Here is a 57129-nt window from a genome sequence, read left to right as displayed (position 1 = left end):
TAGCGGCCTGGGTGGCGGGGGTGAGCAGCCACTGCTGCACCTGGTCGGGGAACAGACCGGGCAGGATGCACAGGGCGGCCAGAATCCACATGGGAATGCGCATCCCCAGAGAGACTTCACGGGTATGTGCAAACTTGGGGTTGAGCTGGCCGAAGAACACGCTCTGCGCCACCTTGATGAAGGAGGCCAGAGTGAGCACGCTGGTGATGAGGGCGGCCACGCACACCACCACGAAGAAGAAGTTGCCCGTCTCTCCCGCCTTCTGGAAGGTGGCCTGATAGATCATCCACTTGGAGGCAAAGCCGTTGAAGGGGGGCAGGCCGCTGATGGAGGCCGCGCCAATGAGGAAGAGGGCGCAGGTGCCGGGCATCTTCTTGGAGAGGCCGCCCAGCTCGTCCAAATCCAGACTGCCGGTGGCGTGCTGGACCGCACCGGCGGTGAGGAACAAAAGACCCTTGAAGATGGTGTGGTTCATGGCGTGGAACAGGCCAGCAGACATGCCAAGAGCGGAGCCCAGGCCGATGACGGTGATCACATACCCCACCTGGGAGATGGAGTGGAAGGCCAGCAGCCGCTTAAAGTTGTGCTGGTTGAAGGCCATGGTGACGCACACGAACATGCTGATGACACCCACCCCGGTGACAAAGTACTGCACGAAGGGCTGGTCCATGTTCTGGTACAGGCAGTAGCACAGGCGGATGATGCCGTACACGCCGCACTTGGTCAGAACGCCCGAGATCATCAGAGAGATGGAGGCGGGGGCCACGGCGTGGGCGTCGGCGGCCAGGGGGTGGAAGGGGAACAGGAAGGCCTTGGAGCCGAAGCCCACAAAGAGGAAGGCGAAGGCGATGAGAATCACCGGGGAGGAGGCAGTGGGCAGCAGAGAGGCAATCTGGGCCAGATTCAGGGTGTGAAGCTGGGAGTAGAGGAGGGCGATGCCAATGAGCACCGAGGTGGAGCCCAGAGAGCCCACCACCAGGTACTTGAAGGCGCCCTCCAGAGCCCCCTCGTAGTGGTTGCGGAAGGCGGTGAGGGCCACGGCGGTGAAGGTCATGATCTCGATCATGACAAACATGTTGAAGAGGTCCCCGGACAGCACCAGGCCCAGCACGGAGCCGGACAGCATCAAAAACAGGGTATAGTAGTTGACCAGGGAGTCGTCGTGGCTCATGTAGAAGAAGGAGTAGACGCCGGAGACGAACACGGCCACCACCACAATGAGGGCGAAGAACAGGCTCAGAGCGTCCACTTCCAGGCTGTTGCCGATGGCCCAGCCCTCTACCGGTTCCCAGTTGCCCAGCCAGTAGTTGATGACCTGGCCCTCCAGCAGCACCGGCTGGATGAGGGCGAGGATGAGCACCAGGGAGACCAACATGGAGAGAAACACCACAGTGTTGCGCACCTTGGCGTTGCGCCGTCCCACCAGGGAGGAGATAAAGGCCCCCAAAAACAGGGACATGATGGCCAGGATGGGGAAGTTGTTGATGAAGTTAGAAAAATCGAATGTCATCCTCGTAACCTCCTAATCTGGTCCGACTCCAAAGTGCCGTACTGTTTGTAGAGCATGATGATGAGACTCAGGGTCATGGCGGTGGTACACGCGCCAATGACGATGGAGGTAAGGGTGAGGGCCTGGGGAATGGGGTCTACGAAAAAGGTGTCGCGGGTCAGCTCCGAGATGTTGAAGATGGGAGCGGTGCCGCCGTCGTGAAAGCCCACGGAGACGATGAGCAGGTTGACGCCGTAGTCCACCAGGCCCATGCCCACGCAGATCTTGAAGAGGTTCTTTTTCGTCACCATACAGTAGATGCCCAGGGCGATGAGAAAGAAGCAGACCAGGTAATTGGTGAATATCATGCCGCATCCTCCTCCTTTTCCTCGGGAGACTCGTGTTTGTCGTCCTCCAGCACGCTGAGCATCATGATCAGCAGACAGGTGATGCCCGCCATCACGTGGTAGCCCACCGCATCGTTCATCAGGATGCTGGTGTCCACCTGTTGCCCGGCAAAGACGAAGTTGACGCAGAAGTTCAGGCCCGTGAACACACCCACCAGGGCGATGACCACGTACATGATCTCCGCCACCGTCTCACTGGAGTGGAGCATGTGCTCGTTGAAGGAGTGCTTGACGCCCCAGCCGCCGTACCCCAGGTACACCAGCAAAATGGCGCTGGCCACCAGCACGCCGCCCTGGAAGCCGCCGCCGGGGCTGGTGCTGCCGTGGAGCACCACGTAGCAGCCGAAGACGCAGGCCAGGGGAAGGAACAGGTCGGAGGCGCACCGGGAGATGGCATGGGTCTTTTTATAGGTCTTCATGGCCCTGGTCCTCCTTTTTCACAGAATGGGCAGCCTTGCGCAGGATCACCAGGGAGCCTGCGATGGCGGCGATGAGAATGAAGCTCTCACCCATGGTATCGTAACCACGGAAGTTGAAGACCACGGAGAAGACCACGTTGTCGGCGGCGGTCTTTTCCAGGTTCTCGTTGACCATAATGGCGGCGGCGCCGTCGGCGTTGGAGTTGTCATAGGAGCTGGGGTCTTCGTACAGCCCCACCAGGTCGGTGTTGGTGCCGTCGTAGGTGGGAGGGCTGCCTGCCATGCGCCACCCGGCCCATACGCCGCAGGCCAGGAGTACCACAAGGGTCAGAGCCAAGACCACTTTTTTCGTACCGCTCATTTCTGCTCCCCCTTTCGTCCGTACACCTTACGCAGGGCGATGATGTAGAGAATGGTGGACAGCACCGCCCCCACGCTGGCTTCCGCGATGGCCACGTCCGGGGCCTGCAAGAGCACAAACTCCAGGGCCACAAAGGAGCCGGTGGCCGCCAGGGCGATCACTGAGTCGATGACCTTTTTGGCGTTCACCGCCACAATGGCGGAGGCCACAATGCCGCAGAGCACCAGGGTGTTCAGGACAAAAACCAAGGTACCATTCATTGGGGATCATCCTCCTTATAGTCGTCGATGATCGGCTCCGGGTTGGGCTTCACCGAGCGGTAAGCGCCCTTGCACAGAGCGTGGTTGGACACCGGGTTGGTGCCCAGCACAAACAGCAGGATGAACACCAGCTTCACCACCACAGAGCCGCTCATGCCGTTGGCCACCACATACACGATGCTGGCCAGGATGACAAAGATGGTGCCCATGGTGGAGATGCAGGTGGAGGCCTGGAGCCGCCCGAACACGTCCGGCATGCGCAGGATGCCCAGGGTGCCGATGAAGGCGAAGAACAGGCCGATGGCCATGAGGACAGCCACCACAATATCAACCGTTTCCATACCTCACAGCCTCCTTTCCAGATAGCGGCCCACAAACACGGTGCTGACAAAGCCCAGCAGGGCCACCACCAGGGCGATGTCCAGGTAGATGGTGCGCCCGGTGTGCAGGGAGTAGAGCACCAGGGCCAGAGCGGTCACCAGGTCCAAGGCGTCCATGGCGCAGATGCGGTCGGCGGCCGTGGGGCCCCGGAATACCCGGTAGAGCAGGAGCAGGTCCAGAATGATGCACACGATGGCACCAATTAAAAAGACTGTCATTTCCAAATCCTCCCGATCCAGCGTTCCATGGTTCCCTTGATGGCGTCCCCGGCCTTGTCCCGGTCGGTCTCCGCCACGTCGATCCAGTGGACGTAGTAGTAGTTGCGCCCCTCCTGGTCCTGGGCGGTCTCCATGGTGATGGTGCCCGGGGTGAGGGTGATGCAGTTGGACACCATGGCGATGCCGTAGTCACTTGTCAGGTTGGGGGAGCCGGGAATGCGCAGAATGCCCGGCTTGTAGCTGAGCTTGGGGCTCAAAACCAGCTTGGCCATGCTCACGTTGGCCTTGATGATCTCCCAGAAGAAGATGATGACGCAGTAGAATACCAGCAGGATGAGCCGCACCGGGTTGTAGAGGTAGAAGGCCCGGCTGTGGATGAAGAAGCGGCAGGCGAAGGCCGCCACAATCACCGACACGATGCCGCCCAGGATGAGCTCCCGGGGGGCAAAGGACCAGGTGAGGAGCATCCAGAAGAGGAAGCACACAATGGCGGTGGACAGCCAGGCGGTAAAGCGGAAGCCCTTCATGACGGACACCTCCCGATCTGAGCGTCGATTTTCTGGCTCAGCCAGTCCACCAGCTCCTTGAGGCCCGACCCGTCCCGGTTGGACAGGCGGAACACCGCCACCTCCGGGTTTTGCTCCCGGGCGGAGTGCTCCACCCGCTGGTCGTCAAAGTCGAAATAGTCCTTCAAGTCGTACTTATTCATCACCAGCGCCTGGGTGGTGGCGAACATCAGGGGGTATTTCTCCACCTTGTCGTCCCCCTCGGGGATGGAGAGGAGGGCCACCCGGAAGCTCTCGCCGATGTTGAACTCCGCCGGGCACACCAGGTTGCCGATGTTCTCCACGAAGATGACGTCCAGGTTGTCCAGATCGAACTCGGGGAGCATCTTCTCAATGCTCATGGCCTCGATGTGGCAGGCCCCGTCGGTGTCAATCTGAGTGACGGGAATGCCCATGGCGTGGATGGCGTCGGCGTCAATCTGTCCGGCGATATCCCCTTCGATGACACCAATGCGGTAGCGCTCCCGCAGGGCGTTGATCAGGGCCACAATGGTGCTGGTCTTGCCCGCACCGGGGGAGCCCATGACGTTGACCAGGCACACCTGGTGTTGGGCCAGCTTTGCCTTCACGGCGTCGCTGACGTCCTCGTTCCAGGCCATGACCTGGTGCATAACTTTGATTTCCATCAGTCAACCTCCAAACTCTCAATGTAGAATTCCCGGCCTTGAATCAGCTTTAGGTGGGTGGACCCGCACTGGGGACAGCGGACATGGCGGCGGTCGATAGGACTGTCCTGGTTGCAGTCCAGACAGTGGATGACCACCGGAAGCCGCTGGATGTCCAGCACTGCCCCCTGGGCGATGGTGCCCTGGCTGATGACGTCGAAGTAATCCTGGACACACTGGGGAACCACGCCGGAATACTCCCCCAGCTTGATGTGTACGGTTTTCACCTTTGTGGCCCCGTGTTCCTGAGCCACTTGTTCGGCGATGTCCAGAATGCTCTGGGTGATGGCAAGCTCGTGCATGGCAGTTTATCGGTCCAGGCAGGAGAAGCAGGGGTCGATGGAGGCCACGATGAGGCCTGCGTCTGCCACCGTGTTCCCCCGCAGCATGACGGGGACGGTGGGGGCGTTTTTGAAGGTGGGCACGTGGAGGCTCACCCGGTGGTTATTGAGGCCGCCGTCGGTGACCACCTTGTACACCAGATGGCCCCGGGGTGCCTCGTGGCGGGCAATGAACTCTCCCGCGGGCACCTTGGGAATGCGATTGCCCAGGTTGATGGGGCCCTCAGGCAGATTGTCCACCGCCTGGCGGATGATCTTGATGCTCTCGTAGATCTCCAGCACCCGGATCACTACCCGGGCGTACACGTCTCCGGACTCCTGGACGGGGACGGTGAAGTCGAAGTCCTCGTAAGAGGAGTAGGGGGCATCCCGGCGCACGTCCATGTCCACCCCGGAGGCCCGGGCGTGGGGGCCCACAGCACCCAGCCGGATGGCGTCCTCTCGGGTGAGGATGCCCACACCCTTGGTGCGCATGGCCAAGGTCTTGTCGTGGGTGAGCCAGTGGGTGATGGGGCCCATGCGCTTTTCCAAATCGTCCATGGCGGCCATCAGGTCCCGGCGCTGGTCGTCGGTGAAATCCCGGCGGGCGCCGCCGATGATGTTCATGCCGTAGTTGACCCGGTTGCCTGTGAGGGCCTCCAGCACGTCCATGGTGCCCTCCCGGTCGTTCCAGCACTGCATGAATAGGGAGTCGTGGCCCACAATGTGGCAGGCGATGCCCAGCCACAGAAGGTGGGAGTGGATGCGCTCCAGCTCCTCGATGATGACCCGGATGTATTGGCCCCGTTTGGGCACTTCCATTCCGGCGATGTGCTCAATGCACAGCGCATAGGTCAGGGAGTGGGAGTGGGAACAGATGCCGCATACCCGCTCCACCAGCACCAGGGTCTGGATAAAGTTGCGCTCCTGGGCCAGCCGCTCAATGCCCCGGTGATTGTAGCCCACAAAGACTTCGGCGTCGGTGATGCGCTCTCCGTCCACGGTGAGACGGGCGTGAATGGGCTCCTCCAGAGCGGGATGGTAGGGGCCGATGGGAATGGTATAACTCATAATGACCTCCCGGACTTGGCAGCTGGGCTGCCGCAGAATGATGGCTGTAAGATGCAAAAAAGGCCCGCACGTCTCCGAAAATTCCCAGAAACTGCCCACAGGAATTTCAACCAGATGTCTCTAACATATGGAAAATCCTGTGGCGCACTTTGTGAGTTTCGGCAAAACGTACAGGCCCACCACATCAGGTCTTGATAAAAATTATAAATCCCTCCTGCGTGGTTGTCAAGAATGTAACAAAAAAACCTCTGAAACTGTGTGGAATTTTACATATTGGATAAAGGGGGCTGGCGGTAGCGCAGTTCCCAGAAAGCGACCGCAGAGGCGGCGGCCACGTTGAGGGAGTCCACATCGTGGGACATGGGGATGCACACGGCCTCGTCGCACCCGTCGATGGTGGTCCGGGCCAGCCCGTCTCCCTCCGTGCCCAGCAGCAGGGCCAGCTTGTCGGCTTGGTGGAGGCCGGGGTCTTCAATGGAGTGGGCGTCGGGGGTGAGGGCCAGGGCGATGGTGCGAAAGCCCAGGGTGTGGAGCTGCTCCAGCCCACCCTCCGGCCACTGGGGGATGCGGGTCCAGGGAATCTGAAACACGGTGCCCATGCTCACCCGCACTGAGCGGCGGTACAGGGGGTCGCAGCAGTTGGGAGTGACCAGCACCGCATCCATGTGCATGGCAGCCGCCGAGCGGAAAATGGCCCCCACGTTGGTGGGGTCAGCAATGCCCTCCAGCACCGCCACCCGGTGGGCGTTGCGGCACAGTTGCTCCACCGTGGGGAGGAGGGGGCGGCGCATGGCGCACAGCACCCCTCGGGTGAGGGGAAATCCGGTGAGCTGGGCCAACAGGTCCGAGGGCCCGGTGTACACTGGCACCCCGGGGCACCGCTCCAGAAGGGGCTGGGCCTGTCCGGTGATGTGCTTTTCCTCCATGAGAAAGGAGAGGGGCTCATAGCCCCCATTCAACGCCCGCTCAATGACCTTGGGGCTCTCGGCGATAAAGATGCCCTTTTCCGGCTCCTTTCGGTTTCTCAGCTGGGCCTCGGTGAGGCGGGCGAAGGCGTCCAGCCCCGGGTGGTCCAGGGTGTCGATATAGATGATATTTGCCATGTCAATTCCTCCTAAGAGAAAGGCCAGGTGTATGCACACCTGGCCTAAATGGGTATTTGTTAATAGGAAGGGGCGTCAGAGGCCTCTGCGTTGGGGTCCTCAATGATCTTGCCGTCCCGCACCTGCTGCATCAGGTCCTTGGCCATCTCCACGGTGGACTCATCGGGGATGGTGACGTAGGCCTTCTGGCTGGGGATGGAGTAGGTGTACTCGCTGGAACCAGTGCCGGAGACGTAGTAGGTGACGATGTTCCAGTCGCCGCCGTTGGCCAGCTGATCCCGCACCAGAGCGGTGATGAGGTCGGTGGGGATGGAGGTCTTGAAGCAGTCATCCACCGCATCCATCAGGGAGGTGAAGTTGGTGAGCATGGCAGGGGACATGGCCTTCTCAGCCACGGCCTGGATGACCTGCATCTGGTTGATGCCGCGCTGATAGTCGCCGTTGACAAAGGCGTAGCGCTCGCGGACGTAGTACAGAGCTTCGTAGCCGTCCAGCTTGTTGATGCCCTGGGTGTAGTGGATGGTGGTGGGAGCGATGGTGGAGTAGAAGTCGTGCTCGGAATCCACCTCAATGCCGCCCAGGGCGTCGATGATGGTCTCAAATCCGGTGAAGTTTACCCGGAAGTAGTAGTCGATGTCGATGCCGTAGTACTGGGCCAGGGTGTCCTTGCTCTCGTCCACACCGTAGAGTCCGGCGTGGGTGAGCTTGTCGGGGTAGTCGTAGGAGCTGCTGCGGGCCAGGGGGATATAGAAGTCGCGGGGGGTGTTGAGCAGCAGCACCTGGCGGGTCTCGGTATTGACGGTGGCGATGATGTTCACGTCGCTGCGGCCGGTGGCCATGATGTTGCTGTCCCGGGAGTCGCTGCCGCTGATGTACACGGAGAACACAGAGTCCGCCTTGGAGGTGGAGGTCTTGTTGTTGTTGTTCTCCGTCTCCACCACCACGTGGAAGGACTTGACTTCCCGCAGCCCGTCCATGGCGTCCTCATAGCCCTCCAGGTCCTCCAGCACACTCATGTGGCCCTGGTCGGTGAGAATGGCATCTACCTCGCCCTCAGCCAGGGCGTCCACCAGCTTGTCGGCGCTGGCGTAGGCTTTGGTGGAAAGGGTGGTCTTGTATTCCTGGTCCAGCTGCTGGATGGCGGCCTTGGTGTTGGCCTCCGTCATGGACAGGGTGCCGAAGGTCTCGTCCAGCAGGTCCTCCATGTTCCGGTCATCGTCGGAGCGGACATAGACGGTCATCAGAGCGGTCTCATCTTCTTCGGCGGTGATGTTGTTCAGGGTGTCCATGCCGATGTTGATGTAGCGAATGCCCACGGCGAAGATCAGGCAGAAGATCATGGCCAGCACCGAGCCGATGGCCAGCCGCACCGGCTTGGAACGGGTCAGACTCAGCCACCACACCACGATCACGGGAACGGCTACCACTGCGCACAGCAGCCCGATGCGCAAAGCGTCCAGCATCTGGGTGGAGATGGCGGTGTAGACAAAATATCCGCCTAATATGGTAAAGGCAATCAGGGCGAGTTTGTTGAGAAAAAAGTCAAAACCAAGGCGTCCAGACTTCTTGTTTGGATATTTTCCCATAATATGTTCCTTCCTTTGACACCGCTTCCAGAGGGGCGGGCGTCAGGGTGATGTGTGCGGCGACCCTGCCGCAGCGGATAACTTCCGACATTATAGTACAAAAGAAGGAAAATGGCAATGGAAGTATCCGGGAATTTCCACCTGTTTTCGATTTTTGTGGGAAATTACAGACGGCCCGGCGCTTCAAGCGCCGGGCCGTCTGTGAGATTGATTATGACTGGGGGGAGGTGACGATTTCTCCGTTGCGCACCTGCTCCATGAGCTGCTTGGCGGTTTCCACGGTGGTCATATCAGGGACAATGACATCCAGATGCCAGTCAGGATAACTGTAGGTGTACTCCTTGCTGAAGGAGCCGGAGACGTAGTAGCTGACGATGTTCCAGTCCCCGCCGGTTTGCAGCTGGTTTTGCACCATATCGGTGATGAAGTCAGAGGGAATGCTGGTGCGGAAGCAGTTGCCCACGGCGTCCATGAAGGGGAGGTACTGGGTGAGAATGGCGGGGGAGAGGACCTTGTCCGCCACAGCCTCGATCATCCGCATCTGGTGGATGCCCCGCTGATAGTCGCCCTTGGGGAGGTTGTACCGCTCCCGGACGAAGTACAGGGCCTTCTCGCCGTCCATGTGGTTGACGCCCTTTTCATAGGTGTAGTCGGAGATATAGGACTCGAAGTCGTAGTCCGAGTACACGTCAATGCCGCCCAGGGCGTCAATGATGCCCTCAAATCCGGCGAAGTTGACCTTAAAGTAGTAGTCCAGCTCTATGTCGTAGAGCATTTCCAGAGTTTTGATACTCTCCTCAATGCCCCGGCCCCCGGCGTGGGTGAGTTTGTCCGGGACTCCGCCTGAGAAGGACAGGGGAATGAAGTAGTCCCGGGGAGTGGACACCAGCAGCACCTGGTGGGTTTTGGGGTTGATGGTGGCGATGATGTTCACATCGCTGTTGCCCGAGGTGGAGATATCGCTGCTTCGGGAGTCGCTGCCGCTGATATATACCGTAAAGGGCTGGTCCAGGGGGATGGCGGGAGCGGTGGTGGGCTGGGGAGCGGCGCTGGCCTGGAGGGGCACCTGAATGGTGTCCACCATGCGCAGACTCTGCATCACGTTCTTGTACTCCTCCAGGTCGTCCAGCACGGTCATGTGGCTCTGGTTGACCAAAATAGCGTCGATCTCCTTGTTGTTGAGGGCGTCCACCAGCTTGGTTGCCTCGGGATAGCCCTGGGGGGTGAGGGTGACGCTGTACTTGGCGTCCAGCTGTTTCACCGCCGCCTGGGTGTCCGTCTGGTCGGCGCTGAGCATGCCAAAGGGGTGCTGGAGCAGCTCGTCCATGCTGCGGGTATCATCTCCCCGCACATACACGGACATGGCCAGGGTCTGGGCCTCCGGGTTGGTGACCCGGTCCAGAGTGTCCAGGCCCACCCGGGCATAGACAATACCCACGGCGAACACCAGACAGAACACCACAGACAGCACCGAGCCCGCCGTGCGCTTGGCGGGGCCGCGGCTGAACCGCAGAGCAAACACCACCACTACGGCCACCACCACCGCCGCCGCAATCAGGGCCAACAGCAGGGGGGTGAGCATGTGAGTGAAGAAGAGCGCGGCCACAAAGCCGATGCCGAGAACGGCAAACAACAGCAGGGCCAGCAGATTGACCACGGTCTCCAGACCGGAGCGGGCAGTTTTTCTTTTGTACCGTTTTGCCATGTGGCACATCTCCTTGTCGTTGTTATGGCACATTATAGTATGCCACAGGGGAAATGGCAACGGCTCCAGAGGGTCGGCGTGCAGAATTTACAACTTCGATACAACTCCTTGCGGAGTTCTTAAAAAGTGTCCAGAAATTGAAAAATAATGGGAAATAAAAATGAAGCTTGACAAACGACACAAGATATAGTAGCCTGTACTCACGGTGATCATACACCTGGCGGTATTAAGTGGAATCAACCACGTGGCGTATGATCGGGAAAGCCGGCCGACCGTCTGGGCAAGAAAAAGGTCCCAGTGGGTCGGTCTTTTTCTTTATCCAACAAATGGAAAAAGAAGGGGGTTCACAATGAAAGGACGCATTCACTCTGTGGAGAGCATGGGGCTGGTGGACGGCCCCGGCATTCGCACCGTGGTGTTTCTCCAGGGGTGTGGGCTGCGGTGCCAGTACTGCCACAACCCGGACACCTGGGAGTGTGGCGCCGTTGCCGCCAAGGAGATGACGCCGGAGGAACTGGTGGCCAAGCTGCGCCGGTTCAAATCCTACTACGGCGCCACCGGCGGGGTCACCTTTTCCGGCGGTGAGCCGCTGTTGCAGCCGGAGTTTTTGGCCCAGGCCCTGGAGCTGTGCCAAAAGGAAGGCATTCACACCTGTCTGGACACCGCCGGGTGCGGGCTGGGGGACTATGAGCGCATTCTGTCCCACACCGACCTGGTGCTGCTGGACATCAAGCACTACACCCCCCAGGGGTTCCAGGCGGTCACAGGCCGGGACACCGGGGAATGGAGAGCGTTTCTCAGCCAATTACAGGCCCAAGAGGTGCCCCTGTGGATTCGACACGTGGTGGTGCCCGGGCTCACCGACGGCGATGAGCATTTGCAAGGGCTGTTGGACTTTGTCTCCACCTTGCGCCATGTGCGCCGGGTAGAACTGTTGCCCTATCACACCCTGGGGGTACACAAGTACCACACCCTGGGATATCCTTACCCCCTGGAGGGGGTGGAGCCCCTGGCCAAAGACGCTCTGGCCGGGTGGCAGGAGAAGTTTGACCGAGCGTTTCCCCATATTTGATAAGGAGGTACATTCCCATGAGCATTGATGTCAACTGCACCGCCTGGGAGGGCTTTCGCACCGGCGAATGGCGCCACCTGGTGAATGTGCGCAACTTCATTCAGAAGAACTACACCCCCTATACCGGAGATGACAGCTTCCTGGCCCCCATCTCCCCCCGCACCGCCAAGGTGTGGGAGAAGGCCCACGCCCTCATTGTGGAGGAGCTGAAAAAGGGCATCATCGACGTGGAGACCCACGTGGTGTCCGGCATCGACAACTTCGAGCCTGGCTACATTGACCAGGAAAACGAGGTCATTGTGGGCCTCCAGACCGACGCCCCCCTCAAGCGCATTGTCAACCTGTACGGCGGCATGCGCATGGCCGAGTCCGCCCTCCACGAGTACGGCTACGAGCTGGACCCCGAGATCGAGCGCCACTTTAGCCTCTACCGCAAGACCCACAACGAGGGCGTGTTTGACGCCTACCCCAAGCGCACCCGTCTGGCCCGCACCGCTGGCCTGCTCACTGGTCTGCCCGACGCCTATGGCCGTGGCCGTCTGGTGGGCGACTACCGCCGGGTGCCCCTGTACGGCACCGACTTCCTCATTGAGGAGAAGCAGAAGGACCTGGACATGCTGGACGGCCCCATGACCGAGGAGCGCATCCGCCTGCGGGAGGAAGTGAGCACCCAGATTCGGGCCCTCAAGGAGTTCACCCACATGGCCAGCCGCTACGGCTGCGACGTCACCCGCCCCGCCGAGAACGCCCATGAGGCGGTGCAGAACCTGTACCTGGCCTACCTGGCGGGCGTGAAGGAGAACAACGGCGCCGCCACCTCTCTGGGCCGCACCGCCACCTTCCTGGACATCTACATCCAGCGGGACCTGGGCCGTGGTCTGCTGGACGAGCAGGGGGCCCAGGAGCTCATCGACCAGTTCATCATCAAGCTGCGCCTGGTGCGCCACCTGCGTACTCCCGAGTACAACGAGCTGTTTGGCGGCGATCCCACCTGGATCACCGAGTCCCTGGGCGGCATGGGCATTGACGGCCGTACCCTGGTGACCCGCAACAGCTTCCGCTACCTCCACACCCTCACCAACCTGGGCACCGCTCCCGAGCCCAACCTCACCGTGCTGTGGAGCCAGAACCTGCCCCAGGCCTGGAAGGACTACTGCGCCAAGATGAGCATCGCCACCGACTCCATCCAGTACGAGAACGACGACGTGATGCGCCCCCTGTACGGGGACGACTACTGCATCTCCTGCTGTGTGTCCGCCATGGCCGTGGGCAAGCAGATGCAGTTCTTCGGCGCCCGGGCCAACCTGGCCAAGAGCCTGCTGTACGCCATCAACGGCGGTGTGGACGAGAAGAAGGGCCTCCACGTGGTGCCCGGCATCATCCGGGACGAGGATGAGGTGCTCAGCTACTCCAAGGTGCTCACCAACTACAAGAAGGTTCTGTCCTACGTGGCTGAGTTGTACGTGGACACCATCAACATCATCCACTACATGCACGACAAGTACGCCTACGAGGCCAGTCAGATGGCCCTCCACGACACCCTGGTGGAGCGCCTGGCCGCCTTCGGCGTGGCGGGCCTGTCCATTGCCGCCGACTCCCTGTCCGCCATCAAGTTTGCCAAGGTGCGGCCCATCCGCAACGAGGACGGCATCGCCGTGGACTTTGAGGTGGAGGGCGACTTCCCCAAGTACGGCAACGACGACGACCGGGTGGACGACATCGCCGTGGAGATCGCTGCCTACTTCTCCGCCGAGCTCAAGAAGCACCCCCTGTACCGGGGCGCCATCCACACCCTGTCCGCCCTCACCATCACCAGCAACGTGATGTACGGCAAGAAGACCGGCTCCACCCCCGACGGCCGCAAGGCCGGCGAGCCCTTCGCTCCCGGCGCCAACCCCATGCATGGCCGGGACGAGAACGGCGCTCTGGCCAGCCTCAACTCCGTGGCCAAAATCCCCTACCGGGGCGTGTGCCAGGACGGTGTGTCCAACACCTTCTCCATTGTCCCCAATGCCCTGGGCAAGAGCGCCCAGGAGCGGGTCACCAATCTGGTGAACATCCTGGACGGCTACTTTGTCCAGGGCGCCCACCACCTGAACGTCAACGTCATGGACCGTCAGGTGCTGCTGGACGCCATGGAGCACCCCGAGCAGTACCCCACCCTCACCATCCGTGTGTCCGGCTATGCGGTGAACTTCAACCGCCTGAGCCGGGAGCAGCAGCTGGAGGTCATCAAGCGGACCTTCCACGAGGCTGTGTGATCAAACATCGCTCCCCAAAGCCCAGAGAATGTTTCGGCGTTCTCTGGGCTTTCTTTCATGCCCTGACACCGCTTAAAAACAGACAACTTTTATTATACAAAGGCCTTGTGATAAATTTGTGTGCTTGTAAATTTGGTACAAATCTCTGGGAAAACCAGGGGGCGAGGAGGGCGAATCTCCCGGAATTTGAGGGGAAATCCAGGTGTCAGAACAAGGAAATGAGTGCCAGCAAATGAGAAATATTTGAAAATTCTAACGTGTTACGAGGGGATTACCGGAGAAAACGGTTGAAAAGCTGAACGTTGTATAATTTGTATTGTTGGAATGGTGGAAAATATCAAATCTCTGTGCAATGTGTTGATTTCCGGATGGGCGAATGCTAACATCAATGATAAAGGTAACAGACATATGTGCAGTTTGTATGAAAGAGAGCATCCAATTGTAAAACCAATTTCCCTGATTGTTTCGGTCGGGGAAATGTTCTTCCCTGCGAGGGGAGCGGAAGGAGGCGAAGGCCAGACAGCAGGTGTGGAAGGCAGCGTTCCGCAAGAGAACCATGCAAGACTCAAGACTATGATAAAAGAGAGGGGAAAACATGAAGAGTTTCAAGAAGTTCGGAAACAAACGCGTTGCAGCAGGCCTGCTCAGTGCGGCCATGGTGTTGTCCATGGTTCCCATGAGTCCGGCCAGAGCTGAGACTCAGGACGACAGCAGCCAGCTGTACAACTACTTGCAGACAGACGGTGAGAATCTGGGCAACAACATAGCCCTCAAGGCCACGGCCGGGGCCTCCTACACCAATGTTTGGGGCATCTCTCCCGATGCCATGAACGACGGAGCATTGGCCACTTCCGACCCCTACTCCAGCTGGAACAGCTGGGGCACCAACGACGAGGCCTATCCCGTCACCACCTCCCTGACCTGGGAGTCTGAGCAGGTGATCACAGGCATGCGGGTGATCTGGTGGGCGGATAATGCCACCATCAACGCCAACGCCAACGTCACCTTCCCCAAGTCCGCTGCTTTGTACTATGTGGACAGCGAGGGCAACGAGCACCAGATCACTGGGATGACCAATGAGAAGGGCATGCCCACCGATGAGGTGGGGGTGGAGGTGGACTCCAGCTCCAACAACGGCATCAACGGCAACAACCAGTACTGGAACTACGTGGAATTTTCTGAGCCCATCACCACCAGCCAGCTGCGCATGAAGATCCAGCGCAACGGCACCGGCACCAACGGCGTGGGCATCAGCGAGTGGGAGGCCTTTGGCTATCAGACCATCGGCACCGGCACCAACGTGGCCGGGGAGGCCACCGTGTCCGCCTCCTACACCAACACCACCCTGCCGGACAACGCCGAGACCGCCATCAATGACGGCACCCTGGCAGATGGCAACTGGACCACCTGGAACACCTGGTCCGAGGCTGGCGATGTGGAGTACCCCGTCACCGTGGATCTGGACTGGGGTAACGCCACCTATGACATCTCCAGCGTCCGGGTCATGTGGTGGTCGGACAACGGGGGCGTGCAGTTCCCCGCCTCCTGCCGGCTCCAGTGGTACAATGAGCGGTCCAAGCAGTGGGTGGATGTGACTCAGATGGTGGACGAGACCGGGGCGGACACCTCCTCCGTGGGGGTCAAGTTCGGCGCCGCCGACCAGGCAGGCGAGGACGCCAGCCAGTATACCAACGGGGCCAACCGCTATTGGAACGGCGTGACCATGAACGAGACGGTGCAGACCAGCAAGCTGCGCCTGGTCATCGACCGCAACGGCAGCGGCCAGACCGGCGTGGGCATCGGCGAGGTGGAAGTGTACGGCACCAAGCTGGCCCAGTCCGACGGGGACAACGTGGCCCTCCAGGCCACCGCCTCCGCGGACGCCCAGAACACCCCGGTGACCAACGTCAACAATGGGCAGCTGGCCACCAACGCGGGCACCTCCTGGAACACCTGGAACAGCAGCACCTATCCCACCACCGTCACCCTGACCTGGGACGCCCCCTATGTGCTCAACAGCATGCGGGTGATGTACTGGGCGGATAACGGCAACCTCACCGCCTCCGGCAACGTCACCTTCCCCAAGAGCTGTGAGGTGGAGTACTACAACCACGAGTCCGGCCAGTGGGAGAAGATCACCAACATGACCAACGAGTCCGGCCAGGTGGTCTCCTCCGTGGGCGTCAAGTACGGCAGCGCCGAGGCCGCCTCTGACCAGCCCGGCAACTACCTCAACGGCAACAACCGCTATTGGAATGTGGTCTCCTTCCAGGAGCCGGTGAAGACCACCCAGATTCGCCTGAAGATTGACCGCAACGGGTCCGGCGCCAACGGCGTGGGCATTGGCGAATGGGAAGTGTACGGCGAGGAGATGACCGCCGAGTGGAACGAGCTGGTTTCCACCCAGATCACCGGCAAGGACCGCATCCTCAAGGGTGAGACGGGTACATTCACCGCCGAGAGCCTCCCCGTGGGGCTGGACGGCCTGAGCTACCAATGGGAGCTCACCGAGGGCAGCCAGTACATGGAGATTGTGGGTGCCACCAATGAGTCTCAGGTGCAGCTGGCTGCCAAGGACAGCGGCTACGGCACTCTGAAGGTCACCGTGTCCCGGCAGCAGGAGGGCCAGACCGTCACCCGCACCGCCACGTTGGAGGTGAAGGTGGACGGCATCGAGAGCCTGGACGAGTATGTCACCGCCACCGAGGCGGGCCGTGCTCCCATCCTGCCCAAGACCGTGGTGGCCAACGGCATCGCCTTTGACGACCCCACCCCTGACCTATACGGCCCCACCGGCTACAACTTCGCCGAGGAGTTCAACGCCTCCCTGGTCCCCGTGACCTGGGAAGAGGTGGACCCCGCTCTGTACGCCGAGGACAAGGTGGGCACCACCTTTGAAGTGAAGGGTACCGTGGTGTCCGGGGACGAGGAGCTGGAGGCTGTGGCCCGTGTCACCGTCAACGAGCCCGTGGTCACCCCCGTGGCCAACAGCACCGTCACCTTTGAGAACGTGCAGCTCACCGATAACTTCTGGAACCCCAAGCAGAAGGTCAACGCCGTCAACTCCCTGAACAAGGCCATCTATCAGATTGAGCAGGCCTCCGGCGGCGAGCCCAACTTCGTCCACGCCATTGCCAAGCTCAACGGCGAGCCCTACGACGAGTTCCAGGGCTATGTGTTCCAGGACTCCGACATCTACAAGAGCATTGAGGCCATCTCCTACACCCTGTCCGTCATCCATGACGACACCGACCCCGAGATGGTGGCCCAGCGGGAGAAGCTGGAGGAGAAGCTGGCCTACTGGATCTCCCTCATTGAGCAGGTGCAGTACGCCGACGGCTACATCAACACCCACTTCACCCTGAGAAGCACCGGACACGCCGGCGGCAGCTCCGCTGGCACCCACCGGTGGCACGACTTCTCCAACCACGAGATGTACAACGCCGGCCACTTCCTGGAGGGCGTGGTGGCTTACACCCGCTACCGTGAGGGCATCGGCGATCCCGACTACAGCCTGTATGTGGTGGGCCGTCGGTTTGCCGACGAGATTGTGGACCTGTTCGGTCCCGATGGCAGCCGCCACGAGGTGCCCGGCCACGAGGAAATCGAGCTGGCTCTGGTGAAGTTTGCCAAGCTGGTGGAGGAGTACGAGGGCGAGGGCACCGGGGACAAGTACATCCAGACGGTGAAGACCCTCATTGACCGCCGCGGTGTTGATAAAGATCAGCGAGAGAGTGGCTACAACGGCGGCGAGTACTCCCAGGACAATGACTCCATCATGACCATCACCGAGGCTGTGGGCCACGCCGTGCGTGCCTGCTACTTCTACACCGGTGTCACCGATGTGGCCACCCTGCTGGACGAGGACGACCCGGACCGGGCGGCCTACCTGAACACCATGGACGCCATCTGGGACTCCGTGGCCAACACCAAGACCTACATCACCGGCGGCATCGGGGTGCGCTCCCACGGCGAGGACTTCGGCGACCCCTACGAGCTGCCCAATGACGATTCCTACTGTGAGATCTGCGCCACCATCGCTCTGGCCAACTGGAACCAGCGGATGAACCTCATCCACGAGGATGCCAAGTACGCCGACGTGGTGGAGAAGAACCTGTACAACGCCATTCTGGTGGGCACCAACCTCACTGGAGATAAGTTCTACTACAGCACCTATCTGGAGGCCAAGAACGGCGATCCCCGTTCCGACTGGTTCGCCTGCGCTTGCTGCCCCCCCAACCTGATGCGTACCATCGCCAAGCTCAGCGAGTACATGTACACCATCCACGGTGACAAGCTGTTTGTGAACATGTACATCGGCAGCGAGGGCAACCTGAACATCGACGGCACCAACGTGAACCTGACTCAGGAGACCGAGTACCCCTGGGACGGCGCTGTGAAGCTCACCGTCACCCCCGACCAGGCCAAGGAGTTCACCATGAACATCCGCATCCCCGGCTGGACCCAGGAGCAGGCCAACAAGGAAGTGTCCATCTACGTCAACGGCGAGAAGGTCACCGCTGAGGCCGAGAAGGGCTATGTGGCCATCACCCGCACTTGGGAGAAGGGCGACATCGTGCGCATCGACATGCCCATGGAGATCCGCATGACCGAGGCCGACCCCAACGTGGAGGCCAACCAGGGCCGTATCGCCATCCAGCGTGGCCCCATCGTGTACAGCATTGAGATGGCCGGAAACGCCCAGCTCAACAGCGACATTGCAAACTTCAGCCCCCTGAACTTTGTCATTCCCCGGGATGCCCAGCTCACCGCCACCTACAATGAGGACCTCCTCAACGGCGTGGTGGAGATCACCGGAGATGTGAAGTACAACGACAACGGCAACCTCATCGACGCCAAGCTCCAGGCTATCCCCTACTATGCCTGGAACAACCGGGGCAACGACGGGGTGGAAGGCCAGAACAACTGCAGCCAGATGCTCATCTGGACCAACACCACCGGGGCCAGCGTGAAGATCGGCGGCGCCTCTGAGGTGGCCGTGGACGACAGCTTCACCCTGAACGCTGTGGCCGCTGGCCTGGACAATCCCACCTACACCTGGACCGTCAAGGACGGGGACGCCGTGGAGATTGCAGAGGGTGCCGACACCGCCACTGTGACCCTCAACGCCATCAAGGAGGGCACCGCCGTGGTGACTGTCACCGCCACCAGCGGGGAGGACTCCGTCAGCGCTGAGCGGACCGTCACCGTCACCAAGGGCAGTGAGCCCACTCCCGGCGACGTGGACAAGACCCTGCTGGAGAAGACCATCGCCTACGCCGAGGGGCTGGACACCACGGGAGTCACCGACTCCGCCGTGGCCGCCTTCCAGAAGGCTCTGGACGAGGCCAAGGCTGTGATGGCCGACGAGAATGCCACCCAGGCTGAGGTGAACAACGCTTGGGATAACCTGCTGGAGGGCATCTGGGGTCTGGGCCTGGTGCAAGGTGACAAGACCCTGCTGGAGCAGCTGATCACCAAGGCCGACGGCATGATGGCCAACGCCGACCAGTACATGGCCGACCACTGGCAGGAGCTGGTGGACGCCCTGGCCAAGGCCAAGGACGTGTACGCGGATGGCGACGCTATGGAGGAGGACGTGCAGCCCGCCGCCGAGGCTCTGCTCAATGCCATTCTGGCCCAGCGCTTCAAGGCGGACAAGTCCATCCTGGAAGACCTCATCGGCAAGGCTGAGGGCATCGACCTCTCCGGCTACACTGCCGAGTCTGTGGCTACCTTCCGCACCGCTCTGGCCAATGCCCAGGCTGTGATGGATGATGCCACGCTGTCTGAGGAGGATCAGGCCACCGTGGACGCCGCTGTGGCCGCCCTCAACGACGCCATGGACGGCCTCACCGTCGGTGGCGCTCCCGAGACCACCGACACCCCAGAGGCTTCCCAGAATCCTGAGGCTACCGATAAGCCCCAGGCCACCGAGAAGCCGGAGAACGTGCCTCAGACGGGCGATTCCGCCCAGCTGATGGGCTATGTGGCCGCTCTGGCCGCCGCCGTGATGGTGCTTGGCGCTGTCACCGTGGTGCGCCGCCGCCGCAACGGCTAAAAGCATAAAAAACACGGTCAGCGTTTTGCTGGCCGTGTTTTTTTATGGAAATGAATAACGAAGAATGAATAATGAAAAATGCAGGCCCTGAACGTAGCTCCAACGTTCGGGACCTGCATAGGCTTTCGGTAGAGGCTACCGCAGGGGCCAGGCTTGCCCGGCGCCTACGGCGTTTTACCTGCAATACATTGTTAAATTGAAATCCGTGCCGCATGGCGGCACACCACAATTATTCATTTATCATTATTCATTCTTCATTTCCCTGGTGGAAACCACGTCCACCCCGGTTCCCAGCAGGTCGTGAATCACCACCTGCCCCAGATGCACCGGGGCGGTGAGGCGCACTCCATTGAGGGACTCCATGGCCTCAAAGATCAACTCCTTGGGGATGGGGGCGGTGGTCTTCACAGGCAGACGGCGGTGGAGCCCGCCCTGGATGCACACGGTACTGGTGAGCACCCGGGTGGGGTGAAGCAGCTCATTTTTGCCGTACTCTGCCCCCCGGGGACAGCTGTTTCCGGTGACGGTGTAGCCGTGCTCCTCATCCACCTGGAGGCGGCACCCCTTGGGGCAGACAATGCACACAAGTTCCTTCATGTCCCTTCCACCTCCTCAATGGATAGAGTGAGGCCCCCAACAGCCCGGTCCAGCAGTACCCCGGGCAGGGTGATCTGCTCCATCTCCCCCGGGGCCATGTGGGAGCGGGGGAACTGGGCAATGGGATTGCCTGAGTCGTCTTTTACCACAATGCGGCTATTCCCAAACACGCGACTTACCCGGAATAGCACCTGCACGTTGCCGCTGCCCCGGCGGATGCGCTGGGGGACGGTGTAGCTGACCCCGGAGCCGTGGGTGAGGGGAATGGCCTCGGCGGCGGTTGGTTCTCCCTGGACATAGCGGGCGGCAGCAGCCCCAGCCCGCTGGCTTTCGGCGGTGACGTAGTCCACCAGGTCGTGGACGTGGAGCACATTGCCGCAGGCGAAAATGCCGGGCACCTGGGTCTCCATATTTTCAAACACCACCGCCCCGTGGGTGCGCCCGTCCATGGGAATGTCGGCCTGGCGGGTGAGCTCGTTTTCCGGGATGAGCCCCACGCTGAGCAGCAGGGTGTCGCAGTCAAAGACCATCTCGGTGCCGGGGATGGGGCGGCGGTGCTCGTCCACCCGGCTCACCACCACCTGCTCCAGGCGGTTGTGGCCCCGGAGGTCGGTGACGGTGTGGCTGAGGTAGAGGGGAATGGAGTAGTCCTCCAGGCACTGGACGATGTTCCGGGTGAGGCCGCTGGAGTAGGGCATCAGCTCCACGCAGGCCAGTACCTTGGCCCCCTCCAGGGTCATGCGCCGGGCCATGATAAGGCCAATGTCGCCGCTGCCCAGGATGACCACCCGGCGGCCCACCATGTACCCCTCCATATTCAGGTACCGCTGGGCGGCCCCGGCGGTGAAGATGCCCGCCGGACGCTCTCCGGGGATGGCGATGGCCCCCCGGGCCCGCTCCCGGCAGCCCATGGCCAGCACCACCGCCTGAGCCTCCAGCACTTGATAGCCATGCTGGGCGCTGACGCAGTGGACCTGGTGGGGGGCGCCGGGGAGGAGCTGGAGCACCATGGTGTCCAGCTGCACTTCCACATCGGTGGCCTGGACTTGCTGAATAAATCGGGCGGCGTACTCCGGCCCGGTGAGCTCCTCTTTAAAGTGGTGGAGCCCAAAGCCGTTGTGGATGCACTGGTTGAGGATGCCGCCCAGCTCCTGGTCCCGATCTAAAATCAGTATCTTCCGGAGGCCCTGGTCCCAGGCCTCCCGGGCGGCGGCCAGTCCGGCGGGCCCGCCGCCAATGACAATGAGTTCATACATGAGCGTTCCCTCCTTGGCCCTTGGTCTCTCCGGTGAGCAGGTAGGAGCCCTCCTGGTCCAGCAGCACCTCACAGGGGTCCAGCCCCAGCTCCCGGGCAATGAGGGCCTGGACCCTGGGGGCGCAGAAGCCACCCTGACAGCGGCCCATGCCCGCATTGCACCGCCGCTTCACCCCGTTGATGGTGTAGGGCGGGATGGGGGCGTGGAGGGCGGCCACGATCTCCCCCTCGGTGACCGTCTCGCACCGACAGACCACCCGGCCATACCGGGGGTCCTGGGCGATGAGGGCGTTTTTCTCCTGGGGGGAGAGGTGTTGGAACATCACGTGGGACCGCTGGTCCACAAAGTCCGGTTTGGGTTGCAGGTTTGGCTCCTTCTCCAAAATCCGCTCACAGGCCCACTGGCCAATGGCGGCGCTGGCCGCCAGACCGGGGGACTTGATCCCCGCCAGGTCGAAGAAGCCGGGGTGGTTGGGGCTCTCCTCCAGAATGAAGTCGGAGCGGGTGGAGTTGGCCCGCAGTCCGGCAAAGTTGCGGATGTTTTCCCCAAAGTTGAGGCAGGGCACCGAGCGCATGGCCTGTTCCTTGACAAAGGCCAGCCCTTGGGCGGTGTTGCCCAGGTCGTGGCGGTCCTCCACCGGTTGGGCGTTGGGGCCCACAATGAGATTGCCGTGGATGGTGGGGGCCACCAGTACTCCTTTGCCCCGCTCATTGGGACACTGGAATACCACGTGTGAGACTTGCTTTCCCTGGCTCTTGTCCAGCAGGTAGTATTCGCCCCGGTTGGGGGTGATGGCATAGTCCGGCTCTTCTAACAGCCCATGCACCTGGTCGGAGAACACCCCAGTGGCATTGAGGATATATTTCCCCTCAAATACCCCCTTGGGGGTGGTGACGGCGTGGCCCCCCTCTATGGGGGTGATGGCCGTGGCAGGGGCGGAGCGGTGGAGCTCCACGCCGTTGACCACCGCCACCTCTGCCATGGCCAGGGCATACTGCCAGGGGTCCACAATGCCGGCGGTGGGGGCGTAGAGGGCGCCTACCACGTTCTGGCTGAGGTTGGGCTCTGTTTGGCGCACTTGGGCGGCGTCCAGCAGTTCCAGCCCCGGCACGCCGTTTTGTACGCCTCGGTCATAGAGGGTGCGCAGGGTATGAAGGTCTCCCTCATCAAAGGCCAATACCAGGCTGCCCACCCGGGCAAAGGGCACCTGGAGCTTTTGGCAGATGTCCCCGGCCATCCGGTTGCCCTCCACGTTGAGCCGGGCCATGAGGGTGCCCGGCTCCGGGTCGTACCCGGCGTGGATGATGGCGCTGTTGGCCTTGGTGGTGCCATTGGCTACATCGTTTTGAGCCTCCAAGATGGCCACGTTCAGGGGATACTGGGCCAGGTGATAGGCGGCGGCCGCCCCCACCACCCCACAGCCCAGAATGATGACGTCATACATGAAAAGGACCTCCCTTCCAAAGCAAAACGCAACCCAGATCCAGCCCCCTGATTGCGGCCACCCACCTGCGTTGCGCTCAACCCCTTGGTCTATCCGTTTGTTGGGGCCATTATATCTGGTTTTGTGGGAAAAAGCAAGGGATAGAAATGGAACATCCTTTAGACTGTGCACAGTGACGAAAAACCGGGGGCGGTTTGCGTCGTATCGCTGATTTTTCCCGGGCGGGGAGGGGGGAGCCCTTTACAGGTGGGTGAAAATCTGGCATAATGGGTGCAACCCAAGAAAGATGAGGAGCAGGACGGGCGAGAGGCAAGTCGCCAGTTGTGCTCTTTTTTGTTTGATGCGGCAACACCAGACACAGGAGGCGGAAGAGTATGAAACAGTACGTCATCGCCCTGGACCAGGGCACCACCAGCAGCCGCTGCATTCTCTTTGACCGACAGCAGAACATTGTGGCCTTGGAACAGCGGGAGTTTGCCCAGCACTACCCCAAGCCCGGGTGGGTGGAGCATGACCCCATGGAGATTTACTCTACCCAGTACGGGGTGCTCATTGAGTCCCTGGTGGGCAACAGCATCGACCCCACAGACATTGCCGCCATCGGCATCACCAACCAGCGGGAGACCGCCATTGTGTGGGACAAGGACACGGGCAAGCCCATTTATAACGCCATTGTGTGGCAGTGTCGGCGCACGGCGGGGCTGTGCGAGGAGCTGAAGAAGGACGAGGCCTTTACCGAATACGTGAAGGAGCACACGGGGCTGCTCATCGACGCCTACTTCTCCGCCACCAAAATCCAGTGGATTCTGGACCACGTGGAGGGGGCTCGGGAGCGGGCCCAGCAGGGGAAACTTCTGTTCGGCACCGTGGACAGCTGGCTGGTGTGGAAGCTCACCGGGGGTAAGGTCCACGTCACCGACTACACCAACGCCAGCCGCACCATGCTCTACAACATCCGGGACCTGCGGTGGGACGAGACCATCTGTGAAAAGCTGGGCATCCCCATGAGCATGCTGCCACGGGTGTGCAACTCCAGCGAAATCTACGGCTATGTGAACCTCCAGGGGGTGGAAGTGCCCATTGCGGGAATGGCCGGAGACCAGCAGGCGGCGCTGTTCGGCCAGACCTGTTTTGCCCCCGGCGAGGCGAAAAACACCTACGGCACCGGGTGCTTTTTGCTCATGAACACGGGAGACCAGCTCTACCGCAGTGAAAACGGCCTCATCAGCACCATTGCCATCGGCCTAAACGGCAAGGTGCAGTACGCCCTGGAGGGCAGCGTGTTTGTGGGTGGTGCCGTCATCCAGTGGGTGCGGGATGAGCTGCGCTTCATCACCGAGTCCCGGGATGCGGAGTACTACGCCCAGAAGGTGCCGGACACCGGAGGGGTGTACTTGGTGCCTGCCTTCACCGGACTGGGCGCCCCTTACTGGGACATGTACGCTCGGGGCTGCCTCATCGGCATCACCCGGGGCACCACCCGGGAGCACATCATCCGGGCGGCCCAGGAGTCCATCGCCTACCAGAGCTATGACCTGGTGGAGGCCATGGAGAAGGACACGGGCATCCACCTCACGGAACTGAGCGTGGATGGCGGCGCCTCCCGAGACAAGTTCCTCATGCAGTTCCAGGCGGACATTCTGGGCAAGCAGGTGCGCCGCCCCATGATTCGGGAGACCACCGCCCTGGGCGCCGCCTATCTGGCGGGCCTGGCCACCGGGTTCTGGCGGGACCTGGAGGAGATCCGTGCCCAGTGGACCCTGGACAGCCTCTACACTCCCAACATGGACCAGCCCCAGCGGGACAAGTTGCTGCGGGGGTGGCACAAGGCGGTGGGCCGCAGTTGCGGCTGGGTGGACCCCCAAGAGACATAACGAGAAATCCCCCTGGGCTGTTCACAGCCCAGGGGGATGCTATTTGGATTATTCCTCCCATGCCGGATTTTTCTCCGGGGAGAGGGCGGCGGAAAAGTAAGACATGTCCTTTCCGTTGATGATGTAGGAGAAGTCCCCTTCGGGGCCGTCAAACTCCACATACACCCCGCTGGGACGGCGGTCGGCCTGGGACAGAGCCACGCTCCACAGCTTCATCATCGCCTCGTCGCCGTAGTACAGCACGGCGTCCGGGGTCTCCTGGGGTGGGTTTCCAGGCAGTTTGCCAGGCCCCAGAGCGGAGATGGCGTTGTAGACCACATAGGCGTTGTCCCCGGTGATGCGCAGGGAGGTGCCGTCCACCTCAGCCCGCAGATTGTCCTGATAATAGCACTGGTAGGTCTGGGTGGACAGGGCGGAGACAAACCGCTTATATCCGTACTGATGGCCCAGAATCCGGGCTACCGGGACGATACACAGCAGCAACAAGATCAGGCCAATGGCCAGCAGCACTAGGAGTTTCCACTGGCCGCTGGGGGCCTTGCGCTGCTGGGGCGGGGTGATTTGCTCGTATAGGTCAGCCATAGGGAACCCCCTTTCTACTGGGCAGATGAGAGAAGGGCTTTAGAACTGCGCGCCGCCGAACTCCAGCAGGGTCAGCTGCTTGTTGCGGTCGGCGGTCCAGTTGATGGACCAGCCGGAGGCGAAGAGGAGCAGCTGGTTGCCCTTGTAGTCCTCCACCAACATGGCGTCGTTGGGCAGCACCAGGTCGTCGGACTGGAGGGGCTCGTCCCCGTCGTGCTCAATCCAACGCAGGAACTGGTAGGGCAGACCCTCCACGTACAGGTCCACTCCGTACTCATTGCGCAGGCGGTACTCCAGCACGTCAAATTGCAGGGTACCCACTACGCCCACAATGACCTCCTCCATGCCGGAGTAGGGGGTCTTGAAGATCTGGATGGCGCCTTCCTGGGCGATCTGTTCCATGCCCTTGAGGAACTGCTTGCGCTTCATGGTGTCCAGGGGCCGCACCCGCTTGAAATGCTCGGGAGCAAAGGTGGGGATGGGGTTGAACTGGAACTTATGGGAGGCGGTGCACAGGGTATCGCCAATGGAGAAGATGCCCGGGTCAAACACGCCGATGATATCTCCGGCGTAGGCTTCCTCAATGATCTCACGCTCGGCGGCCATGAGCTGCTGGGGCCGGGAGAGCTTGATCTTCTTGCCGCCCTGGACGTGGTAGACCTCTTTGTCCGCCTGGAACTTGCCGGAGACGATGCGCATGAAGGCAATGCGGTCCCGGTGGGCCTTGTTCATGTTGGCCTGAATCTTAAAGACGAAGGCGGAGAAGTCGTCGTCGAAGGAGTCGATGAGCTCCTCTCCGGCCATGCGGGGCAGGGGGGCGGTGGTCATGCGCAAGAAATCCTCCAGGAAGGGCTCCACGCCGAAGTTGGTCAGGGCGGAGCCGAAGAACACGGGGGAGAGCTTGCCGTGGCGCACTCGGTCCATGTCGAACTCGCAGGAGGCCCCGTCCAGCAGCTCAATCTCATCCACCAGCTGGCGGTAGTGGCTCTCGCCAATGAGGCCCGCCAGCTCCGGGTCGTCCAGATTCACCTCGGTGGCGATGGCGGCCTTGGCGTTGGTGTTGGAGGTGAAGTGGATGATCTTCTTGCGCTGGCGGTCGTACACGCCCTGGAACTCCTTGCCGCAGCCGATGGGCCAGTTGACGGCGTAGGTGTCGATGCCCAGCTCTCGCTCCAGCTCCTGGCACAGGTCAAAGGGGTCCTGGGCCTCCCGGTCCATCTTATTGATAAAGGTGAAGATGGGGATATCCCGCATGGCGCAGACCTTGAACAGCTTCCGGGTCTGAGCCTCCACGCCCTTGGCGGCGTCGATGACCATCACGGCGGAGTCGGCGGCCATGAGGGTGCGGTAGGTGTCCTCGGAGAAGTCCTGGTGGCCGGGGGTGTCCAGAATGTTGATGCAGAATCCCTCGTACTGGAACTGCATCACGGAAGAGGTGACGGAGATGCCGCGCTGTTTCTCAATCTCCATCCAGTCGGAGGTGGCGGCCCGGGCATTCTTCTTGCCCTTGACCACGCCGGCCTGGGCAATGGCGCCTCCGTAGAGGAGGAATTTCTCGGTGAGGGTGGTTTTACCGGCGTCCGGGTGAGAGATGATGGCGAAGGTTCGCCGCCGGTTGATCTCAGCTTCGTACAGTGACAATGGAACAACCTCCATATGATAAAATTGGGGCAGTCAGGCAAAACCACCCCATTGTGTATGATAGTGGAGCAATTATACCACCAACCGGGGAAAAGGGCAACAGAGAAAGTGGGAAAACGGGGGCGGCGTAGAGTCCGGCTCGATTGTTTTTGCATACCAATGGCATAGGGGCTGTGGGCACAGGCCTGGGGCCCCAACGTCATGGAGGAGGAACTGCCATGAATACGCTCAAACAGGTACTCAGTGATAAAAAAGTCTGGGTGGCCCTGGTAGGTTTGGTGGGCGGTATCGCTGTGGCCCTGGGGGTATCGGAGAGCACGGTGGCTACCGTGTCCGGCGGTGCTCTGTCGGTGATCTCGGTGGTCATGTTGGCTGTGATGGGAGTCAAGAAGGCCAAGAGTACGAAACAGACGGCGTCTGACCCAGAGCAACCGGATGCCAACGACCAGGAGTCGGACGGATTGGGATAAGATTGGGAAAACCGGCGGGAGACCGCCGGTTTTTCTTGTCCAAAACAGGAATTTTTCGGGAAAAGGCGTGGGGATTGCCTTGGATGGGGAAGAATGATATAATCAGCTGTTAGTATTACCGCAACACCCCACACCAGGGAAGGAGAGCCACACTATGAAGCTCATGGTCATCGACGGAAACTCCATCGTCAACCGGGCCTTTTACGGGGTCAGTCAGAATCTGTCCACCCGGGAGGGCCTGCCCACCAACGCCATTTTCGGCTTTGTCAACATCCTCTTAAAGCTGCTGGAGGAGGAACAGCCGGAGGGGCTGGCGGTGGCCTTCGATTTGAAGGCGCCCACCTTCCGCCATCTGGCCTATGAGGGCTACAAGGCCCAGCGCAAGGGCATGCCCGAGGAGCTGGCGATGCAGATGCCGGTGCTGAAACGGCTGCTGGACGCCATGAACATCCGCCGCTATGAGCTGGAGGGCTGGGAGGCCGACGATCTGCTGGGCACCATGGCCCGGGTGAACGGGGAGGAGGGCGGCCAGACCGTGGTGGTCACCGGAGACAAGGACTCCTTGCAGCTTATCACCGACTCCACCACCGTCAAGCTGGTGTCCACCCGTATGGGCCGCACCACCACCCGCAACATGACCCCTGAGGTGTTCCGGGAGGAGTACGGCTTCGACCCCATCCATATCATCGACCTCAAGGCCCTCATGGGGGATACCTCGGACAACATCCCCGGGGTCAAGGGCATCGGCGAGAAAACCGCCATGGCCTTGCTGGCCCAGTACCCCTCCATTGACGACCTGTACGCCCACCTGGACACGGTGGAGGTGAAGCCCGCCGCCCGCAAGAAGCTGGTGGAGGGGGAGGGGGACGCCCGGATGAGCTACGACCTGGCCACCATCCGCTGTGAGGCCCCCATGGACTTCCATCCACAGGACACCCTGCGCCAGCCCTTCCACAACGATGAGCTGTACCAGATGCTCTTAGAGCTGGAGTTTTCCAAGCTCATCGACAAGCTGGGGGTGCGGCCCACTTCCACACCGGTCGCCCAAGCTGTGGAAGAAACCCCCGAAATTCGGGTGGAGGGGGTGTACCTCACGGGCGAGGAGCAGCTGGCCCAGGTGCTGCCAAAGTGGGAGAAAGCGGACTTTGTGGTGGTGCTCCCCCTACCCAATCTGGACGGGGTGACGGTGAGCCTCCATGAGGGAGACAAGGGCTGGCTGTACGACGTGCGCAGCAGTCGTTACCAGGGGGATTACCAGGCCTTCTTGGCTCAGCTCTTTGGCCCTGGGGTGAAGAAAGTGGCCCACGGGGTGAAAGAACTGTGCGAGAAGCTGCTGGACGAGGGCGTTCAGGGCCAGGGCTTCGTCTTTGACACCCAGCTGGCCGCCTATCTGCTGGACCCCACCGCAGGCAGCTATGATTTGTCCAAGCTGTCCATGCAGTACCTCAAAAAGGAGCTGGAGGAGTCCAGAGCTTGGCGGGACGAGGAGGCCTTCGGGGCCCTGTCCGACCAGGTGAAAGCCCAGACCGAATGGTATGAAGATAACGCCCTCATCGGGGCCCTCTACGAGAAGCTGGCCCCTCAATTGGACGAGCTTGGGCTGACAAAGCTGCTTCAGGAGATGGAGATCCCCCTGTGCTCTGTGCTGGCCAATATGGAGCGGCGCGGGGTGTTGGTGGACAAGGGTGCCCTGTCCCGATTTGGCGAGATGCTCACCGGGCGCATTGCGGACACCCAGAAGGCCATCTATGAGCAGGCGGGGGAGGAGTTCAACATTCTCTCTCCCAAGCAGCTGGGCCACATTTTATTTGAAAAGCTGGGGCTGCCCCCGGTGAAAAAGACCAAGACCGGGTACTCCACCAACGCTGAGGTGCTGGAGAAGCTGCAATATCAGCACCCCATTGTCTCTCTGGTGCTGGAGTATCGGCAGCTGACCAAGCTCAACTCCACCTATGTGGAGGGCTTGAGCAAGGTCATCGCCCCCGACGGGCGCATCCACACCAGCTTCCAGAACACCGTCACCGCCACCGGGCGGCTGTCCTCCACCGAGCCCAACTTGCAAAATATCCCTGTGCGCACCGCCCTGGGGGCGGAGATGCGCACCATGTTTGTGGCTCGACCGGGCTGGGTGCTGGTGGACGCCGACTACTCCCAGATCGAGCTGCGGCTGCTGGCCCACATGTCCGGGGATGAGGCCATGATTCAGGCCTTCCGGGATGGGGTGGACATCCACACCGTCACCGCCTCCCAGGTCTTTGGGGTGTCTCCGGACCGGGTGACGGCCGACATGCGCCGGGCGGCCAAGGCGGTGAACTTTGGCATCGTCTACGGCATTTCCCCCTTCTCCCTGTCTCAGGATATTCATGTCTCCGTGGCCCAGGCCAAGAGCTATATGGAGAAGTATTTTGCCCACTACGCCGGAGTGCGGGCCTATATGGACGGCGTGGTGGAGCAGGGCAAGAGTCAGGGCTATGTGTCCACCCTATACGGCCGCCGCCGCTGGCTGCCCGAGCTGAAAAGCTCCAACTTCAACACCCGCAGCTTCGGGGAGCGGGTGGCCCTGAACATGCCCATCCAGGGCACCGCCGCCGACATCATCAAGTTGGCCATGATTCGGGTGGAGCACCGCCTGGCCCAAGAGGGGCTCCAGGCCCAGCTGGTGCTCCAGGTCCACGACGAACTCATTGTGGAGTGTCCCCAGGCCGAGGCGGACACCGTGGCCCGGCTCCTCACCCAGGAGATGGAGGGGGTGGCCCAGCTGGCCGTGCCCCTCACTGCCGAGGCCAAGGTGGGCCAGACCTGGGCCGAGGCCCACTAAACAGGAGGTAGAACCACGTGAAGTATACACTGACCCCCATGACCGCCGAGCTCATCCCCCAGATTGCAGCCCTGGAGCGGGCCTGCTTCTCCCACCCCTGGACGGAGGAGATGCTGCAACGGGAGCTGTGGAACGAGGCCGCCGTCATCATCGTGGCCCTGCGGGAGGACGGCGTGGTGTTGGGCTACGCCGGCTTGCAGACGGTGCTGGACGAGGGGTATATCAATAATGTGGCGGTGGCCGCCAACGTCCGCCGCCAGGGCATTGCCGACGAGCTTATCGCCGCCTTTGTCCGATTTGGTCAGGCCAAGCTGGCCTTCTTGACCTTGGAGGTGCGGGCCTCTAACACCCCTGCCATCGCCCTCTATATGAAACACGGCTTTGCCCAGGTGGGGCGGCGAAGAGGGTACTACGACGATCCCAAAGAGGACGCCATTTTGATGACACTGGAGTTTGAACATGGAACTGAAAGCGCTCAATGAGAAGGAACTGGCCTCCCTGTACCGGGAGGAGATGGAATATGACTTTCCCCAAAGCGAGCTCAAGCCCCTGGGGGCCATGCTGCGGCTGTTAGAGCTGGGGCAGTACGACCCCTTGGTGGCCACGGAGAACGGGGAGACGGTGGGCTACGCCATGGTGTGGCTGTCCAAGGACCGAAAAGGGGTACTGTTGGACTACCTGGGCGTGCTGCGGGGCAAGCGCAACGGCGGCACGGGGGGAAAGATTCTCGCCCTGCTGTTGGAGCGATACGGTCACGTCTTCGGAGAGGCGGAGGCTCCCACCAGCGACGACGAGGAGGAGAACCAGCTGCGCCGCCGCCGAATTGGCTTCTATCAGCGCAACGGCTTCCGGGTGTTGGACTATGGGTGCGCCCTCTTCGGAGTGCATTTCAAGTGCCTGTACGGCGGACCGGAGACGGATGACCGGGTGGTAGAGAAGCTGCACCGCAAGGTCTACGCCGACTACTTCTCTCCCGCCCATATGCACCAATATATTCAACTGCCCCTTTCCCCTGGCGAGGACATTCACCCTGCCCAGGCCTGGACGGAGGAGCATAATCCCACGGAATATGAGAGAAAGGTGATTTCATGAAAATTTTAGCCTTTGAATCCTCCTGTGACGAGACCGCCGCCGCCGTGATGGAGGATGGCCGCACCATCCTGTCCTCGGTGATTGCCTCCTCGGCGGACATGCACGCCATTTACGGCGGCGTGGTGCCGGAGATTGCCTCCCGCAAGCATGTGGAGGCCATTTCCGGCCTGGCCGACGAGGCTCTGCGCCAGGCTGGGGTGGACAAGTCGGAGATTGACGCCGTGGCCGTGACCCACGCACCCGGCCTCATCGGGGCTTTGCTGGTGGGGGTATCCTTTGCCAAGTCGGTGGCCTACGGCCTGGGGGTGCCCCTCATCCCTGTGCACCACGTCCGGGGCCACATCGCCGCAAACTACATCGCCCACGCCGATTTGGAGCCGCCCTTTTTGTGCCTGTGCGTCTCAGGCGGCACCACTGCCCTGGTGGATGTGAAGGACTACACCCACTTTGAGGTGCTGGGCGGTACCCGGGACGACGCGGCGGGGGAGTGCTTTGACAAGATCGCCCGGGTATTAGGGCTGGGCTACCCCGGCGGCGGACCCATGGACAAAATGGCCCAGGGGGGCAACGACAAGGCCTACACTTTCCCCCGGGCCCACGTGGCGGACCACCCCCTGGATATGTCCTTCTCGGGTCTGAAGACGGCGGTGCTCAACACCGTCCACAACGCCCAGCAGAAGGGGGAGAAGTTGGACCTCCACGACCTGGCCGCCTCCTTTGCCGCCGCGGTGTCCGACACCCTGGTGCCCCGCACCATGGAGGCCAACCGGATGTTGGGCTACAACAAGATCGCCGTGGCCGGCGGCGTAGCCGCCAACAGCCGCATCCGGGCGGATTTGCAGCGGGAGTGCGAGAAGGTGGGGGCCAAGCTGTGGCTGCCGCCCCTGTCCCTGTGCGGAGACAATGCAGCAATGATTGGATGCCAGGGGTACTATGAGTACCAGGCTGGCAACACCGCAGGCTGGGACCTGAACGCCAAGGCCAGCCTGGATATCTCCAAGGACCGCTGAGACTTCCACAGAGATTGTGCAAAATGTAGAAAATTCGCCGGATATTTTTGGCACATCCCCAGTGTGGGTTTAGAAGCGCTGGTTTTTCCCCCATATCTTGTGGACCTGTCGAATGGGGTCGAAATTCACGAACGGTTTTCCTTGCATTTCCAACGTTCTGCCTTATACTGTCTCTCAGAGAGAGGAAAGGAGAGGAAGGAAAACATTGGAAACCGGCGAGCTGTTTTTGGAAACCCTGCATGTGAAAGACGAGGCAGGGGTGGAGCGTAGCTTTGACTACTACATTTTGCTGGAGCACCTGGAGCTGGAGGGCTACTCCGGCGAGAGCTACGGGGTCAAGATTGAGGAGAAGGAGACCGGAGAGGTGGCGATAGCCCCCGATGTGACCTGCCGCTCCTCGGTGATCTATCAGCTGGCCCAGACCTTGCTGCTGCACCAGGTGACCCCGTGCACCTTGGTGGACGTCATACAGGACTGGCTTTCATAAAAATTGCGTTCTCCGCGGGGAGAACGCAATTTTTTTATGCCTTGATGGTCACTGGGGCAGGGAGAAGATCTCCTGGGCTACCTGGTCGGCAGTTTGATACACCCCCTCAAAGTCCACGTGGGGATTATACAGAGCTTCCAGATTGTCATGGGCGGCTTTGGCCTGGCGCAGGCCGTCAATGGACTGATCCACCAGGGCCTGGGCCACCTTTTGGGCAAAGCGCAGCCGGGGACGGCTGGAGCGGTATACCTCCCGGTCCACCATGGCGTCCAGGCGCAGGCGGCGGTAGGGATGGTGGGGCCAGGGCGCAGCGGCGTTGGAGGTGACAAAGGCCAGGGACAGGTCGGGGAAGATGAGATGGGCCAGGCGTTGGGGGGCCATGGGGTCCGGGCAGGCCACCACCTGGTGCCCGGTGGCCAGTCCGGCGGCCAGGATAGGGGCCAGCAGGTCATGGGCCAGGCCGTAGCTGTCCCACAGCTCATACACCCGTCCGGCTTGGGTCTCCACGGTCTCCCACAGGGTGACACTGCCCTGATAGGTGACGGCGGAGAGAAACCCTTGGTGTTCCACGCCGGGGGCGGCGGCCAGGGGCTTTAACTCCCGGAGGATGATACCCCGGGCCCGCCGGGCCAGCTTTTGGGTGAGCAGGTCGGAGGTGACCCGGTCGTGGACGTCCTCCAGCAGCTCCCCGGCGGCGCCCAAACAGCGGTACACCCGCTTATAGCAGGCAGAGCAGGCCTGCCCGGCGGCGATGATGTCCCCTTTGATGGGTTGCAACCCCTCCCAGGAGTAGAAGCGGCTCAAATCCACATACCGTTCCACCGCTCCCGCGCAGGCGGGCTCCACCACGTGAGGGGCGGTGCCGTCCACAACCGCTACCCCCAGCTGTGGAAGAATCACAGCGTCCAGGGAGTCGGGGTCACCGGAGCAGGGAATTTCGATTACCTCATGTCCGGCGGCCTGGGCGTGGCGTCCCACCCGGCGCATGAGGGAGGATTTTCCGCACCCCGCCCCGCCCTTTAAGATGTACACCGCCCGGTGGCTCTCCGGGTCAGACAGCTGGTGGTACAGGGAAGAAAAGCCCAAAGGGGTGTTGCCACCCAGGAAATATTGAACATTCGGCATTGGTCAGGCCTCCTCGGCAAAAAAGTTACAACTCAACCTATGCCAGAGAAAGGAGAGAGGTGAGAGTGAGGAGGGGCCGACCAACCACTTATGGGGCAAAACCGACCAATGGTAGAAAAACAGTGGAAATATCTTCTGGGATTCCTTATACTAGCCTCAACCAGGGAGGTGATAGAGCATGCAGGTAGAAATCAAACTGGACCCCAACTGTGAACAGACTCGCGTTGTGGTGGTGACAGCCCAGGTGGATGAGCAAATCTATGACCTGGTACAGCAGCTGTCTCAGCAGTCGCCCGCCATTTTGTCCGGCTTTCGCGGAGAGGAGGCGGAGATTTTGGACCCGTCCCAGCTTCTGCGAGTGTATGCCTCGGACGGGAAGGTGATGGCAGTGACCACGAGGGGAGAATACCTGTTGAAAATGCGGCTGTACGAGGTGGAGAAACGGCTGGACAAACGAAGCTTTGTGCGCATCTCCCACTCGGAAATCATCAATCTAAAGCAAGTGAAGAAATTTGATTTGAGCTATACCGGCACCATATGCGTCTGCTTTCTGGATGGGAGCACCTCCTATGTCTCCCGAAGAAATGTGGCAAAAATCAAAGAAGTATTGGGATTGTGAGGGATGAATATGAAACGAATGGCATGGGTTCGCTGCCTGTTGGGGGCGTGTTTGGGGATCAGCATCAGCACGGTAATCGCCATTGTGGTGTCGGCCATGTTGGGGGATGGGACCTATTATGCCGTCCATCCGCAGCTGATTCAGGATATGGGATCGGAGCTGGCTGCCGTGGTGCTCCAAACCGGGGTATCTGTTTTGTATGGGGCTGCCTGGGGAGGGGCCTCCCTGATTTGGGAACGGGAGGACTGGAGCCTCACGCGCCAGACTCTGACCCATTTGGTGATTTGTTCCCTGGCCACCTTCCCTGTGGCGTATGTGATGCGTTGGATGGGTCGGGATGTGATGGGAGTGGTGAGCTACTTCGCCATCTTCCTGGCCGTTTACGCGGGGGTGTGGGGGTTCCAATTTGCCCGCATGAAACGGCGCATTGCCTGCATCAACCGCTGCATGCAGCAGTGGGGGAGCGGGGCAGAATGATACCGGATCTGGATAAAATCTGAAACGGAGATGAAAACAGCGCAGCGCCCCTGGAAAACAGGGGGCTGCGCTGTTGGCGGGAAAGGGTTCAGCGGCGGTCCAGACGAGAGAGAATGATGGCTGTGCAGATACCAACCACCACACAGATGACAAAGGTGCAGAACAAGATCTCCCCGGCCACCAGTTCATTGGTGAAAAAGGGGAAAAAGTTAAGCATTGCCCCGGCATAAAGTACAACAAACACACCCACAGCCAACCAAAGGACAAACTTTACAGGTTTCTTCACGATGTTACCCTCCTTGCCTTTCTCATGGTAACAGAATTGTATCATAGCGCCCGGGAAATCACAATGGAAGGGGACGGAAGAGACTTGCAAGAAGCGGTTGAAAACAGCTGGAAAATACGGTATAATCAAAGGACTGTGAAACTTCTCCCCCTCTGGGGAGGTCCAATATTACTCTTGGGAGCCCAGCTCCCGTGGAATGGAAGTGTGGAAGTTGAAGTACGATTTTGCCAACATCGAGCCCAAATGGCAGAAGAAGTGGGAGGAAGCTAAGGTCTATGCCGCCCACGACAACAGCGACAAAAAGAAGTTTTATGGCCTGGTGGAGTTCCCCTACCCCTCCGGCCAGGGCCTGCACGTGGGCCATCCCCGGCCCTATACCGCCATGGACATCGTCTGCCGCAAAAAGCGCATGGACGGCTACAATGTCCTCTTCCCCATGGGTTTTGACGCCTTCGGTCTGCCCACCGAGAACTACGCCATCAAAAACCACATTCACCCCGCCAAGGTGACCCATGACAACATCCAGAACTTCACCAGCCAGCTGAAAATGCTGGGCTTTGGCTTTGACTGGGACCGGGTCATCGACACCACTGACCCCAAGTACTACAAGTGGACCCAGTGGATTTTCCTCCAGCTGTACAAGCACGGCCTGGCCTACAAGGCCACCATGCCCGTGAACTGGTGCACCTCCTGTAAGTGCGTGCTGGCCAACGAGGAAGTGGTGGACGGCGTGTGCGAGCGCTGCGGCGCCCCCGTCATCCGCAAGGAGAAGAGCCAGTGGATGCTGAAGATCACCGAGTACGCCCAGCGTCTCATTGACGACCTGGACGAGGTGGACTTCATCGAGCGGGTGAAGACCCAGCAGCGCAACTGGATCGGCCGCTCCACCGGTGCGGAGGTCACCTTCCACTCCACCAACGGCGACCCCATTGTGGTGTTCACCACCCGCCCCGACACCCTATTCGGCGCCACCTACATGGTGCTGGCCCCCGAGCACGCCCTGGTGGCCGAATGGAAGGAGAAGGGCCTTCTGAAGAACGTGGAGGACGTGGAGGCCTATCAGCGGGCCGCCGCTGCCAAGTCCGACTTGGAGCGCGCCGAGCTCAATAAGGAAAAGACCGGCGTGAAGCTGGACGGCGTGGCTGGCATCAACCCCGTCAACGGCAAGGAGATCCCCATCTTCATCTCCGATTATGTTCTCTCTACCTACGGCACCGGCGCCATTATGGCTGTGCCTGCCCACGACGACCGCGACTGGGCCTTTGCCAAGAAGTTCGGCTGTGAGATTATCGAGGTGGTGTCCGGCGGCGAGGACGTACAGAAGGCCGCCTTTACCGCCAAGGACGAGACCGGCATCATGGTCAACTCCGACTTCCTCAACGGCCTGACCGTCAAGGACGCCATCCCCGCCATCACCAAGTGGCTGGAGGAGAAGGGCATTGGCGAGGCCAAGGTCAACTACAAGCTCCGTGACTGGGTGTTCTCCCGTCAGCGTTACTGGGGCGAGCCCATCCCCATGGTGTGGTGTGACAAGTGCGGCTGGGAGCCTCTGCCCGAGGACCAGCTGCCCCTGCTGCTGCCCGACGTGGACAGCTACGAGCCCACCGACGACGGCGAGTCCCCTCTGTCCAAGATGACCGACTGGGTCAACACCACCTGTCCCAAGTGCGGTGGTCCCGCCCGTCGGGAAACCGACACCATGCCCCAGTGGGCTGGCTCCAGCTGGTACTACCTGCGCTATATGGACCCCCACAACGACAAGGCCCTGGCCTCCAAGGAGGCTCTGGACTACTGGTCCCCTGTGGACTGGTACAACGGCGGTATGGAGCACACCACCCTGCACCTGCTCTACTCCCGTTTCTGGCACAAGTTCCTCTACGACATCGGCGTGGTGCCCACCAAGGAGCCCTATCAGAAGCGCACCAGCCACGGCATGATTCTGGGCGAGGGCGGCGAGAAGATGTCCAAGTCCCGGGGCAATGTGGTCAACCCCAACGACATCGTGGCCCAGTACGGCGCCGACACCCTGCGCCTGTATATCATGTTCATCGGCGACTTCGAGCAGGCCGCTGTGTGGTCGGACAACGCCGTGAAGGGCTGTAAGCGCTTCCTGGACAAGGTGTGGAACCTGGCCGAGAGCTGCAAGGACGACGAGAACCAGTCCGAGGCCAACGCCGCCTCCCTGCACAAGTGCATCAAGAAGGTGGCCGACGACATCGAGGGCATGAAGTTCAACACTGCCATTGCCGCCATGATGAGCCTGGTCAACGAGTTTGGCCAGAACGGCTGCACCAAGGGCGACATGAAGGCCCTCATCACCATGCTGTCCCCCTTCGCTCCCCACATCGCCGAGGAGCTGTGGGAGATGCTGGGCTACGGCGCTCTGGGCTTTGTCTGCCAGCAGCCCTGGCCTGAGTACGACGAGAGCAAGACCGTGGCCTCCGTCCTGAACCTGGTGGTGCAGGTCAACGGCAAGGTGCGTGCCAACATCCAGGTGCCCGCTGACGCCGACAACGACGCCATTGTGGCTGCCGCCCAGGCCGACGAGAAGGTCCAGAAGTTCACCCAGGGCATGAACCTGGTGAAGTCCATTGTGGTGCCTGGCCGTCTGGTGAACCTCATCGTCAAACCCTGATTGAAGTGAAGAAACAGAGCGCAATGGTGCTCTGTATGAAAAAGGAGACACTCACGACCTGTGAGTGTCTCCTTTCAGACTGTCAAAAAACCTCATGTGCATGCAAGAAGGATACATTTTCTTGCATCATCAAAAAGCCCTCGGTAGAGTTTTCCCGCCCGGGGGCGGGAAAATAAATTAAAATCTGTTTTTTCCGGGGACATGCGCATCGGAAAAAACACTTCTCAGCCCGCCAGTGTGGAATCGGGTCGCCCTTTGACCCGATTATGCATGAAGCGGGCTGCAACTTTTCGAAAAAATGCTGGCATTTTTGAGAAGCGTGTCGAACTTCGACACGCTGAAAGGCCGGGACAAGGTGGCTTGTCCCGGCCTGGTGTTGTGTAGCGAAATGGGATTACCCGTTGCGGCGCTTCCGGGTCATGGCCAGTCCGCCCAGAGCGGTGGCGCTGGTGAGCAGAACGCCCACCATAGCGGTCAGCTGGCTGGCGTCCCCAGTCTGGGGCACCTGCTCCGGCTTCTGGGTGGCCTGAGGCTTGTCGGTGGCCTCGGGGGTCTGGCTGGCCTCGGGCTTCTCGCTCTCCTGGGGCTGCTGAGCGGTGAGGCCCTCCATGGCGGCGGCCAGGCGGGCGGCAGCGGCGTCCACGGTGTCCTGGTCGTCTACGCTGATGGTCTCGTCTGCCATCAGGGTTTGCACCGTAGCCAGGGCGGCCTGGAACTCTGCCACGCTTTCGGCGGTGTAGCCCTCCAGGTCCATGTTCTCAGCCTTGCCCAGAAGTTCCTCCAGGTTCTCCTTGTTGGCCTTGAGCCGCTGGGCCAGAATGGCATTCAGCAGGTTGTCGGCCACGGGCTGGATGTCCTCGTCCAGAGCGTCCCCGTTGTCCATCATGGCATGGGCCTCCTCCAGGGCGGTCTCCAGCATGCCCCAGTACTGGGGCACATACTTGCCTTCCACCATGCTCTCGGCCTTGGTGATGAGCTGCTCCAGGGTGCTCTTATCCCCCTGGGTGATGCCCAGGCCCCAAATGCCCTCCAGCAGAGCGTCCCAAGCGGCGTTGACCTCCTCCTGGGTGGGGTTCTCCTTGGCCAGCACCGCCTGGGCATTGGCCAGCGCCTGCTCAAAGGCCTTTTTGGCAGAGGTGGTGACGCCGTCGGTGGACAGGGTCAGGGCATACGCCACGGTCTTTTCCAGCAGGGTGGTGTCCACATCTCCCGGCGGGGTGGGAGTCTGGGGGAACTGGTCCATATCCTTGAGGGTCAGGCCGTTGGCGGTGGCGTATTGGGCAGCGGCACTGCCTGCCTGGGCGTAGATGGTGACGTCCTTGCTGTGGAACAGGTCCTTACCCAGCAGGGTCACCGACGGGGGAATGAGAATGTCTTTGAGGGCGGCATTTTCCCGGAACACGCACTCACCCAAGGTGGTCACAGTGTCGGGAATCTGGAACTGGGTGCGGGTGGCGGCGGCAGGGTAGACCAAGAGCTCTTTGATATCGTTGTCATAGAGTACCCCGTCCTGAGCGGTGAAGTAGGGGTTGTCCTGGTCCACCGTGATCTGGGTCAGGCTGGAGAAGGAGTCAAAGGCGTAGTCGATGTTGTCAATGTTTTTCAGGGTTTCGGGGAAGGAAATGCTCTGAATCTTGTCGGCGGCCTCATCATTGAACAGCTTGGGAGCCAGGGCGGTGGTGGGGACGTCGTAGAAGGTGTCGGGGATATCCCAGTGGGTCTCGCTGCCCAGGTAGTCGCACACCGCCACGCCGTTGTGATAGGTAAAGGCGTAGTCGCCTACGGTCTGGTACAGGCTGTCACTGAAATAGGGCTTGTGGTCTTTGCTGAAGGTGTCCACATCGTCATAGATGGCACCCCAGGTGGAGTCCACAAAAATCCACCCATCCTCCACATAGGCCATATTCCAGGCGTGGCCGCCATAGGCGGAGTCGCCGTTGACCAGGATGCAGGGGATCTCCAGATAGGAGAGCATGGCCTTGGTCAGGTTGGAATAGGCCTGGCAGATGCCCTCCCCTTCAATAAAGGCGGTGTAGGCGTTTTGGTCTTTGACGCTGTTGTCGTAGTCGTAGGCGATGTGCTTGTTGACCCAATCTTTGATGGCAACAACCTTTTCGTAGTCGCTGGACTTGTCCTGGGTGACCTCCACAGCCTTGGCACCGATCTCCTCAAACTGCGGTTGAGTGATGATGATGTCATCGTGGGCCACATAGGTCTCAGGGTTGGTCTGCTCCAGCATGGCCACCAGCTCCTGGTTGGAGCCTTTAATGTGGGCTAAGTCCATTCCTCTGCTCTGGGCAAAGCTGATGCCAGTGCCGCCCAGCCCCAAGGCCAGAACACCGGCCATACAGCCAGCTACAAGTTGTCTTCCGTGCAATTTCATATCAATCTCATTTCCTTTCTCTCAAGGGTGTGTCAATTGTACCATGAAGTGGAAGTGTGCGCAATACACAAGAAAAGCAGGGGGACCAAGGGGTAAATTGGGAAAATGTGAAATGAAGCCAAAAGATACCCAGAGGGGAAGAGAATCCAGAGAAGGGGCACAGAGAGGGACCAAATGTGAGGTGTAGAAGAGGGAAGAAGAGAGAAAAAATTTTTTATATAAAAATCTAGTTGACAATGGGCTGGATTTTTCATATAATACCACTGTTAAAGCCATACGAAATGGCCCTTAAAGCATCCTGGATGAAGCCGGATGCCTCGGAGGGAGGGAAATATAGATGTCCGAAATTCATGTCCGTGAGGGCGAGTCTCTGGAGAACGCTCTGAAGCGCTTCAAGCGTAGCTGCGCCAAGTCCGGCGTGCTGGCCGAGGTGCGTAAGCGCGAGTTCTATGACAGCCCCAGCGTCAAGCGCCGCAAGAAGAGCGAGGCCGCTCGTAAGAACCGCAAGAAGTACTATTGATGAATCAAACACCCGCCACCTGGGAACAGGTGGCGGGTGTTTCGCATTTCGAACCCAATTATTTACGAGATTGGTTCTTGTTCTGTCCTTTGTTCGCTCCCTTGGATTGGGGCTTGCTTTGCCCTTTGTTGGGACCCTTGGGTTGGGACTTGCTTGGTCCCTGATTGGGGGGACGGTGTTGGGGGTTCTTTGAGTTTGGAAGCTGGACCCGGATGTATTCCAAATCCCGTTTCAGCCGCTGGTACACCAGCTTGTTGGGATTGCGGTACCAGTCCACCCAGGCGGCCACCACGGTGCGGTTGGCGATCTCCCAAACCAGAAACAGGGCCAGAAGGGACATCGTGGTGAGGACCACATCGTCGGTGGTCATCTCCTTGAGCACCAGGCCATAGGCCAGGGTGAAAATGGAAAAAATGTAGGGGAGCACCGAGGTGGGAGCGGGCTTCTGCGGCGGCTGGATATGCTGGTCACAGCAGGAGATGAGCCAATCCAGCCCGGCGGTGTGGTAGAGACGGTAGGGATGGCTTTTCAGCAAGGCCTCCAGCGGACCGATGGTCTGGGCTTGATAGAGTTCGGCGATGGTATTGGCCTGCTTGTTTCTGCGGTGGTCCAGATAAGCTACGAATAAAGTTAATAACAACATTATGCCGCAGCAGATGAGGGTACACGCTGCATTTTGAAAGATAAAGGATGAGACGAACATGCCCAGGCTGGCTGCAATGAGCAGGATCAACAGGACGATGGCATACCATGGCTGTTTCAGGAACCTGGATTTGTAAATCTCAGTTTTGCATTGGAGAAAAAACAAATCAAACATAAAACATCACCTCTCCCCACCATTGTACAAAAAAGGCAGGGAAAAGGCAAGGTGTCCGCTAGGCCAGCACCTGGTCCAGGCACCCCTCCACCTCGGGCCCCGGCAGCAGCACCGCCCCCAGGTGCATCTCCCGGGATAGCTTCACCTTTTCGTGGATGGATTGCGAGGTGTCATAGAGGACAAAGTGGGCCTGTCCTCCGGCGGCCATGTAGGTGTAGTAATGGGCACACAGTCCCCGGTCGTAGAACACCGCCGGTTCCAGCCGCCCCATCTGCTGCTCCAGATGTTGCAGGGAGATGGGGGTGCCCCGGCGCTGGGCGGGGAGGGGGAAGTCCTCCCGCACCCACTCCACCGCCAGGGTGGTGCGGGGTGCCCCGTGGCGCTCCACCGCCTCCTGGAGCCGTCGGCGCAGGGTGCCCGCCGTCACCACGGAGGACACCAGCACCCGGCCCCCTGGGGCGAAGGGGGCGAATTGGGGCGGCACGTCCAGGGTCCACCCCTGGGCTTGACAGTTGCGGTCTAAGATATGGACAATGCGCCCCAGACAGCCCACAGGCGCCCCCTCAAAGTCACAGACGATGCCGGAGTACCCCCGGTGGCGGCACTCCCACAGGATTTGACGACAGCAGGGGATGGGGTCGCCGCTGCCGTCGTGGTCCCGGCAGTCCAGCAGCATCACCCCGCCCCGCAGTTGGGGCGGCAGACGCATTCCCAAAAGTTTCGGGCCCGGCCCGATGCGATAGGCCATGTGGGCGGGGATGGCCTGGGGATGGGAGAGGTTGGCGGAGGGATGGGCCGCCAAGAGAACTTGGGTCATGGTAGGTTCCCCCTTGTGAGTGAAGTGGATTTGTGATAACATGTCCGAGGGGCGATCTGAAAAGTCGAAATCCTTGACTTTTCCAGCAATCAATGCCAGCTACTGCGTTAAAAATACTCGGAATCCATCCAGGATTCCTGCGTTTTTTGCCTTGTATCTGTCTGTTGCTTGTGGAAAATTCGTCGATTTCTTATTTTTCAGATACGCCCTATTGGAATCCTATGCTCTTGTTGAGCAGAATAGAAGGTGAGCTATGCCCTTATTTCGCGCCAGCCACGTGGCTGACAACATATATCAATTGACCGGAGAAGCCCTCCAGCGCCGAGGGATTCGGCTGCTGCTGGCCGACCTGGACAACACCCTGGTGCCCTACGGTGTGCCCCTGCCCGACGAGAAGTTAAAGGCGTGGCGGGATGATCTGGCCGCCCACGGAGTCACCCTCTTTGTGCTGTCCAACAACCGCCACGCCCAACGCCCCTCCACCTTTGCCAATGGGCTGGAGGTGCCCTACATCGGCCACGCCGGGAAGCCCAAGACCCCATCCTTTTTCAAGGCCATGGAGCAGATGGGGGTGACACCCCAGGAGACCGCCATTGTGGGGGACCAGGTGTTTACCGACGTGCTGGGCGGAAACCGGGCGGGGGTGACCACCATTTTGGTCAAGCCCATCCGTCTGGCGGGCAATCCCGGGCGGTATCTGCGCTACGCCGTAGAGGTGCCTTTCCGGCTCCTATCCGCAGGAGGTGAGAGACTGTGAGTGCAACATTCGGACCTGCGGGCAACGCAGAGAGTTTCCCCTACAAGTCTTCGGTGGACGCCCCCCGGTGGCTGGGCGAGCTGGGCCTGGACTGCTACGAGTACCAGTGCGGCAAAGGGGTGCGGGTGAAGGAGGACACCGCCGTGGCGCTGGGTCGGCAAGCTCAGGAGCACGGTGTGGCCCTGTCCCTCCACGCCCCCTACTTCATTAACCTGGCCAACCCGGACCCGGAGTCCCAGGAGAAAACCATCGGCTATATCACTTCCAGCTGCCTGGTGGCGGACCAGATGGGAGCCACCCGGGTGGTCATCCACTCCGGGGCCCTCATGAAGCGCACCCGGGAGGAGGCCATGAACATCGCCTTGCCGTTTCTAAGGAGAATTGTGGCAGTGTGTGAGGACCAGGGCTTTGGACACATCACCCTGTGCCCGGAGACCATGGGCAAGATCAACCAATTGGGCGACCTGGACGAGGTGCTGCGCCTGTGCCAGGTCCACGAGAGCCTCATCCCCTGTGTGGACTTCGGCCATCTGTACGCCCGCTCTCTGGGCAAGGACGAGGGGGCGGAGGCGGTGGAGCGGATGCTCTCCCGCATGGAGTCCGAGCTGGGCACAGACCGGGCCAGCCGCTTCCACAGCCATTTCTCCCACATTGAATTTACCCCCAACGGGGGCGAGAAGTGTCACCGCACCTTTGACGACAACGGCGGCTATGGCCCCGCCTGGGAGCCCCTGGCCCAGGCCGTGGCAGAGCGGGGGTGGAGCCCCACCTTCATCTGCGAGAGTGCGGGCACCCAGGCGGAGGACGCCTTGACCATGAAACGCATTTATCAGAGTTATCTCTGAATCACGGCTCCCTCCGGGAGGGAGCTGTCAGCGCAAGCTGACTGAGGGAGAATGCGGGCGCTTTGCCCTAGATTTTAGATAGAGTTAAGACCTGATCATTCCATATATTCTGCAAAGGAGTGTATTGTTCATGAATCACATCAAGAATATTGCCAAGGAACTGCATAACCTGGGCCTGGACGCCATGCTGGTGACTTCTGAGCCCGGCGAGTTCTATGCCATGGGCTTCCACGGGGAGGGCGTGGCCTTCATCACTCCCCAGGAGTGCTGGTACTACACCGATTCCCGGTACATTGAGGCCGCCAATCAGGAGATCACCGGGGCCCACGTGGACGTGCTGCGCTCCGGCCAGAGCTACCGTCAGCTGGTGATGTACCTGGTGGCCACCCACAACGTGAAGAAGCTGGGCTTTGAGGACGAGGGCATGAACGTACACCAGTACAAGCTGTGGCAGGAGGCCCTGCCCGGGGTGGAGCTGGTGCCCGCCTCTGACCTCCTGACCCGTCTGCGTATGGTCAAGGACGAGGAGGAGCTGGCCGTCATGCGGGAGGCCCAGCGCATCACCGACGAGGCCTTTACCGAGATTTTGAACTATGTGAAGCCCGGCGTCACCGAGAGCGAAATCGCCGCCCGCCTGACCTACATCATGGCCAGCAAGGGCGCCCAGCGCAACTCCTTCGACCCCATCGTGGCCAGCGGTGCCAACGGCTCCAAGCCCCACGCCGTGCCCGGCCTGTCGGTCATCGAGAAGGGCCAGTTTGTCACCATGGACTTCGGCTGTGTGGTGGGTGGCTACTGCTCCGACATGACCCGTACCGTGGCCGTGGGCGAGCCCACCGACGAGATGCGCCTGGTGTATGACACCGTTCTGAAGGCCCAGCTGGCTGGCATTGCCGCCGCCCACGGCGGCGTCACCGGTGATGTGGTGCACAACACCGCCGCCAAGGTGATTGCCGACGCCGGATACGGGGAATACTTCGGACATGGCTTCGGCCACTCCCTGGGCATTGAAATCCACGAGAATCCCCGCTTCTCTCCCTTCTGGACCCAGACCATTCCCTCTGGGGCCACCCTGTCCGCCGAGCCCGGCATCTACCTGCCCGGCAAGTTCGGCGTACGCATTGAGGATGTGCTGTGGCTGACCGACGAGGGCTGCGTGGACATCACCGCTTCCCCCAAGGATTTGATCATTCTGTAAGCAAATCAGACCCACCCGAGAGTTTTCCCATTTCTCTGTGAGAATTGTGGGTGACCCCCTTGCAAAAAAAGGGGAGATAGGGTATAATACAGTGAATTATACTTTGGATTCCCAAACTTTTATATTGGAGGACGAGACCAATGGCAATGATTACCGCAGGTGATTTCCGCAACGGCGTGACCTTTGAGATGGACGGAAAGGTGATGCAGGTTGTCGAGTTCCAGCACGTCAAGCCCGGTAAGGGCGCCGCTTTCGTGCGTACCAAGATGAAGAACGTCATCACCGGTGCTGTCACCGAGACTTCTTTCAACCCCACTGCTAAGTTCGAGCAGGCTTTCGTGGACCGCAAGGAGATGGAGTACAGCTACAACGATGGCGATCTGTACTACTTCATGGACATGGAGACCTACGACATGCTCCCCGTGAACAAGAGCGTCCTGGGCGACAACTTCAAGTTCGTCAAGGAGAACATGTCCTGCAAGATCATGTCCTACAAGGGCAGCGTGTTCGGCGTGGAGCCCCCCAACTTTGTGGACCTGGAGGTCACTGAGACCGAGCCCGGCATCAAGGGCGACACCGCCACCAACGTCACCAAGCCCGCCACCCTGGAGACCGGCGCTGAGATCAAGGTGCCCCTGTTCATCAACGCTGGCGACCGCATCCGCATCGATACCCGCACTGGCGAGTATATGGAGCGCTGCAAGGGCTAATTAGCTGTAAAGTAATTCAAACACGCCGAGATTTCCTTGCGGGTATCGATTACCCCGCAAAGCGGGGCGCACGTAGTGCGTACAAGCATTTTGGGCCAAGCCCAAAATCTTGCCGCAGGGCGAATTGACTTCGCCCGAGGATTTGAAATCACGGGGTCCCCGGCAAACCGTGGTTTGCTGGGGCTACCCGCACTGGCGAGTATATGGAGCGCTGCAAGGGCTAATTGCCCCACTTCATTCCAACCCATTCAATTTGCACTCTGGAAGGAGATATCATCATGACCATTTCTGAGAAGGTTGCGTATATCCAGGGCATGTTTGACGGCATGGGCCTGGACAAGTCCGAGAGCGGCGAGGCCAAGGTGTTGGCCGAGGTGCTGGACGTCCTGCGTGAGGTCGGCGATCAGCTGGACACCGTGGACGCTACCCTGGACGAGTTTGGTGAGGAGATCGACGCCATTTCTGACGACCTGGCCGACGTGGAGGCCATTGTGGGCGAGGACGACGAGGACGATTGCTGCTGCGCTCACGATTTGGGCTGCGACGACGATCTGGACGACGAGGACTTCTTCGAGGTGGACTGCCCCAACTGCGGGGAGAGCCTGGTGATTGACGACGAAGTGCTGGAGGCCGGCGTCATCGACTGCCCCAAGTGTGGCCAGAAGTTCGCTCTGGACTTTGAGGGCGAGGACGACGAGTGCGGCTGCGGCTGTGACTGCGGTTGCGATCACGACCACGAGTAAGTGGAAGGACGCCTGCCCTACCATGTGAGACATCATACCGCCTGTGTCCCCACGGACACAGGCGGTATGTCTTTATGAGAACGCGCAGAAGGGGGAAGTTCCATGAATGCAACCAAACAGACGCTGTCGGCATCCCTAAAGCGGTGGATGCTGAAAAAGCCGTTGGATAAAATCACGATACAGGACTTGACCAGCGACTGCGGCATGAGCCGTATGGCGTTTTACTACCACTTTAAAGACATCTACGACCTGGTGGAGTGGACCTGTGTGGAGGACGCCACCCGGGCCCTACAGGGGAAAAAGACCTACGACACCTGGCAGGAGGGGCTGACCCAGATCTTTGAAGCGGTGTTGGAGAACCGACCCTTTGTGCTCAACGCCTACCGCTGCATCAGCCGGGAGCGCATGGAGCGCTACCTGTTCCAGCTCACCTATGGCCTGATTCGGGGTGTGGTGGATGAAAAAAGCCAGGGACTGGGGATTTCCGAAGAGGATAAGACGTTTATCGCGGATTTCTACAAGTATAGCTTTGTGGGGATTATGCTGGACTGGATTCAGAAGGGCATGGGGGAGGACTACCACACCTTGGCCCATCGGATTAGCCTCACGGTGCAGGGGAATGTGGCCCACTCCATCGCCAATTTTGCAGACCCACACAGGGGAGATAATTAACTTTACAGATGAGGGCGAATGATAAAATTTTTATCATTCGCCCCCATCTGTTTATGGTTTTTTCTTGGGTACGGGGGTAGGATAACACCATCAAGCAGACCTGCCGTAAAAGCGGTAATGATAGAAAGGTGGTTATCCTCTATGGATCGAAAGCAAATTGCAGCCCTCACCGCTGCCGCAGCTGGACTGGCTGGCACAGGTGCGGCGGTGTTTTTCACCAAGAAAAAGCAGGCGGCCAAGCAGGGCCAGCTCCAGGCCCAGCAGGAGTACCGGAACACCGAGCTGGGAAAGCAGAAGAAAAACAGCAAGGGCATTTACTATACCAAGGGCAACTATGAGGCCTTTGCCCGCCCGGAAAAGCCCCAGGGCGTGGACGAGAAGCACGCCTATCTGGTGGGCAGCGGTCTGGCCAGCCTGGCGGCGGCCTGTTTCCTGGTGCGAGACGGCCAGATGAAGGGGAACCACATCCACATCCTGGAGGCCATGGACGTGGCGGGAGGCGCCTGCGACGGCATCTTTGACCCCAGCCGTGGCTATGTCATGCGGGGCGGCCGGGAGATGGAGGACCACTTTGAGTGCCTGTGGGACCTGTTCCGCTCCATTCCCTCTCTGGAGAAGCCCGGTGCCTCGGTGCTGGACGAGTTTTACTGGCTCAATAAGCACGACCCCAACTACTCTCTGTGCCGTGCCACCGTCAACCGGGGCCAGGATGCCCACACCGATGGGCAGTTCCGGCTCAGCCAGGAGGGATGCATGGAGATCGTCAAGCTGTTTTTGACCCCCGACGAGGACTTGTACGACAAGACCATCGAGGATGTGTTTGACGACGAGGTGTTTGAGTCCACCTTCTGGCTGTATTGGCGCACCATGTTCGCCTTTGAAAACTGGCACAGCGCCTTGGAGATGAAGCTGTATTTCCAGCGGTTCATCCACCACATTGCGGGCCTGCCCGATTTCAGCGCCTTGAAGTTTACCCGCTACAACCAGTACGAATCCCTCATTCTCCCCATGCAGAAGTATCTGGAGGATGCCGGGGTGGACTTCCAGTTCGGCACCGAAGTGACCAATGTGCTCTTTGACATCAAGCAGGGCCGCAAGGTGGCCACCGCCATCGAGTGCAAGGTCAAGGGGGTGGAGAAGGGCATTGTGCTCACCGAGCAGGATCTGGTGTTTGTCACCAACGGCTCCTGTACCGAGGGCACCATCTACGGCGACCAGGACCACGCCCCCAATGGGGACGCCCTGGTGCGCACCAGCGGCTGCTGGAACCTGTGGAAGAACATCGCCCGACAGGACCCCGCCTTTGGCCGCCCGGAGAAGTTCTGCTCTGACGTGTCCAAGACCAATTGGGAGTCCGCCACCATCACCACTTTGGATGACAAGATTCTCCCCTATATCACCAACATCTGCAAGCGGGACCCCCGGACCGGCAATGTGGTCACCGGCGGTATCGTCAGCTGCCAGGACTCCAAGTGGCTGCTGAGCTGGACCATCAACCGTCAGGGCCAGTTCCGGGAGCAGGAGCCGGAGAAGGTGTGCGTTTGGGTGTACGGCCTGTTCACCGACGTGCCCGGCGACTACGTGAAAAAGCCCATGAAGGAGTGTACCGGACAGGAGATCACCCAGGAGTGGCTGTACCACCTGGGGGTGCCGGTGGAGCAGATTGAAGATCTGGCCCGCAACAGCGCCGTGTGCGTGCCCACCATGATGCCCTATATCACCGCCTTCTTCATGCCTCGGGCCAAGGGCGACCGCCCCGACGTCATCCCCGACGGCTGTGTCAACTTCGCCTTCTTGGGCCAGTTTGCAGAGACCCCTCGGGACACGGTGTTTACCACCGAGTATTCCGTGCGCACCGCCATGGAGGCCGTGTACGGCCTGTTGGGTGTGGACCGTGGCGTGCCCGAAGTATGGGGCAGCGTGTACGATGTGCGGGAGCTGCTGGAGAGCTCGGTGCGCCTGATGGACGGCAAGTCTCCTCTGGAGGTGGAGCTGCCCGGCCCCGTGAACCTGCTGAAAAAGCCGCTGCTCAAGGCGGTGAAGGGGACAGTGATCGAAAAGGTCTTGCGAGATCACGGCGTCCTCAAAGAGGGAATATAACGAAAAAAGCCGCAGAAATATGTCGTTTCTGCGGCTTTTCTTGTGGCGGTTTATTCGCTTCTCAGCGCTTCCACCGGGTCCTTCTTGGCGGCCAGACGGGCGGGAATGAGTCCGGCCAGGATGGTGAGGATGGCGCTGATGGCCACCAGGATGGCCCCACCCACCGGGGGCAGAGCGGCGGAGAGCTCGGTGAGCCCAGTGACGGCGTGGATGGCGGCGTTGATGGGGATGTTCAGCAGCAGCGTCACCACAATGCCCAGCACACCGGCACCCAGACCCACAATGAGGGTCTCGGCGTTGAACACCCGGGACACATCCTTTTTGGAGGCGCCCACGGCCCGGAGAATGCCGATCTCCTTGGTGCGCTCCAGCACCGAGATATAGGTGATGATGCCGATCATGATGGAGGACACCACCAGAGAGATGGACACAAAGCCGATGAGCAGATAGCTCACCCCGCTGATGATGTCGGTGATGGAGCTCATGAGCAGGGCCACATAGTCGGTGTAGCTGATCTGGTCCTCCTCGGCCACCTGCTGGTTGTAGGCGGTGATGAGGTCGGCGATCTTGTCCTTCTCCTTAAAGGTATCGGCGTAGAGACTGATGGAGGAGGGGGACTCCAGGTCAATATAGCCCATCAAGTCCAGATTGTCCTGGTAGGTGGAGTCGGAGTGGGTGGGGGGCATATAGTTGTCGTACAAGTAGACAAACTGCTCCAGGCTCAGTCCCTGGTCACTGGGCCCCTGCTCCACCGCCTGGGCCAGCATGGCCGACAGCTGGGCGGCGGGAAGGGCAGAGAGCTGCTCTTTCGCCGCTGCGGCGTACTGCTCCTTGATCTGGGCGGCCATGGCCTCCTCCACCTGGGCAAACAGCTCCTCGTCGCTCATGCCTGCGATATACTCGTCCAGGGTGGCGGCGTCCACCCCCATCTGGGCGGCGTACTCCTGGGAGATCATCTTCTCGATGTCCTCCCGGGTGATGTTGGCCATCTGGGCGTCTACGGTATCGTCCACATACTGCTGGCTGGGCTGGCTCATGCCGTCCACGTAGGCCTCCGCCTGGGACTGGGCGTCCAGGGTGAGCAGGTACTCCCCAATGGCCTGGGCTTTCTCCTGGTCGGTGGGCTCGGTGTCTCCCTCCTGGCGGAAGGGCAGGTTGGTGATGACGTCGGTGTCGGGGTTGGCCAGCTGATCTTTCACCAGCTGGGAGTCGGCGGTGTGATCAATGGCGTACTGGGTCAGGGCGTTGGTGTAGCCCAGAGAGCCGGACATCATGCCGCCGTTGCTGCCGGAGCGGGCCACGCCCACCACTTGCAGCGTAATTCCGGTCTGATTGCTGTTGTAGAGCATCTCCAGCCCGGTCTGGGTGGCGGACAGGTCGGTGTAGGTGTTGGTGTTGGCGTCGTACTGGTAGCGCTCGTAGGGCAGCAGCAGCTTGAACTGGGTCTGGCACAGCTCCTCGTAGCTCCAGCTCTGGTCCTCCACCTCCACCTCTTCGCCGGCCTGGAGGGCGGCCAGGGTCTCGTTCATCTCGTCCACGGACACCAGGCCCAGGGCGTAGAGCATCAGGTCGGAGACCTGGTTGTTGTCGTCCACAAAGAGGATGACCTGGTTGTACTCCTCGGGCCAGTGGCCGTAGAGCAGCTCGTATTGGTCCAGCACCTGGGAGGAGACCAGCTGGCCGTCCTCACCGGGCAGCAGCTCCTGCCACACGTCGAAGCTCTCATACATGGAGCCCATGGAGTTGAAGTAGTCGGTGTAGTCGCCGCCGTACAGAGAGCCCATGGCGGTCTCCATGGCGGACATGACATCGCTTTTCACCACTTTGCCGTCGGGGTCTTTGTTGTAGATGTCAAACTTGAAATCATAGCCATAGTACACCTGGGCCAGGTCGGTGATGCCGCCGCCCCCTTCCTCCAGATACTCCTTGAAGGCCTTCAGGTTGTTGGTGACGGTCTCGGCGTTCATCATGGAGTCCATCATGTCGTACATGACATTGGACACGTACACCCGATCCTCTTCCCGGGGCGCGCCGCTGTCCTCCTCGTCGCTGACCCCCATCAGGGAGGTGAGCATGGAAGTCATATCCACGCTTTCCGCCTCAATGGTGATGGGGTAGCTGGTGAGGGTGTCCTGCTGCACCTTGGTGATATAGGTGTTGATGCCCGAGGACAGGGAGAGGATGAGGGCGATGCCGATGATGCCGATGGACCCGGCAAAGGCGGTGAGGAAGGTGCGCCCCTTCTTGGTCATCAGGTTGTTGAGGGACAGGGACAGGGCAGTGGGGAAGGACATGGAGGTCTTTTTCCCCGCCTTGGCCTCCTTGCCGGTGAGGGCGGGGGCGTCCTCCTGGCTCTCATAGGGGTTGGAATCGGCGATGACCTCGCCGTCTTTCAGCTGGATGATTCGGGTGGAGTAGGCCTGGGCCAGCTCCGGGTTGTGGGTGACCATGATGACCAGGCGGTCCTTGGCCACCTCCCGCAGCAGGTCCATCACCTGTACCGAGGTCTCACTGTCCAGAGCGCCGGTGGGCTCGTCAGCCAGGAGAATGTCCGGGTTGTTGATGAGGGCACGGGCAATGGCCACTCGCTGCATCTGGCCGCCGGAGAGCTGGTTGGGCCGCTTGTGCATGTGGTCGGTGAGTCCCACCTGCTCCAGGGCCTCCTTGGCCCGGCGGTGCCGCTCGGCCTTGGACACCCCGGACAGGGTGAGGGCCAGTTCCACGTTGGCCAGGATGGTCTGGTGGGGGATCAGGTTGTAGCTTTGGAAGACAAAGCCCACGGAGTGGTTGCGGTAGGTGTCCCAGTCGCTGTCCGTGTACTCCTTGGTGGAGCGGCCATTGATGATGAGGTCGCCGCTGGTGTACCGGTCCAGCCCGCCGATGATGTTCAGCGTGGTGGTCTTGCCGCAGCCGGAGGGGCCGAGGATGGAGACGAATTCATTGTCCCGAAACTCCAGACTCACCCCCCGCAGGGCGTCCACAGACAGGTCGCCTACGGTGTAGGTTTTGCGGATGTTGGTTAGCTTGAGCATAGAAACCTCCTTTTGTTATCGCTTCTTGCCGCTGGACAGGGCAAATCCAAATACGGTGCCGCACAGGCCGCCGATGATGTGGGTCAGTTGGGAGATGTTGTCCTGGACAAAAATGCCGTTCCAGATCTCGTCCCCCAGGTAGAACACCGCCACCAAAATGAGGGTGGTGGGGATGGTGCCGTTGCGCACCCCGCCGAAGGAGGAGAGGAGGATCATCATAAACACGATGCCCGAGGCACCCAGCAGGGCGGTGCCGGGGAAGAAGAAGAACTGTACCAGCCCGGAAATCACCGCCGTGACCAGGACGGCGCACAGCACATTCCAGCTGCCAAATCGGTCTTCCAGGTTGGGGCCCAGCACCAGAATGAGCACCATATTGCCGATGTAGTGGGCGTAGCCGCTGTGACCCAGCACGTGGCCGAAGAACCGCACCCAGGCCAGAGGATCAGCCAGGGAGCAGTGGTAGACGGAAAAGAGATGGGCATTGGTCCAGCCGTCGGTGACCCCGTTGAGAATCAGCGCAATCAGGGACAGCAGGGCAAAGGTGATGGTGACCGGGGCGTTGTAGGAAATTTTTAAGGTGGGTCGTTTCATAAAAATACCTCTTGTGTGTTTGGGAGCAGGGCGGCCATGTCCTCCGGCAGGGGCTGAGTGAAGGCCAGGTGCTCTCCTGTGATGGGATGGGTGAAGCTGAGCTGATGGGAGTGGAGGGCGGGCCGGGCAATCTTCTCCGGCTGCTCGGTACCATAGAGAAAATCCCCGGTGAGGGGACAGCCCAGGTGTGCCATATGCACCCGAATCTGGTGGGTGCGCCCGGTGTCCAGTTGTAGCTCCACCAGGCTCCTGCCCTCCCAAGATTGTAACACCCGGTAGTGGGTGCGGGCGCTCTGGCCGTCCGGACACACCGCCCGGGCCCGGGAATCTGGGGCCAGACCGATGGGGGCGTCCACCGTGCCCGAGGGGGCGGGGGGCTGGCCGTCGCAGATGGCCAGATAGACCCGGCGGAAGGCCTCGGTGTGGAGCTGCTGCTTTAATTGCTCTTGGGCGTGGGGGTGCTTAGCCACCACCAACAGCCCCGAAGTGCCCTTGTCCAGCCGATGGACGGGGTGGAAGTCGCAGTCCTGCCCGGTTTGCTGGTAGTGGTACATGAGAAAGTTGCCCAGGGTGTCGGCAAAATGGCCGTGGCTGGGGTGTACCAGCAGGCCGGGGGGCTTGTTGACCACCACTACGTCCTCATCCTCCCAAATAAGGTCCAGAGGCCCAGGGGTGGGCACGGTGCCGGAAGTGGGGGCCTGGTCGGTCAGGCGCACTGCCAGCACTTCCCCCGCCTGGACCCGGTATCGCACAGTGACCCGCTGGCCGTCCACCGTGATGCCGTCGGAGAGCCATTTGATGCGCCGCAGCACCGTCCCAGACAGGTGCAGGTGCCGCCGCAATATGGTGTTGACCTCCAGGCCCACCAGGTCCCCTTGAATGGGAACGCGCAGATATCTGGCAGCCATGCAATACCTCCCCAGTATAATGTTCAATACAGTAGTATAATCTTCCTGGACCGCTCCGTCAAGAATTGCTGGCTAAAATGCCAAAAAATGGTGAAAATCCGTCATGACCTTGGAAAAACTGTGCAACAATTGCTTCATTTTTTGGCTGTGTCAACGATATTTCCTTCTTTTGTGCAAGTTTGAACATTAGGTATTGCAAAAATGACGGTTGGGGTGTACAATACAGTAGCAAGCTAAATTACACACTTTCAAAATAGAAAGGATGTTGGCAAAGATGTCTCTGAATAACGCATATCTGAAGTCCGTCATGGAGGGCCTGAAGGCCCGCAACGGTCATGAGAAGGAGTTCCTCCAGGCTGTGGAGGAAGTTTTGGAGTCTCTGGAGCCCGTGGTGGAGGCCGATCCCCGCTACGAGCAGCAGAACATTGTGGGCCGTATGGTGGAGCCTGAGCGGGCCATTCTCTTCCGGGTGCCCTGGGTGGACGACAACGGCGTGGTGCAGGTCAACCGCGGCTACCGTGTCCAGTTCAACTCCGCCATTGGCCCCTACAAGGGCGGTCTGCGTCTGCACCCCACCGTCAACCTGTCTGTCATCAAGTTCCTGGGCTTTGAGCAGGTCTTCAAGAATGCTCTGACCACTCTGCCCATGGGCGGCGGCAAGGGCGGCTCTGACTTCGACCCCAAGGGCAAGAGCGACGGGGAGATCATGCGTTTCTGCCAGTCCTTTATGAATGAGCTGTACCGCCACATCGGCCCCGACACCGACGTGCCCGCCGGCGACATCGGCGTGGGCGCCCGTGAGATCGGCTATCTCTTCGGCCAGTACAAGAAGCTGCGCAACGAGTGGACCGGCGTGCTCACCGGCAAGAGCCTGTCCTACGGCGGCTCTCTGGCCCGTACCGAGGCCACCGGCTTCGGTCTGTGCTACTTCGCCGACGCCCAGCTCCACGACAACGGCCAGTCCTTCGAGGGCAAGCGGGTGGTGATCTCCGGCTCCGGCAACGTGGCCATCTACGCCAACCAGAAGTGCACCACTCTGGGCGGCAAGGTCATCGCCATGTCCGACTCCAATGGTTACATTGTAGACGAGAACGGCATTGATTATAAGGTCATCCAGGAGATCAAGGAGGTCAAGCGCGCCCGCATCAAGACCTACCTGGACTACGTCCCCACCGCCAAGTACGTGGAGGGCTGCTCCGGCATCTGGACCGTGCCCTGCGACATCGCTCTGCCCTGCGCCACCCAGAACGAGCTGGACGAGGAGGCCGCCAAGGCCCTCATCGCCAACGGCTGCATCGGTGTGTTTGAGGGCGCTAACATGCCCTGCACCCCCGAGGCCATTTCCGCCATCAAGGGCGCTGGCCTGATGTTCTCCCCCGCCAAGGCCTCCAACGCTGGCGGCGTGGCCACCTCCGGTCTGGAGATGAGCCAGAACTCCGGCCGCATCAGCTGGACCTTCGAGGAAGTGGACAGCAAGCTCAAGGGTATCATGGAGGGCATTTACAAGGCCTGCGCCGACGCCGCCGAGAAGTACGGCATGAAGGGCGACATCCAGGCCGGTGCCAACATTGCCGGATTCCTGAAGGTTGCTGACGCCATGCTGTGGCAGGGTATCTGCTAATCGGAAACGCCAAGTAACGCAAAGCCCCGTCTGGTGTATAACGCACCGGGCGGGGCTTGTTTGTTTTCGCTCTTCATGGTACAATATGGTCAACCTGAACAAAGGAGGGAGAGCCATGAGCGAGACCTATTGTGGAAAGAGCTGCCAAACCTGCGGCTATCGGGCGGAGACCAGCTGCCGGGGCTGCCTGGAGGAGGCCAGCCGGGAGTGCAAGCTGGCCCTATGCTGTCGCCAGAAGGGGCACAAGACCTGTGACAGCTGCACCTACAACACCCAATGCGGCATGTATCGGGGGAGAGACACCGCACCTCAGTACCGCCTGGCCCAAAAGAAGGCGGAATTGGAGTATCAGCAGGAACTCCGGGAGCGGGGAAGCTTCCTGGCCAAGTGGATTTGGGTGTTGTTCTGGCTCTTTATCCCTGCCAACATTGCCAGCGTCATCGTCCAGTGGATGCCCAGCATCCAGGTGGTGGGATACCTGTTGGACTTTGCCTGTGGTGTGGTGTACGGTGTGGTGCTGCTGCGCATTGCCTCCAGGGCAGAGGGGTATCGCTGGGCGGGCATCTTGATTTTGATTACCGCGCTTCTGGATGGAGGGGCCATCTTCATCAGCAATGAGGCCTTGGCTCTGACGGTTTCCCTGTGCAGTGCTATCCTCTCCTTCTTTAGCTGCTACAATGAGTTTAACGCCCACGCCGACGTGCTGGCCGGGTTGGACAACGAGCTCAGCGACCAGTGGAGAAAGCTGTGGAAGTGGATGCTCATCGCCACCATTGCCATGATTGTGGGTGTGATCTTCACGGTCATCGTCATTGGCGCTTTGGTGTTTTTGGCAGCTATCATTGCCCTTTTGGTCATCGGAATCCTCAAACTGGTGTACCTGTTCCGAACCGCCCAGACCTTCCAGGATGTGGCCGCCCGATAAATAGGTATAAAAGGATGTGTCGCAAAACGTAAGTTTTGTGGCACATCCTTTTTTACTCTCAACAGCAAAAACGAATCCAGTATGTGGAACTTCCGCAGCGTTTTGGGCATGCAAAAGCCAGCCCACACC

General features: G+C 60.4%; 50 protein-coding genes and 1 riboswitch (1 of these 51 only partly in view). Of the genes, 23 read left to right on the top strand and 27 right to left on the bottom strand.

The features are described from left to right. From B5F98_RS02965 to B5F98_RS02900, 14 genes are all read right to left on the bottom strand, one after another. Positions 1 to 1510 carry the 5' portion of a proton-conducting transporter membrane subunit gene (locus B5F98_RS02965; protein WP_087369543.1) on the bottom strand. 431 nt of this gene lie to the left of the window's left edge, so only the first 1510 of its 1941 coding nucleotides appear in the window; its start codon is at positions 1508 to 1510; the stop codon falls past the left edge of the window. Beyond that, positions 1507 to 1857, bottom strand: a complete 351-nt coding sequence (locus B5F98_RS02960; protein WP_087231360.1) for an NADH-quinone oxidoreductase subunit K — start codon at positions 1855 to 1857, stop codon at positions 1507 to 1509. The genes B5F98_RS02965 and B5F98_RS02960 overlap by 4 nt, the downstream gene beginning before the upstream one ends. Further along, positions 1854 to 2315: an MnhB domain-containing protein gene (locus tag B5F98_RS02955; protein WP_087231362.1), complete on the bottom strand. Its 462-nt coding sequence runs from the start codon at positions 2313 to 2315 to the stop codon at positions 1854 to 1856. Before B5F98_RS02955 ends, B5F98_RS02960 begins: the two co-directional genes overlap by 4 nt. Beyond that, the gene (locus tag B5F98_RS02950; protein ID WP_087369542.1) at positions 2302 to 2676 is read right to left on the bottom strand and encodes a hypothetical protein; all 375 of its coding nucleotides are present in this window, start codon (positions 2674 to 2676) and stop codon (positions 2302 to 2304) included. Before B5F98_RS02950 ends, B5F98_RS02955 begins: the two co-directional genes overlap by 14 nt. Next, entirely contained in the window at positions 2673 to 2936 is a 264-nt protein-coding gene (locus B5F98_RS02945; RefSeq protein ID WP_087369541.1) for a hydrogenase subunit MbhD domain-containing protein, read from the bottom strand. Before B5F98_RS02945 ends, B5F98_RS02950 begins: the two co-directional genes overlap by 4 nt. Further along, entirely contained in the window at positions 2933 to 3277 is a 345-nt protein-coding gene (gene mnhG / locus B5F98_RS02940) for a monovalent cation/H(+) antiporter subunit G (RefSeq protein WP_087231371.1), read from the bottom strand. The genes B5F98_RS02945 and mnhG overlap by 4 nt, the downstream gene beginning before the upstream one ends. A gap of 3 nt (positions 3278 to 3280) precedes the next feature. Then, positions 3281 to 3535: a monovalent cation/H+ antiporter complex subunit F gene (locus B5F98_RS02935; protein ID WP_087231374.1), complete on the bottom strand. Its 255-nt coding sequence runs from the start codon at positions 3533 to 3535 to the stop codon at positions 3281 to 3283. After that, complete coding sequence (locus tag B5F98_RS02930) at positions 3532 to 4062, bottom strand: Na+/H+ antiporter subunit E (protein ID WP_087369540.1); 531 nt, start codon at positions 4060 to 4062, stop codon at positions 3532 to 3534. The genes B5F98_RS02935 and B5F98_RS02930 overlap by 4 nt, the downstream gene beginning before the upstream one ends. After that, entirely contained in the window at positions 4059 to 4727 is a 669-nt protein-coding gene (gene hypB / locus B5F98_RS02925; protein WP_087369539.1) for a hydrogenase nickel incorporation protein HypB, read from the bottom strand. Before hypB ends, B5F98_RS02930 begins: the two co-directional genes overlap by 4 nt. Further along, a complete protein-coding gene (gene hypA, locus B5F98_RS02920) occupies positions 4727 to 5068 on the bottom strand; it encodes a hydrogenase maturation nickel metallochaperone HypA (RefSeq protein WP_087231383.1) in 342 nt (113 codons plus the stop codon). The genes hypB and hypA overlap by 1 nt, the downstream gene beginning before the upstream one ends. A gap of 6 nt (positions 5069 to 5074) precedes the next feature. Further along, positions 5075 to 6157: a nickel-dependent hydrogenase large subunit gene (locus tag B5F98_RS02915; protein ID WP_087369538.1), complete on the bottom strand. Its 1083-nt coding sequence runs from the start codon at positions 6155 to 6157 to the stop codon at positions 5075 to 5077. A 266-nt stretch (positions 6158 to 6423) separates the two neighbouring features. Beyond that, positions 6424 to 7260 (bottom strand): RNA methyltransferase, encoded by an 837-nt coding sequence (locus tag B5F98_RS02910; protein WP_087369537.1) that lies wholly within the window; start codon positions 7258 to 7260, stop codon positions 6424 to 6426. A gap of 59 nt (positions 7261 to 7319) precedes the next feature. Continuing rightward, positions 7320 to 8846 carry an LCP family protein gene (locus tag B5F98_RS02905; RefSeq protein ID WP_087369536.1) on the bottom strand — a complete coding sequence of 509 codons (1527 nt, stop codon included), beginning with the start codon at positions 8844 to 8846 and terminating at the stop codon, positions 7320 to 7322. A gap of 211 nt (positions 8847 to 9057) precedes the next feature. Then, on the bottom strand, positions 9058 to 10551 hold the full coding sequence (locus B5F98_RS02900) for an LCP family protein (protein WP_158099761.1): 1494 nt from the start codon (positions 10549 to 10551) through the stop codon (positions 9058 to 9060). A 203-nt stretch (positions 10552 to 10754) separates the two neighbouring features. Beyond that, a riboswitch (ZMP/ZTP riboswitch) is annotated at positions 10755 to 10840 on the top strand. Positions 10841 to 10900: 60 nt separating this feature from the next. Between B5F98_RS02900 and pflA the strand changes: the two genes are divergently transcribed. From pflA to B5F98_RS02885, 3 genes are all read left to right on the top strand, one after another. After that, positions 10901 to 11623, top strand: a complete 723-nt coding sequence (gene pflA, locus B5F98_RS02895) for a pyruvate formate-lyase-activating protein (protein ID WP_087369534.1) — start codon at positions 10901 to 10903, stop codon at positions 11621 to 11623. Between the two features lie 17 nt (positions 11624 to 11640). After that, positions 11641 to 13884: a formate C-acetyltransferase gene (pflB, locus tag B5F98_RS02890; protein WP_087369533.1), complete on the top strand. Its 2244-nt coding sequence runs from the start codon at positions 11641 to 11643 to the stop codon at positions 13882 to 13884. Between the two features lie 595 nt (positions 13885 to 14479). Next, the gene (locus B5F98_RS02885; protein WP_087369532.1) at positions 14480 to 19945 is read left to right on the top strand and encodes a beta-L-arabinofuranosidase domain-containing protein; all 5466 of its coding nucleotides are present in this window, start codon (positions 14480 to 14482) and stop codon (positions 19943 to 19945) included. Positions 19946 to 20188: 243 nt separating this feature from the next. Here B5F98_RS02885 and B5F98_RS02880 read toward each other — a convergent pair whose 3' ends face one another. From B5F98_RS02880 to B5F98_RS02870, 3 genes are read right to left on the bottom strand one after another with little or no spacing between them, the layout of a single operon-like run. After that, positions 20189 to 20542: a DUF1667 domain-containing protein gene (locus B5F98_RS02880; protein WP_087369531.1), complete on the bottom strand. Its 354-nt coding sequence runs from the start codon at positions 20540 to 20542 to the stop codon at positions 20189 to 20191. Beyond that, positions 20539 to 21798 (bottom strand): FAD-dependent oxidoreductase, encoded by a 1260-nt coding sequence (locus B5F98_RS02875; RefSeq protein ID WP_087369530.1) that lies wholly within the window; start codon positions 21796 to 21798, stop codon positions 20539 to 20541. Before B5F98_RS02875 ends, B5F98_RS02880 begins: the two co-directional genes overlap by 4 nt. Continuing rightward, complete coding sequence (locus B5F98_RS02870; protein ID WP_087369529.1) at positions 21791 to 23242, bottom strand: NAD(P)/FAD-dependent oxidoreductase; 1452 nt, start codon at positions 23240 to 23242, stop codon at positions 21791 to 21793. The genes B5F98_RS02875 and B5F98_RS02870 overlap by 8 nt, the downstream gene beginning before the upstream one ends. Before the next feature lie 374 nt (positions 23243 to 23616). Between B5F98_RS02870 and glpK the strand changes: the two genes are divergently transcribed. Beyond that, positions 23617 to 25116: a glycerol kinase GlpK gene (gene glpK / locus B5F98_RS02865; protein WP_087369528.1), complete on the top strand. Its 1500-nt coding sequence runs from the start codon at positions 23617 to 23619 to the stop codon at positions 25114 to 25116. A 48-nt stretch (positions 25117 to 25164) separates the two neighbouring features. Here glpK and B5F98_RS02860 read toward each other — a convergent pair whose 3' ends face one another. Further along, entirely contained in the window at positions 25165 to 25698 is a 534-nt protein-coding gene (locus tag B5F98_RS02860) for a hypothetical protein (RefSeq protein ID WP_087369527.1), read from the bottom strand. A gap of 39 nt (positions 25699 to 25737) precedes the next feature. Next, on the bottom strand, positions 25738 to 27339 hold the full coding sequence (locus B5F98_RS02855; RefSeq protein ID WP_087369526.1) for a peptide chain release factor 3: 1602 nt from the start codon (positions 27337 to 27339) through the stop codon (positions 25738 to 25740). Positions 27340 to 27557: 218 nt separating this feature from the next. On the opposite strand from B5F98_RS02855, the gene B5F98_RS02850 reads away from it, so the two are divergent. From B5F98_RS02850 to B5F98_RS02825, 6 genes are all read left to right on the top strand, one after another. Next, positions 27558 to 27809: a hypothetical protein gene (locus tag B5F98_RS02850; protein ID WP_087369525.1), complete on the top strand. Its 252-nt coding sequence runs from the start codon at positions 27558 to 27560 to the stop codon at positions 27807 to 27809. A gap of 154 nt (positions 27810 to 27963) precedes the next feature. Further along, the gene (polA, locus tag B5F98_RS02845; protein ID WP_087369524.1) at positions 27964 to 30627 is read left to right on the top strand and encodes a DNA polymerase I; all 2664 of its coding nucleotides are present in this window, start codon (positions 27964 to 27966) and stop codon (positions 30625 to 30627) included. A 17-nt stretch (positions 30628 to 30644) separates the two neighbouring features. Then, positions 30645 to 31109 (top strand): ribosomal protein S18-alanine N-acetyltransferase, encoded by a 465-nt coding sequence (gene rimI, locus B5F98_RS02840; RefSeq protein WP_343219389.1) that lies wholly within the window; start codon positions 30645 to 30647, stop codon positions 31107 to 31109. Further along, positions 31087 to 31719 (top strand): GNAT family N-acetyltransferase, encoded by a 633-nt coding sequence (locus B5F98_RS02835; protein ID WP_087369523.1) that lies wholly within the window; start codon positions 31087 to 31089, stop codon positions 31717 to 31719. Before rimI ends, B5F98_RS02835 begins: the two co-directional genes overlap by 23 nt. Continuing rightward, positions 31716 to 32729, top strand: a complete 1014-nt coding sequence (gene tsaD, locus B5F98_RS02830; protein WP_087233059.1) for a tRNA (adenosine(37)-N6)-threonylcarbamoyltransferase complex transferase subunit TsaD — start codon at positions 31716 to 31718, stop codon at positions 32727 to 32729. Before B5F98_RS02835 ends, tsaD begins: the two co-directional genes overlap by 4 nt. A gap of 205 nt (positions 32730 to 32934) precedes the next feature. Beyond that, positions 32935 to 33216 carry a DUF6514 family protein gene (locus tag B5F98_RS02825; RefSeq protein WP_087369522.1) on the top strand — a complete coding sequence of 94 codons (282 nt, stop codon included), beginning with the start codon at positions 32935 to 32937 and terminating at the stop codon, positions 33214 to 33216. Positions 33217 to 33264: 48 nt separating this feature from the next. On the opposite strand, the gene B5F98_RS02820 is transcribed toward B5F98_RS02825, so the two are convergent. Further along, complete coding sequence (locus B5F98_RS02820) at positions 33265 to 34341, bottom strand: hypothetical protein (protein WP_242961582.1); 1077 nt, start codon at positions 34339 to 34341, stop codon at positions 33265 to 33267. A 178-nt stretch (positions 34342 to 34519) separates the two neighbouring features. Here B5F98_RS02820 and B5F98_RS02815 point away from each other — a divergent pair, with 178 nt between their 5' ends. Next, positions 34520 to 34960: a LytTR family DNA-binding domain-containing protein gene (locus B5F98_RS02815; RefSeq protein WP_087233065.1), complete on the top strand. Its 441-nt coding sequence runs from the start codon at positions 34520 to 34522 to the stop codon at positions 34958 to 34960. Positions 34961 to 34969: 9 nt separating this feature from the next. Continuing rightward, a complete protein-coding gene (locus B5F98_RS02810) occupies positions 34970 to 35437 on the top strand; it encodes a DUF3021 domain-containing protein (protein WP_087369521.1) in 468 nt (155 codons plus the stop codon). An 88-nt stretch (positions 35438 to 35525) separates the two neighbouring features. Here B5F98_RS02810 and B5F98_RS02805 read toward each other — a convergent pair whose 3' ends face one another. Further along, the gene (locus tag B5F98_RS02805; protein WP_087369520.1) at positions 35526 to 35723 is read right to left on the bottom strand and encodes a hypothetical protein; all 198 of its coding nucleotides are present in this window, start codon (positions 35721 to 35723) and stop codon (positions 35526 to 35528) included. Between the two features lie 196 nt (positions 35724 to 35919). Between B5F98_RS02805 and leuS the strand changes: the two genes are divergently transcribed. Continuing rightward, entirely contained in the window at positions 35920 to 38358 is a 2439-nt protein-coding gene (leuS, locus tag B5F98_RS02800; protein ID WP_206418072.1) for a leucine--tRNA ligase, read from the top strand. Between the two features lie 394 nt (positions 38359 to 38752). Here leuS and B5F98_RS02795 read toward each other — a convergent pair whose 3' ends face one another. Next, positions 38753 to 40741 carry a transglutaminase domain-containing protein gene (locus B5F98_RS02795; RefSeq protein ID WP_087369518.1) on the bottom strand — a complete coding sequence of 663 codons (1989 nt, stop codon included), beginning with the start codon at positions 40739 to 40741 and terminating at the stop codon, positions 38753 to 38755. A 337-nt stretch (positions 40742 to 41078) separates the two neighbouring features. On the opposite strand from B5F98_RS02795, the gene rpsU reads away from it, so the two are divergent. After that, on the top strand, positions 41079 to 41261 hold the full coding sequence (gene rpsU / locus B5F98_RS02790; RefSeq protein WP_087233076.1) for a 30S ribosomal protein S21: 183 nt from the start codon (positions 41079 to 41081) through the stop codon (positions 41259 to 41261). Between the two features lie 58 nt (positions 41262 to 41319). Here the strand turns inward: rpsU and B5F98_RS02785 are convergent, their stop codons facing one another. Both B5F98_RS02785 and B5F98_RS02780 read right to left on the bottom strand, forming a co-directional pair. Continuing rightward, entirely contained in the window at positions 41320 to 42078 is a 759-nt protein-coding gene (locus B5F98_RS02785; protein ID WP_087369517.1) for a hypothetical protein, read from the bottom strand. Between the two features lie 58 nt (positions 42079 to 42136). After that, on the bottom strand, positions 42137 to 42895 hold the full coding sequence (locus B5F98_RS02780; protein WP_087369516.1) for a hypothetical protein: 759 nt from the start codon (positions 42893 to 42895) through the stop codon (positions 42137 to 42139). Between the two features lie 253 nt (positions 42896 to 43148). On the opposite strand from B5F98_RS02780, the gene B5F98_RS02775 reads away from it, so the two are divergent. The 7 genes from B5F98_RS02775 to B5F98_RS02745 all read left to right on the top strand — a co-directional run bounded on the left by B5F98_RS02775 (position 43149) and on the right by B5F98_RS02745 (position 49920). Continuing rightward, entirely contained in the window at positions 43149 to 43652 is a 504-nt protein-coding gene (locus B5F98_RS02775) for a YqeG family HAD IIIA-type phosphatase (RefSeq protein ID WP_087233082.1), read from the top strand. Beyond that, entirely contained in the window at positions 43649 to 44497 is an 849-nt protein-coding gene (locus tag B5F98_RS02770; protein ID WP_087369515.1) for a TIM barrel protein, read from the top strand. Before B5F98_RS02775 ends, B5F98_RS02770 begins: the two co-directional genes overlap by 4 nt. A 130-nt stretch (positions 44498 to 44627) precedes the next feature. Then, positions 44628 to 45695 (top strand): Xaa-Pro peptidase family protein, encoded by a 1068-nt coding sequence (locus B5F98_RS02765; protein WP_087369514.1) that lies wholly within the window; start codon positions 44628 to 44630, stop codon positions 45693 to 45695. Between the two features lie 146 nt (positions 45696 to 45841). Then, positions 45842 to 46405, top strand: a complete 564-nt coding sequence (gene efp / locus B5F98_RS02760) for an elongation factor P (RefSeq protein WP_087233097.1) — start codon at positions 45842 to 45844, stop codon at positions 46403 to 46405. Between the two features lie 278 nt (positions 46406 to 46683). Beyond that, complete coding sequence (locus tag B5F98_RS02755) at positions 46684 to 47148, top strand: CD1247 N-terminal domain-containing protein (RefSeq protein WP_087234131.1); 465 nt, start codon at positions 46684 to 46686, stop codon at positions 47146 to 47148. A gap of 102 nt (positions 47149 to 47250) precedes the next feature. Then, on the top strand, positions 47251 to 47820 hold the full coding sequence (locus B5F98_RS02750) for a TetR-like C-terminal domain-containing protein (RefSeq protein WP_087234129.1): 570 nt from the start codon (positions 47251 to 47253) through the stop codon (positions 47818 to 47820). A gap of 141 nt (positions 47821 to 47961) precedes the next feature. Beyond that, on the top strand, positions 47962 to 49920 hold the full coding sequence (locus tag B5F98_RS02745; RefSeq protein WP_087369513.1) for an oleate hydratase: 1959 nt from the start codon (positions 47962 to 47964) through the stop codon (positions 49918 to 49920). A gap of 50 nt (positions 49921 to 49970) precedes the next feature. On the opposite strand, the gene B5F98_RS02740 is transcribed toward B5F98_RS02745, so the two are convergent. The 3 genes from B5F98_RS02740 to B5F98_RS02730 are packed head-to-tail and all read right to left on the bottom strand — an operon-like array spanning position 49971 to position 54454. Further along, positions 49971 to 52952 carry an ABC transporter ATP-binding protein/permease gene (locus B5F98_RS02740; RefSeq protein ID WP_087369512.1) on the bottom strand — a complete coding sequence of 994 codons (2982 nt, stop codon included), beginning with the start codon at positions 52950 to 52952 and terminating at the stop codon, positions 49971 to 49973. A 15-nt stretch (positions 52953 to 52967) separates the two neighbouring features. Further along, positions 52968 to 53546 (bottom strand): rhomboid family intramembrane serine protease, encoded by a 579-nt coding sequence (locus B5F98_RS02735; RefSeq protein WP_087369511.1) that lies wholly within the window; start codon positions 53544 to 53546, stop codon positions 52968 to 52970. After that, a complete protein-coding gene (locus B5F98_RS02730) occupies positions 53543 to 54454 on the bottom strand; it encodes an RluA family pseudouridine synthase (RefSeq protein WP_087369510.1) in 912 nt (303 codons plus the stop codon). The genes B5F98_RS02735 and B5F98_RS02730 overlap by 4 nt, the downstream gene beginning before the upstream one ends. A gap of 274 nt (positions 54455 to 54728) precedes the next feature. On the opposite strand from B5F98_RS02730, the gene gdhA reads away from it, so the two are divergent. Further along, on the top strand, positions 54729 to 56075 hold the full coding sequence (gdhA, locus tag B5F98_RS02725; RefSeq protein ID WP_087234119.1) for an NADP-specific glutamate dehydrogenase: 1347 nt from the start codon (positions 54729 to 54731) through the stop codon (positions 56073 to 56075). 115 nt (positions 56076 to 56190) lie between these two features. Continuing rightward, on the top strand, positions 56191 to 57000 hold the full coding sequence (locus tag B5F98_RS02720) for a DUF3795 domain-containing protein (RefSeq protein ID WP_087234117.1): 810 nt from the start codon (positions 56191 to 56193) through the stop codon (positions 56998 to 57000). Positions 57001 to 57129 lie beyond the last annotated feature (129 nt).

Origin of the sequence: Pseudoflavonifractor sp. An44, assembly GCF_002161675.1 — a bacterium.
GTDB classification, from domain to species: domain Bacteria; phylum Bacillota; class Clostridia; order Oscillospirales; family Oscillospiraceae; genus Enterenecus; species Enterenecus faecium.
Note: the sequence above shows the minus strand (reverse complement) of the source record. Positions and strands in the feature narration are given on the sequence as shown.

What these genes read in the sequence shown, in the direction of transcription:
- B5F98_RS02775 (WP_087233082.1), top strand. Translation starts at nt 43,149, where the DNA reads ATGCCCTTATTTCGCGCCAGCCACGTGGCTGACAACATATATCAATTG.
- B5F98_RS02915 (WP_087369538.1), bottom strand. Translation starts at nt 6,157, where the DNA reads ATGAGTTATACCATTCCCATCGGCCCCTACCATCCCGCTCTGGAGGAG.
- B5F98_RS02720 (WP_087234117.1), top strand. Translation starts at nt 56,191, where the DNA reads ATGAGCGAGACCTATTGTGGAAAGAGCTGCCAAACCTGCGGCTATCGG.
- B5F98_RS02960 (WP_087231360.1), bottom strand. Translation starts at nt 1,857, where the DNA reads ATGATATTCACCAATTACCTGGTCTGCTTCTTTCTCATCGCCCTGGGC.
- B5F98_RS02935 (WP_087231374.1), bottom strand. Translation starts at nt 3,535, where the DNA reads ATGACAGTCTTTTTAATTGGTGCCATCGTGTGCATCATTCTGGACCTG.
- pflB (WP_087369533.1), top strand. Translation starts at nt 11,641, where the DNA reads ATGAGCATTGATGTCAACTGCACCGCCTGGGAGGGCTTTCGCACCGGC.
- hypA (WP_087231383.1), bottom strand. Translation starts at nt 5,068, where the DNA reads ATGCACGAGCTTGCCATCACCCAGAGCATTCTGGACATCGCCGAACAA.
- B5F98_RS02870 (WP_087369529.1), bottom strand. Translation starts at nt 23,242, where the DNA reads ATGTATGACGTCATCATTCTGGGCTGTGGGGTGGTGGGGGCGGCCGCC.
- tsaD (WP_087233059.1), top strand. Translation starts at nt 31,716, where the DNA reads ATGAAAATTTTAGCCTTTGAATCCTCCTGTGACGAGACCGCCGCCGCC.
- B5F98_RS02750 (WP_087234129.1), top strand. Translation starts at nt 47,251, where the DNA reads ATGAATGCAACCAAACAGACGCTGTCGGCATCCCTAAAGCGGTGGATG.
- B5F98_RS02880 (WP_087369531.1), bottom strand. Translation starts at nt 20,542, where the DNA reads ATGAAGGAACTTGTGTGCATTGTCTGCCCCAAGGGGTGCCGCCTCCAG.
- gdhA (WP_087234119.1), top strand. Translation starts at nt 54,729, where the DNA reads ATGTCTCTGAATAACGCATATCTGAAGTCCGTCATGGAGGGCCTGAAG.
- B5F98_RS02900 (WP_158099761.1), bottom strand. Translation starts at nt 10,551, where the DNA reads ATGGCAAAACGGTACAAAAGAAAAACTGCCCGCTCCGGTCTGGAGACC.
- efp (WP_087233097.1), top strand. Translation starts at nt 45,842, where the DNA reads ATGATTACCGCAGGTGATTTCCGCAACGGCGTGACCTTTGAGATGGAC.
- B5F98_RS02765 (WP_087369514.1), top strand. Translation starts at nt 44,628, where the DNA reads ATGAATCACATCAAGAATATTGCCAAGGAACTGCATAACCTGGGCCTG.
- B5F98_RS02780 (WP_087369516.1), bottom strand. Translation starts at nt 42,895, where the DNA reads ATGACCCAAGTTCTCTTGGCGGCCCATCCCTCCGCCAACCTCTCCCAT.
- B5F98_RS02930 (WP_087369540.1), bottom strand. Translation starts at nt 4,062, where the DNA reads ATGAAGGGCTTCCGCTTTACCGCCTGGCTGTCCACCGCCATTGTGTGC.
- B5F98_RS02955 (WP_087231362.1), bottom strand. Translation starts at nt 2,315, where the DNA reads ATGAAGACCTATAAAAAGACCCATGCCATCTCCCGGTGCGCCTCCGAC.
- B5F98_RS02860 (WP_087369527.1), bottom strand. Translation starts at nt 25,698, where the DNA reads ATGGCTGACCTATACGAGCAAATCACCCCGCCCCAGCAGCGCAAGGCC.
- B5F98_RS02835 (WP_087369523.1), top strand. Translation starts at nt 31,087, where the DNA reads ATGGAACTGAAAGCGCTCAATGAGAAGGAACTGGCCTCCCTGTACCGG.
- polA (WP_087369524.1), top strand. Translation starts at nt 27,964, where the DNA reads ATGAAGCTCATGGTCATCGACGGAAACTCCATCGTCAACCGGGCCTTT.
- hypB (WP_087369539.1), bottom strand. Translation starts at nt 4,727, where the DNA reads ATGGAAATCAAAGTTATGCACCAGGTCATGGCCTGGAACGAGGACGTC.
- rpsU (WP_087233076.1), top strand. Translation starts at nt 41,079, where the DNA reads ATGTCCGAAATTCATGTCCGTGAGGGCGAGTCTCTGGAGAACGCTCTG.
- B5F98_RS02730 (WP_087369510.1), bottom strand. Translation starts at nt 54,454, where the DNA reads ATGGCTGCCAGATATCTGCGCGTTCCCATTCAAGGGGACCTGGTGGGC.
- pflA (WP_087369534.1), top strand. Translation starts at nt 10,901, where the DNA reads ATGAAAGGACGCATTCACTCTGTGGAGAGCATGGGGCTGGTGGACGGC.
- B5F98_RS02810 (WP_087369521.1), top strand. Translation starts at nt 34,970, where the DNA reads ATGAAACGAATGGCATGGGTTCGCTGCCTGTTGGGGGCGTGTTTGGGG.
- B5F98_RS02820 (WP_242961582.1), bottom strand. Translation starts at nt 34,341, where the DNA reads ATGCCGAATGTTCAATATTTCCTGGGTGGCAACACCCCTTTGGGCTTT.
- mnhG (WP_087231371.1), bottom strand. Translation starts at nt 3,277, where the DNA reads ATGGAAACGGTTGATATTGTGGTGGCTGTCCTCATGGCCATCGGCCTG.
- B5F98_RS02785 (WP_087369517.1), bottom strand. Translation starts at nt 42,078, where the DNA reads ATGTTTGATTTGTTTTTTCTCCAATGCAAAACTGAGATTTACAAATCC.
- leuS (WP_206418072.1), top strand. Translation starts at nt 35,920, where the DNA reads ATGGAAGTGTGGAAGTTGAAGTACGATTTTGCCAACATCGAGCCCAAA.
- glpK (WP_087369528.1), top strand. Translation starts at nt 23,617, where the DNA reads ATGAAACAGTACGTCATCGCCCTGGACCAGGGCACCACCAGCAGCCGC.
- B5F98_RS02745 (WP_087369513.1), top strand. Translation starts at nt 47,962, where the DNA reads ATGGATCGAAAGCAAATTGCAGCCCTCACCGCTGCCGCAGCTGGACTG.
- B5F98_RS02735 (WP_087369511.1), bottom strand. Translation starts at nt 53,546, where the DNA reads ATGAAACGACCCACCTTAAAAATTTCCTACAACGCCCCGGTCACCATC.
- B5F98_RS02755 (WP_087234131.1), top strand. Translation starts at nt 46,684, where the DNA reads ATGACCATTTCTGAGAAGGTTGCGTATATCCAGGGCATGTTTGACGGC.
- B5F98_RS02850 (WP_087369525.1), top strand. Translation starts at nt 27,558, where the DNA reads ATGAATACGCTCAAACAGGTACTCAGTGATAAAAAAGTCTGGGTGGCC.
- B5F98_RS02885 (WP_087369532.1), top strand. Translation starts at nt 14,480, where the DNA reads ATGAAGAGTTTCAAGAAGTTCGGAAACAAACGCGTTGCAGCAGGCCTG.
- B5F98_RS02795 (WP_087369518.1), bottom strand. Translation starts at nt 40,741, where the DNA reads ATGAAATTGCACGGAAGACAACTTGTAGCTGGCTGTATGGCCGGTGTT.
- B5F98_RS02905 (WP_087369536.1), bottom strand. Translation starts at nt 8,846, where the DNA reads ATGGGAAAATATCCAAACAAGAAGTCTGGACGCCTTGGTTTTGACTTT.
- B5F98_RS02945 (WP_087369541.1), bottom strand. Translation starts at nt 2,936, where the DNA reads ATGAATGGTACCTTGGTTTTTGTCCTGAACACCCTGGTGCTCTGCGGC.
- B5F98_RS02875 (WP_087369530.1), bottom strand. Translation starts at nt 21,798, where the DNA reads ATGTATGAACTCATTGTCATTGGCGGCGGGCCCGCCGGACTGGCCGCC.
- B5F98_RS02950 (WP_087369542.1), bottom strand. Translation starts at nt 2,676, where the DNA reads ATGAGCGGTACGAAAAAAGTGGTCTTGGCTCTGACCCTTGTGGTACTC.
- B5F98_RS02910 (WP_087369537.1), bottom strand. Translation starts at nt 7,260, where the DNA reads ATGGCAAATATCATCTATATCGACACCCTGGACCACCCGGGGCTGGAC.
- B5F98_RS02815 (WP_087233065.1), top strand. Translation starts at nt 34,520, where the DNA reads ATGCAGGTAGAAATCAAACTGGACCCCAACTGTGAACAGACTCGCGTT.
- B5F98_RS02740 (WP_087369512.1), bottom strand. Translation starts at nt 52,952, where the DNA reads ATGCTCAAGCTAACCAACATCCGCAAAACCTACACCGTAGGCGACCTG.